The organism is Parabacteroides gordonii MS-1 = DSM 23371 (assembly GCF_000969825.1).
GTDB lineage: Bacteria > Bacteroidota > Bacteroidia > Bacteroidales > Tannerellaceae > Parabacteroides > Parabacteroides gordonii.
The window spans coordinates 4,208,506-4,266,176 of sequence record NZ_KQ033919.1 but is presented as its reverse complement, the minus strand read 5'-3'; the positions used below and the strand labels follow the sequence as shown (position 1 = coordinate 4,266,176).

General features: G+C 47.2%; 50 protein-coding genes (2 of these 50 only partly in view). 31 read left to right on the top strand and 19 right to left on the bottom strand.

Going from position 1 to position 57,671, the window contains the following annotated elements; genetic code table 11:
• Both HMPREF1536_RS16080 and HMPREF1536_RS16075 read left to right on the top strand, forming a co-directional pair.
• Nucleotides 1-1,052: the 3' portion of a sensor histidine kinase gene (locus HMPREF1536_RS16080; protein WP_028726267.1), read on the top strand. The gene continues 271 nt to the left of window position 1, outside the view; only the last 1,052 of its 1,323 coding nucleotides appear in the window; its start codon lies beyond the left edge, outside the window; its stop codon occupies nucleotides 1,050-1,052.
• 101 nt (nucleotides 1,053-1,153) lie between these two features.
• The gene (locus HMPREF1536_RS16075; protein ID WP_028726266.1) at nucleotides 1,154-2,665 is read left to right on the top strand and encodes a bifunctional ADP-dependent NAD(P)H-hydrate dehydratase/NAD(P)H-hydrate epimerase; all 1,512 of its coding nucleotides are present in this window, start codon (nucleotides 1,154-1,156) and stop codon (nucleotides 2,663-2,665) included.
• A gap of 447 nt (nucleotides 2,666-3,112) precedes the next feature.
• Here HMPREF1536_RS16075 and HMPREF1536_RS16070 read toward each other — a convergent pair whose 3' ends face one another.
• The 7 genes from HMPREF1536_RS16070 to HMPREF1536_RS16045 form a co-directional block, all read right to left on the bottom strand.
• Nucleotides 3,113-3,532: a DUF4405 domain-containing protein gene (locus HMPREF1536_RS16070; protein ID WP_028726265.1), complete on the bottom strand. Its 420-nt coding sequence runs from the start codon at nucleotides 3,530-3,532 to the stop codon at nucleotides 3,113-3,115.
• Nucleotides 3,533-3,612: 80 nt separating this feature from the next.
• Nucleotides 3,613-4,146 carry a Crp/Fnr family transcriptional regulator gene (locus tag HMPREF1536_RS16065; RefSeq protein ID WP_028726264.1) on the bottom strand — a complete coding sequence of 178 codons (534 nt, stop codon included), beginning with the start codon at nucleotides 4,144-4,146 and terminating at the stop codon, nucleotides 3,613-3,615.
• Nucleotides 4,147-4,176: 30 nt separating this feature from the next.
• On the bottom strand, nucleotides 4,177-4,695 hold the full coding sequence (locus HMPREF1536_RS16060) for a GNAT family N-acetyltransferase (protein ID WP_044191324.1): 519 nt from the start codon (nucleotides 4,693-4,695) through the stop codon (nucleotides 4,177-4,179).
• Between the two features lie 97 nt (nucleotides 4,696-4,792).
• Entirely contained in the window at nucleotides 4,793-6,160 is a 1,368-nt protein-coding gene (gene mobV, locus HMPREF1536_RS16055) for a MobV family relaxase (RefSeq protein WP_028726262.1), read from the bottom strand.
• A gap of 156 nt (nucleotides 6,161-6,316) precedes the next feature.
• Nucleotides 6,317-6,478, bottom strand: a complete 162-nt coding sequence (locus HMPREF1536_RS27920) for a hypothetical protein (protein ID WP_167331487.1) — start codon at nucleotides 6,476-6,478, stop codon at nucleotides 6,317-6,319.
• A gap of 276 nt (nucleotides 6,479-6,754) precedes the next feature.
• The gene (locus HMPREF1536_RS16050; protein WP_028726261.1) at nucleotides 6,755-7,147 is read right to left on the bottom strand and encodes a hypothetical protein; all 393 of its coding nucleotides are present in this window, start codon (nucleotides 7,145-7,147) and stop codon (nucleotides 6,755-6,757) included.
• Nucleotides 7,148-7,168: 21 nt separating this feature from the next.
• Entirely contained in the window at nucleotides 7,169-8,401 is a 1,233-nt protein-coding gene (locus HMPREF1536_RS16045; protein ID WP_028726260.1) for a site-specific integrase, read from the bottom strand.
• Nucleotides 8,402-8,762: 361 nt separating this feature from the next.
• Between HMPREF1536_RS16045 and HMPREF1536_RS16040 the strand changes: the two genes are divergently transcribed.
• The 11 genes from HMPREF1536_RS16040 to bioD all read left to right on the top strand — a co-directional run bounded on the left by HMPREF1536_RS16040 (nucleotide 8,763) and on the right by bioD (nucleotide 19,971).
• A complete protein-coding gene (locus HMPREF1536_RS16040) occupies nucleotides 8,763-10,364 on the top strand; it encodes a tetratricopeptide repeat protein (RefSeq protein WP_052349764.1) in 1,602 nt (533 codons plus the stop codon).
• Between the two features lie 116 nt (nucleotides 10,365-10,480).
• Nucleotides 10,481-10,840, top strand: coding sequence for a DUF3244 domain-containing protein (locus HMPREF1536_RS27120; RefSeq protein WP_081693242.1), 360 nt, complete (start codon nucleotides 10,481-10,483; stop codon nucleotides 10,838-10,840).
• 275 nt (nucleotides 10,841-11,115) lie between these two features.
• The gene (locus tag HMPREF1536_RS16035) at nucleotides 11,116-12,183 is read left to right on the top strand and encodes a DUF4831 family protein (protein WP_028726258.1); all 1,068 of its coding nucleotides are present in this window, start codon (nucleotides 11,116-11,118) and stop codon (nucleotides 12,181-12,183) included.
• Nucleotides 12,184-12,202: 19 nt separating this feature from the next.
• The gene (locus HMPREF1536_RS16030; RefSeq protein WP_028726257.1) at nucleotides 12,203-13,864 is read left to right on the top strand and encodes a peptide MFS transporter; all 1,662 of its coding nucleotides are present in this window, start codon (nucleotides 12,203-12,205) and stop codon (nucleotides 13,862-13,864) included.
• Between the two features lie 14 nt (nucleotides 13,865-13,878).
• On the top strand, nucleotides 13,879-14,280 hold the full coding sequence (locus HMPREF1536_RS28190) for a hypothetical protein (RefSeq protein WP_028726256.1): 402 nt from the start codon (nucleotides 13,879-13,881) through the stop codon (nucleotides 14,278-14,280).
• Nucleotides 14,281-14,292: 12 nt separating this feature from the next.
• The gene (gene bioB / locus HMPREF1536_RS16020) at nucleotides 14,293-15,273 is read left to right on the top strand and encodes a biotin synthase BioB (protein WP_028726255.1); all 981 of its coding nucleotides are present in this window, start codon (nucleotides 14,293-14,295) and stop codon (nucleotides 15,271-15,273) included.
• A gap of 102 nt (nucleotides 15,274-15,375) precedes the next feature.
• Nucleotides 15,376-16,650 (top strand): adenosylmethionine--8-amino-7-oxononanoate transaminase, encoded by a 1,275-nt coding sequence (gene bioA, locus HMPREF1536_RS16015; RefSeq protein ID WP_028726254.1) that lies wholly within the window; start codon nucleotides 15,376-15,378, stop codon nucleotides 16,648-16,650.
• Nucleotides 16,651-16,744: 94 nt separating this feature from the next.
• The gene (locus HMPREF1536_RS16010; protein WP_028726253.1) at nucleotides 16,745-17,884 is read left to right on the top strand and encodes an 8-amino-7-oxononanoate synthase; all 1,140 of its coding nucleotides are present in this window, start codon (nucleotides 16,745-16,747) and stop codon (nucleotides 17,882-17,884) included.
• Nucleotides 17,885-17,887: 3 nt separating this feature from the next.
• Nucleotides 17,888-18,553: a DUF452 family protein gene (locus HMPREF1536_RS16005; protein ID WP_044191320.1), complete on the top strand. Its 666-nt coding sequence runs from the start codon at nucleotides 17,888-17,890 to the stop codon at nucleotides 18,551-18,553.
• The gene (bioC, locus tag HMPREF1536_RS16000) at nucleotides 18,529-19,284 is read left to right on the top strand and encodes a malonyl-ACP O-methyltransferase BioC (RefSeq protein ID WP_028726251.1); all 756 of its coding nucleotides are present in this window, start codon (nucleotides 18,529-18,531) and stop codon (nucleotides 19,282-19,284) included. Before HMPREF1536_RS16005 ends, bioC begins: the two co-directional genes overlap by 25 nt.
• 9 nt (nucleotides 19,285-19,293) lie before the next feature.
• Nucleotides 19,294-19,971 (top strand): dethiobiotin synthase, encoded by a 678-nt coding sequence (bioD, locus tag HMPREF1536_RS15995; protein ID WP_028726250.1) that lies wholly within the window; start codon nucleotides 19,294-19,296, stop codon nucleotides 19,969-19,971.
• A gap of 67 nt (nucleotides 19,972-20,038) precedes the next feature.
• Here the strand turns inward: bioD and HMPREF1536_RS15990 are convergent, their stop codons facing one another.
• The 5 genes from HMPREF1536_RS15990 to HMPREF1536_RS15970 all read right to left on the bottom strand — a co-directional run bounded on the left by HMPREF1536_RS15990 (nucleotide 20,039) and on the right by HMPREF1536_RS15970 (nucleotide 22,973).
• Nucleotides 20,039-20,434, bottom strand: a complete 396-nt coding sequence (locus HMPREF1536_RS15990) for a YkvA family protein (RefSeq protein ID WP_028726249.1) — start codon at nucleotides 20,432-20,434, stop codon at nucleotides 20,039-20,041.
• A 111-nt stretch (nucleotides 20,435-20,545) separates the two neighbouring features.
• The gene (locus HMPREF1536_RS15985; protein ID WP_028726248.1) at nucleotides 20,546-21,433 is read right to left on the bottom strand and encodes an outer membrane beta-barrel protein; all 888 of its coding nucleotides are present in this window, start codon (nucleotides 21,431-21,433) and stop codon (nucleotides 20,546-20,548) included.
• A 20-nt stretch (nucleotides 21,434-21,453) separates the two neighbouring features.
• Nucleotides 21,454-21,927, bottom strand: a complete 474-nt coding sequence (locus HMPREF1536_RS15980) for a DUF6108 family protein (protein ID WP_028726247.1) — start codon at nucleotides 21,925-21,927, stop codon at nucleotides 21,454-21,456.
• A 12-nt stretch (nucleotides 21,928-21,939) separates the two neighbouring features.
• Nucleotides 21,940-22,467, bottom strand: a complete 528-nt coding sequence (locus HMPREF1536_RS15975; protein WP_028726246.1) for a hypothetical protein — start codon at nucleotides 22,465-22,467, stop codon at nucleotides 21,940-21,942.
• Nucleotides 22,464-22,973: an RNA polymerase sigma factor gene (locus HMPREF1536_RS15970; protein ID WP_028726245.1), complete on the bottom strand. Its 510-nt coding sequence runs from the start codon at nucleotides 22,971-22,973 to the stop codon at nucleotides 22,464-22,466. Before HMPREF1536_RS15970 ends, HMPREF1536_RS15975 begins: the two co-directional genes overlap by 4 nt.
• A 97-nt stretch (nucleotides 22,974-23,070) precedes the next feature.
• Here HMPREF1536_RS15970 and HMPREF1536_RS15965 point away from each other — a divergent pair, with 97 nt between their 5' ends.
• The 5 genes from HMPREF1536_RS15965 (at nucleotide 23,071) to HMPREF1536_RS15945 (ending at nucleotide 26,966) form a co-directional block, all read left to right on the top strand.
• Complete coding sequence (locus tag HMPREF1536_RS15965) at nucleotides 23,071-23,751, top strand: response regulator transcription factor (RefSeq protein WP_028726244.1); 681 nt, start codon at nucleotides 23,071-23,073, stop codon at nucleotides 23,749-23,751.
• A complete protein-coding gene (locus HMPREF1536_RS15960; RefSeq protein ID WP_028726243.1) occupies nucleotides 23,748-25,016 on the top strand; it encodes a sensor histidine kinase in 1,269 nt (422 codons plus the stop codon). The genes HMPREF1536_RS15965 and HMPREF1536_RS15960 overlap by 4 nt, the downstream gene beginning before the upstream one ends.
• 68 nt (nucleotides 25,017-25,084) lie before the next feature.
• Nucleotides 25,085-25,525, top strand: coding sequence for a PepSY-like domain-containing protein (locus tag HMPREF1536_RS15955; protein ID WP_028726242.1), 441 nt, complete (start codon nucleotides 25,085-25,087; stop codon nucleotides 25,523-25,525).
• Between the two features lie 22 nt (nucleotides 25,526-25,547).
• Nucleotides 25,548-26,390 carry a PepSY-like domain-containing protein gene (locus tag HMPREF1536_RS15950; protein ID WP_028726241.1) on the top strand — a complete coding sequence of 281 codons (843 nt, stop codon included), beginning with the start codon at nucleotides 25,548-25,550 and terminating at the stop codon, nucleotides 26,388-26,390.
• Nucleotides 26,391-26,516: 126 nt separating this feature from the next.
• Nucleotides 26,517-26,966 (top strand): PepSY-like domain-containing protein, encoded by a 450-nt coding sequence (locus HMPREF1536_RS15945; protein ID WP_028726240.1) that lies wholly within the window; start codon nucleotides 26,517-26,519, stop codon nucleotides 26,964-26,966.
• 179 nt (nucleotides 26,967-27,145) lie between these two features.
• On the opposite strand, the gene HMPREF1536_RS15940 is transcribed toward HMPREF1536_RS15945, so the two are convergent.
• From HMPREF1536_RS15940 to truA, 3 genes are read right to left on the bottom strand one after another with little or no spacing between them, the layout of a single operon-like run.
• A complete protein-coding gene (locus HMPREF1536_RS15940) occupies nucleotides 27,146-27,778 on the bottom strand; it encodes a DUF3256 family protein (RefSeq protein WP_028726239.1) in 633 nt (210 codons plus the stop codon).
• Between the two features lie 9 nt (nucleotides 27,779-27,787).
• Nucleotides 27,788-28,684, bottom strand: coding sequence for a DMT family transporter (locus tag HMPREF1536_RS15935; protein WP_028726238.1), 897 nt, complete (start codon nucleotides 28,682-28,684; stop codon nucleotides 27,788-27,790).
• 3 nt (nucleotides 28,685-28,687) lie between these two features.
• The gene (gene truA / locus HMPREF1536_RS15930) at nucleotides 28,688-29,440 is read right to left on the bottom strand and encodes a tRNA pseudouridine(38-40) synthase TruA (protein WP_028726237.1); all 753 of its coding nucleotides are present in this window, start codon (nucleotides 29,438-29,440) and stop codon (nucleotides 28,688-28,690) included.
• A gap of 123 nt (nucleotides 29,441-29,563) precedes the next feature.
• Here truA and HMPREF1536_RS15925 point away from each other — a divergent pair, with 123 nt between their 5' ends.
• Together HMPREF1536_RS15925 and HMPREF1536_RS15920 are read left to right on the top strand one after the other, a co-directional pair.
• Nucleotides 29,564-31,162, top strand: a complete 1,599-nt coding sequence (locus HMPREF1536_RS15925) for an aspartate:alanine exchanger family transporter (RefSeq protein ID WP_028726236.1) — start codon at nucleotides 29,564-29,566, stop codon at nucleotides 31,160-31,162.
• A gap of 113 nt (nucleotides 31,163-31,275) precedes the next feature.
• On the top strand, nucleotides 31,276-33,399 hold the full coding sequence (locus HMPREF1536_RS15920) for an HRDC domain-containing protein (protein ID WP_028726235.1): 2,124 nt from the start codon (nucleotides 31,276-31,278) through the stop codon (nucleotides 33,397-33,399).
• 102 nt (nucleotides 33,400-33,501) lie between these two features.
• Here HMPREF1536_RS15920 and HMPREF1536_RS15915 read toward each other — a convergent pair whose 3' ends face one another.
• A complete protein-coding gene (locus HMPREF1536_RS15915) occupies nucleotides 33,502-34,122 on the bottom strand; it encodes a DUF4923 family protein (RefSeq protein ID WP_028726234.1) in 621 nt (206 codons plus the stop codon).
• Between the two features lie 113 nt (nucleotides 34,123-34,235).
• Between HMPREF1536_RS15915 and HMPREF1536_RS15910 the strand changes: the two genes are divergently transcribed.
• The 3 genes from HMPREF1536_RS15910 (at nucleotide 34,236) to HMPREF1536_RS15900 (ending at nucleotide 39,966) form a co-directional block, all read left to right on the top strand.
• Nucleotides 34,236-36,239, top strand: a complete 2,004-nt coding sequence (locus HMPREF1536_RS15910; RefSeq protein WP_028726233.1) for a hypothetical protein — start codon at nucleotides 34,236-34,238, stop codon at nucleotides 36,237-36,239.
• Nucleotides 36,240-36,249: 10 nt separating this feature from the next.
• A complete protein-coding gene (locus HMPREF1536_RS15905; protein WP_044191316.1) occupies nucleotides 36,250-37,653 on the top strand; it encodes an MFS transporter in 1,404 nt (467 codons plus the stop codon).
• 144 nt (nucleotides 37,654-37,797) lie between these two features.
• A complete protein-coding gene (locus tag HMPREF1536_RS15900) occupies nucleotides 37,798-39,966 on the top strand; it encodes a TonB-dependent receptor plug domain-containing protein (RefSeq protein ID WP_233426410.1) in 2,169 nt (722 codons plus the stop codon).
• A gap of 68 nt (nucleotides 39,967-40,034) precedes the next feature.
• Here HMPREF1536_RS15900 and HMPREF1536_RS15895 read toward each other — a convergent pair whose 3' ends face one another.
• Complete coding sequence (locus HMPREF1536_RS15895; protein WP_028726230.1) at nucleotides 40,035-41,033, bottom strand: class II fructose-bisphosphate aldolase; 999 nt, start codon at nucleotides 41,031-41,033, stop codon at nucleotides 40,035-40,037.
• A 220-nt stretch (nucleotides 41,034-41,253) separates the two neighbouring features.
• Between HMPREF1536_RS15895 and HMPREF1536_RS15890 the strand changes: the two genes are divergently transcribed.
• Both HMPREF1536_RS15890 and HMPREF1536_RS15885 read left to right on the top strand, forming a co-directional pair.
• Nucleotides 41,254-41,508, top strand: coding sequence for a type B 50S ribosomal protein L31 (locus HMPREF1536_RS15890; RefSeq protein ID WP_028726229.1), 255 nt, complete (start codon nucleotides 41,254-41,256; stop codon nucleotides 41,506-41,508).
• Nucleotides 41,509-41,659: 151 nt separating this feature from the next.
• On the top strand, nucleotides 41,660-42,757 hold the full coding sequence (locus tag HMPREF1536_RS15885; RefSeq protein WP_028726228.1) for a phosphotransferase enzyme family protein: 1,098 nt from the start codon (nucleotides 41,660-41,662) through the stop codon (nucleotides 42,755-42,757).
• Nucleotides 42,758-42,828: 71 nt separating this feature from the next.
• On the opposite strand, the gene HMPREF1536_RS15880 is transcribed toward HMPREF1536_RS15885, so the two are convergent.
• Nucleotides 42,829-43,416 (bottom strand): RNA polymerase sigma-70 factor, encoded by a 588-nt coding sequence (locus tag HMPREF1536_RS15880; protein ID WP_028726227.1) that lies wholly within the window; start codon nucleotides 43,414-43,416, stop codon nucleotides 42,829-42,831.
• Between the two features lie 124 nt (nucleotides 43,417-43,540).
• On the opposite strand from HMPREF1536_RS15880, the gene HMPREF1536_RS15875 reads away from it, so the two are divergent.
• From HMPREF1536_RS15875 to HMPREF1536_RS15850, 6 genes are all read left to right on the top strand, one after another.
• Nucleotides 43,541-44,593 carry a FecR family protein gene (locus tag HMPREF1536_RS15875; protein ID WP_052349763.1) on the top strand — a complete coding sequence of 351 codons (1,053 nt, stop codon included), beginning with the start codon at nucleotides 43,541-43,543 and terminating at the stop codon, nucleotides 44,591-44,593.
• Nucleotides 44,594-44,821: 228 nt separating this feature from the next.
• Nucleotides 44,822-48,265 carry a TonB-dependent receptor gene (locus tag HMPREF1536_RS15870; RefSeq protein ID WP_087880985.1) on the top strand — a complete coding sequence of 1,148 codons (3,444 nt, stop codon included), beginning with the start codon at nucleotides 44,822-44,824 and terminating at the stop codon, nucleotides 48,263-48,265.
• 12 nt (nucleotides 48,266-48,277) lie between these two features.
• Nucleotides 48,278-50,308, top strand: a complete 2,031-nt coding sequence (locus HMPREF1536_RS15865) for a RagB/SusD family nutrient uptake outer membrane protein (RefSeq protein ID WP_028726224.1) — start codon at nucleotides 48,278-48,280, stop codon at nucleotides 50,306-50,308.
• Between the two features lie 282 nt (nucleotides 50,309-50,590).
• A complete protein-coding gene (locus HMPREF1536_RS15860; RefSeq protein ID WP_028726223.1) occupies nucleotides 50,591-53,395 on the top strand; it encodes a sugar-binding domain-containing protein in 2,805 nt (934 codons plus the stop codon).
• Nucleotides 53,396-53,401: 6 nt separating this feature from the next.
• Nucleotides 53,402-55,114 carry an alpha-L-fucosidase gene (locus HMPREF1536_RS15855; RefSeq protein ID WP_028726222.1) on the top strand — a complete coding sequence of 571 codons (1,713 nt, stop codon included), beginning with the start codon at nucleotides 53,402-53,404 and terminating at the stop codon, nucleotides 55,112-55,114.
• Nucleotides 55,115-55,132: 18 nt separating this feature from the next.
• Nucleotides 55,133-57,550 carry a hypothetical protein gene (locus HMPREF1536_RS15850; protein WP_028726221.1) on the top strand — a complete coding sequence of 806 codons (2,418 nt, stop codon included), beginning with the start codon at nucleotides 55,133-55,135 and terminating at the stop codon, nucleotides 57,548-57,550.
• Nucleotides 57,551-57,664: 114 nt separating this feature from the next.
• On the opposite strand, the gene HMPREF1536_RS15845 is transcribed toward HMPREF1536_RS15850, so the two are convergent.
• Nucleotides 57,665-57,671: the end of a helix-turn-helix domain-containing protein gene (locus HMPREF1536_RS15845; protein WP_028726220.1), read on the bottom strand. It continues 893 nt past the right edge of the window; only the last 7 of its 900 coding nucleotides appear in the window; the start codon falls outside the window, past its right edge — the gene reads right to left on this strand; the stop codon is at nucleotides 57,665-57,667.

Here is a 57,671-nt window from a genome sequence, read left to right as displayed (position 1 = left end):
ATGCACTGGCGGATGCCTTGCAACACTATAAAAAGGATCTTCAACAGAAAGAAAGCCAACTGCAATATTTCCAGGCGTTGGCCAACCACATCGACCTTTCGGTATTGGTCTACTCCTCCGAAACAGGCCGGATAGAATGGATGAACCAGGCCGCCAAGATACAAACGGGGCTGAACTTTGCCGAAACGGTAGACGACCTGGCTGTCTATCATCCGGAACTTCCTACCCGCCTGCGTATCCTACATCCCGGTGAACTCTCCATCCTGCAAGTGCGCCGGAAAGAGGAATATTCGCAATTGATCCTGTCGGCCATGTCGTTTGTCGTACTGGGCAAAACGTTGACTGTCGTAAGCATGAAGAATATCCGTTCGGTATTGGAGAATAAGGAGACGGAAGCCTGGCAGAAGCTGATCCGTGTTCTTACGCACGAGATCATGAATTCAATGACGCCCATCGTCTCCCTGGCCGAACTGTTAAAGAGTAAACAGACTTCCGGAGATAACAGCGAAGAAGACCGGGAAGAGATAAACCAGGCTGTCGATACGATCTTTCGGCGCAGCAGCGGGCTGGTTCGTTTCGTGGAGAATTACAGGAAAGTGACGGGTATTCCTACGCCTGCCGTTGAAATTATCTCCGTAGACAGTTTACTGAACAGTGCCGGCATGTTATTCAAGGAGCAATCGGATATAGTAAATATCCTTCCGATAACCAGCCATTTACAGATCATTGCCGACAAAGCGATGATCGAGCAAATACTGATCAACCTGATCCGGAATGCCCTCGATGCCACCCAGGATTGCAGGGAACCGATGATAGAACTGTCGGCCGGAATCAATACGGAAGGAAAGACGTACATACAGGTCAGCGACAACGGGACAGGCATTCCGGCGGATGTGCAGGAACGTATCTTCATCCCGTTCTTCACCACCAAGCCAGCCGGTTCCGGTATCGGACTCAGTATCTCCCGACAGATCATGCACATGCACAAAGGCAGCCTGACCGTTATCTCCGAAGCCGGACAGGGAAGCCGGTTTTTACTTACTTTTCCCTGACCACAACAAAAGCCTTCCGCCCTTTTTGGAATAAGTAGCTACAACATAGCAAAGTTTGTTATACATTTGTAAGCAGAATAAATATTAGATATCCGACAATTATGATAAAGATATTTCCAACAGACAAAGTAAAGGAACTCGATCAGTACACCATTCAAAACGAACCGATCAGTTCAATCGATCTCGTTGAACGCGCCTCAACCGTATTTGTACACGAATTTTGCCGTCGTTACTCCAAGCAAACGCGTATCATCGTCTTTGCCGGACAAGGCAACAACGGGGCGGATGCACTTGCCATCGCACGCCTGCTGAAAGATGAGTGCTACAAAGTAGAAACTTACCTGTTCAACCCGACCGAGCATCTTTCTTTCGATTGCGAAATGAACAAGCAACGGATACTCGGATTAGAAAAAGTAGAATTCACGGAAGTGATAGCCGATTTCGTTCCGCCGGTACTGACGGATCGCGACGTCGTGATAGACGGCTTGTTCGGTTCCGGCCTGAATCGTCCGATCACCGGGGGATTTGCTGCGATGGTGAAATACATCAACCAATCGGACGCTACCGTTGTGTCGATCGACATTCCTTCCGGATTGTTCGGTGAAAACAACCAGACGAATGATCCCGACTCGATTATAAAGGCCAGCCTGACACTTACGTTCGGTTTCCCGAAACTGGCGTTCTTCTTCCCGGAGAATGCGCAGTATGTCGGCGAATGGAAAGTACTCGACATCGGCATCCATCCGGATATCATTGACAATACATCTACTCCTTATATGATGGTGGAAGAAGAAGATATTGCCGAAGTGCTCCAACCCCGCGAAAAGTTCTCTCATAAAGGGACATACGGCCACGCTTTACTGATTGCCGGAAGCAAAGGCAAAATGGGTGCTGCCCTACTTGCCGCCCGTTCCTGCCTGCGAAGCGGTACCGGCTTGCTGACCGTGCATATTCCGCAACGGGGGGAAGTAATTATGCAGGCTGCTTTCCCGGAAGCAATGGTCAGCTTCGACCCGCATCCCGACTACTTCACGACAGTACCGGAAATAGCCTCTTATTCAGCAGTCGGTATCGGCCCCGGCCTGGGACAACACCTTGAATCGGCTGCGGCACTGGAACGTTTGCTCCAAACAACCGAGAAACCGGTCGTTCTTGACGCAGATGCTCTCAACCTGCTTGCATCCAATAAAGACCTGTTGAACCGCATCCCGCCAAGAAGCATCCTGACACCGCATCCCAAAGAGTTCGACCGTATCGCCGGAGAAAGCAACACCATGTACGAACGTCTGAAGAAAGCACAGGCATTTGCCACTGAGCACAAGCTTTGTGTTATCCTCAAAGGGACTTATACCGCTATCTGTACGGCTACCGGAAACGTATACTTCAACAGTTGCGGCAACCCGGGTATGGCAACAGCCGGCAGCGGTGATGTGCTGACCGGCATAATCCTCGGTTTACTGGCTCAGGGTGCCGAACCCGAAACAGCATCCGTTGCCGGTGTATTCCTGCACGGTACAGCCGGAGACCTGGCCGCAGTCTACCGTTCGGAAGAAAGTATGATTGCCGGAGATATCACGGATATGCTGGGAAAAGCGTTCAAACAGATTAAATAAATTAATCTCCGGATTACCAAATAACCGATATCGCCTGCTTGTCTCTGTTCAATGGAAGCAAGCAGGCAATATTATTTTATAGAGCCAAACACATTCACTATAAAAATCAACACATTTATTTCTCTTACCACATTTTTAGCAAATTATAATAAATCCCACTAACCTTCTTTTTCAAAAAAAGCTGTATATTCGACATCTATTAGAGAAGGAGAGATGAGAAATAAACCTGGAAATATTATTTTAGATTTTCATCGGTTTGACTTAACCGATTGAGGAATAAACTTTTAGCGAATTATTTGAGAAGTAATGGTAACGAGTTAGCAACCGTGCGAATTTCAGCGATTTGCGGTGCTATGCTGTCAAATAACTCTTTCTGAAAACAAAGATACAATAATTTTAATAATCCACAAAACAAAGGACTATTTATTTAGCCCTATGCTTTGTGTATTATTTCAGAGATTTACGTAATAAAGGAATTCGTTTTAGTATATGCCCAATACATAGAACGATTGTAATAATCCCTATTTTATAGTGCAATAGCCCTATGTAGGAGTTAGCCCCGTTTACTCCTAATAGGATAATTCCCGTAACCGATACAAGAAAGAATACAACTGACAGAACTACTGTAATTTTACTTTTTTTGCCAAGCCCATTTTTTATTATTCCTTTATACCATCCCCAATGTGTTGTTATATGGAATATTGCCGCCACAAAAAATAAAAAGCTGGTCAAAACATGAAATACAGCCCAATTATGCCATACTTCGTGGCTGTTGCCATATCCGGCAATATGCAATCCTATTCCGGAAAATGCAGATAAAACAAACACAAAAACCAAAATCCAGTCTATTACAAAAATCTTCTTCATTGCTTACCGTTTTCATATTTACGGTGCAAAATTCGGTATTCAAGTAGAATCAGAACGATAACAATTGTAAAGAAATGAAGTTAATGACGGTTTCTGATGCGTGATAAAGAAACGGGAGTTATGCCAAGATAAGACGCTATATAATGTTGCGGAACACGCTGTATTATGTTGGGATACTCTTTCAGCAATTCTTCATATCGCTGTTGTGGCGTGTTTTTTATTCTTGACAAGAACAGTTGTTGATAAGCATGAAAACGGTCTATGAGTTTTTCTTCATACAACTGTCTCAACGACAAATTATTGTTGATTAGGTTATAAAAATCCTCTCTCCTTATAGCCGTGAGTTCCGTTGGCTCGATACTCTCCAAATAGAAAAGACTCGGCGTGCGTTTATATAGGCTATCGAATGAGGCGACAAAATCCCCCTCAAAAAAGAATTGAAAAGTAATATCTTTCCCTTCATTATAGAAAAACAGCCGCAGACAGCCTTTACGGATTAGATAGAGTTTTTCTGCAACTTTTCCTTCCTCCAAAAGAATTGCTTTGGAAGGAACGGACAAGTATTCAGATTTTATCTGTGATTCAATATGATTTAAATGACTGTTTTTTATCATATAGTAAATGTAGGGGCATTCATAAATTTATCATTTTTTTACACAATATACCAAATGGGGCATATCAACTTCACGATAGTGTTTAACAATAGAATCAATCGGATTCATACCATTGCGAAGTGCCACTTTTTGTGATGCAACGTTGGTATCTCTAATAATTGAATATAATTCATCAAATTTCAGCGTATTAAACCCATACTCCCGACAAGCCGTTGCGGCTTCAACAGCATAACCTTTATGCCAATATTTATGAGCCAGCAAGTAGCCGATTTCGGGAACTTGCGCAGTCTTGTATTCCTGCATAGTAATACCGCATTGTCCGATCATTTCGTCGGTATCTTTAAGAAATACGCCCCACAATCCGAATCCATAATCTTTATATCGTTGAAGTTGCTTTTGCATCCAAACAAGAGTTTCTTTATCACTGAAAGCTCCATTATAAGCATACATTACTTTTTCATCTTGTAATATTAAGGATAATGCGCCCATATCAGAAAGTGTCATTTCTCGCAATAGCAATCTATTAGTTTCTAAAATTATACGATTCATAAACTTGTTCTATCATTTCGGGTGCAAAATTACAAAAAAGTACCGTTCATCAGTCATTTATGAACGGTACTTTTTGTTTTTCAGCGCAATAAGGCTGTTACAATTTCATTCCTCTGCTTTTCCTTTGCGGTTGTATGGGACGGCGTATGTTCTGCCTTAGCTTGTCGAATTGCTCCTTGAACCATTCGGCAATGGGCTTTCGGTCGATGGCAAGGACTAACTTCGTTTTGTCATTCGTGTCTTTCATCACTTGGAAGCCAGCCTTTTCGGTCGTGAATTTACGCTTGTGTTCCTCCGAATAGAGTTCCCCTGCATACTCCAACGGCTTGCCGCTGACGAGCGTTGCGGTCTGTCTTTCATCGAACCCGACAAGGCGGCAGAGGTTTTCGATACGGAGCATTTCACGCAGGTAGGGAAACCATGCCGCCGCCTTTGCGATTACCGTTTTCAGAAACGATATTTCCTGCTTGTGCCTTGTTTCTTTGTCCGCCATCTCCTTTCGGTGCTTCTGCTGCATATCCAACAGTTGTCGGCTATGGTCGGTCTGCATGGTCTGTATCTTGTCTTGCAGTGCCTCTATCGTTTCCTCGTGGTCGGCAACCTCCCTATGCAGGGCGGTGTTCTCCCTTTCCAATGTCTTGACCTTATTACTGCCGAAAAGAGAACCCACGCTTTCGGCTATGTTGGCGGCTGCGACGGTTGCCGCCCCTTTCAGCTTCTCGGTCTGTATTTCTTTTTTCGCCCGTTTTAGTTCCTCCCGTGCCGTTTCTTTCTGCTGCTGCAAATCCACCACTTCCGCTTTGAGGTTGTCGGCGAGTTTCTGTATGTCCCGATAATACTGCTGCGTGGACTTATGGCGAGCCTTCGAGCCGTCTATGCCCCTTTGCAGCCCGTATTTCGCCATCGCTTCGGCATAGGTATCTTGGTAGGACTTCAATTTCAGCCGTGTCATAATATCGTCTGCGCACAGCCTCACGGTATCGGTCGGCTTCTTGCGGTATCGCTTCTTCGCCTGCTCCTCCCTTTTCCTGCGTTTGCGCTCTCCCTTGACGATGGGGACAAGTGTAACGTGTATGTGCGGCGTTTCCTCGTCCCTGTGCAGGTGAGCCGCCACGATGTTCTCCTTTCCGAACGTGTCGGCGAAGTATTTCAGATTGTCGGCGCACCACTCGTCCAAACGCCCCTCCCTTTCGATGCGTTCCATGTCCTCGTGCGTTCCCGACACGTTGATGCGGATTGCCCGCACTTGGTTGCTTCCGATTTTGCGTGTCAGTCCCGCTTCTTCCAGTCTTCTCTGAACAGCCGCCGAACGGTCTTTCACCCCGTCGGGGTATTCGATGAGCCTGCGGTTCAGGTGCGTGCGTGTGGGATCGGCGTTCTTCGGTATGATGAACCGCTCAATATGCGCGGTCGTTCCGCTGTCGCTACCGTGCGCCTTTTCCATGTGTAAAACTACGAAACCCATATATTCTTCCTTTCTTTTTTTGGCTTGTGAAACAATGATTCTGACTATCTTTGAGGGCGGCGAAATGCCGCCCTCAACAGGGTGTGCAGAGGGGCTTGCCCCTTGCCTTATTGGGGAATTTTCAGCGATACGAAGTATTGCGGCTCGGAAAATTCCCTAATAAGCTACGGTATTTTCTCCGTAAATACCCTGCGGCGTGCCGTCCGTCTGCCTTTCGGTGGTGGCTGTCCCTGCCGTCTGCTTCCCCGTATAACCCCACCTTATTATTTTTCCCTTTCGGTCGGTGGTGGGCGGCGGGGCGGTCGTTTCCGTTTTCAAAGGCTCTTTTGCACGGGGCGGTTGGATACAAGGTTTTCCCGATAAATACGCTCGCAGCGAAGCGAGAGGAAGATTTATCGGGAAACGGCGTAGCCGCTTGACCTTTTAGCTGACATAAAGCCCCGTGCTTGCTTTGCCTTTGTAAACGGAAATGATTGCTCCGCTTTCCTCTGAAAAGAGGAATAGACCCTGCAATATATATCACCATAGTGATAGGTTTGCATGTTGGTATGCTGGCATGTTGGTATGTTTGCATGTTGATATGTTGGTATATCATCACGCTTTCCAACGGCTGTTGGGGTTGCCGTCCGAAACAACCGACACGAATACCGTCGTTTTTTTCTTTCGCCCGTGTATAATCCTCTTTAATAATGCCTTGCGGACTTTCGCCGCCCCGAACGATTCGATACGGAAAGCGAGGGCGGCTATCGTTTCGAGGTTGTAAACCTCCGCGCTGTATCTGTCCGATAGGCGGATAATGCGCTTTATGTCATATATACACAAAACTCCGCTTTTGCAGAGTGTCTTTATCCCTGCCCGAACAGTCGGGGCGATAACCCCGAACAGTTCGCAGATTTCCCACTCGGTCATGGCGGTTGCACCTATGTCGGTTGGCAAAGAGATACTGCCGTATTCATCTATCGTGATGATGTTTCTTTCTTCTTTCATCGCTGTTCTGTTTTAAGGTTGTTAAATGGCTCGGCAGATGCTCTTTTCCATGTCCTCTAACTTGTGCGACAAGGTTTCCATGTCTTGGCTTATCTTCTGGGCGGTGATTTTGGCGTAAATTTGGGTGGTTTTTATGTTCGTGTGCCCCAAAAGGCGGCTCACGGTTTCGATGGGCACGCCATGCGATAAAAGTACGGTCGTGGCGTTCGTGTGCCTTGCGACATGGTAGGTCAAACGCACCTTGAACCCGCATTGTCTGCCTATATCTTTGAGTATCTTGTTGCAACTGCCGTTGCTCGGAACGGGGAACACATGACCGCCCCTTGCCAGCCCCTTGTATTTCTCTATGATACGCTTGGGAACGTCCAACAGACGGATGTTCGATTCGGTGTTGGTTTTCTTTCTTCGGGTGATTATCCATAGATTGCCGTCGAAGAATGTTTGCAGGCGGTCGGCGGTGAGGTTCTTCACATCGGAATACGCCAAACCCGTGAACACCGAAAAGACGAACAAGTCCCGTACAAGTTCATGGGCGGCGTTCTTCATCGGTGCGTCCATGAGCGTTTGTATCTCCGTTTGGGTGAGGTAGCCCCTGTCCACGCTTTCGGGAGAGTTGATATACCCTGCAAAGGGGTTGAACGGCAAACGTCCGTCGTTCCTCGCTATGGAAACGATGTGTTTCAACACAATCATGTAGCCCCAAACGGTGTTGGTGCGGCATTTCTTCTCCGTTCTGAGGAAATACTCGAAGTCGTTGATGAAAGTAAGGTTGAGTTCCTTTAACGGAATGTCCTCACGCTTGTAGGTATGGGGCAGGAACTCCCGAATATGGTTGCAGACCGTTTGATAGCGTCGGAATGTTCCCTGCGCCCTGCTGTGCCCGACTTTCTTGGCAAACTCGGCGTTGTGCTGCTCAAACAGCTTCAACAGGGTTTCCTGCTTGACACCGATACCGAGATAGGCGTCTTTGAGCTTGGCAGCGGTAACATAACCGTCCGTCTGCATCAACTCTTGATAGCGGCGGTTTACCTCCACACGAATTTTATCTACCGCAAGATTGATTCTCTGCGCTTCGATGCTCTTGCCCGAAGCACGGTTGTTCTTCACGTCCCACAAGCGTAGGGGAACGTCCATCTTGCAACTGAACTGTTTAATCTCGCCGTCCACCGTGATACGGCACATCAAAGGCAGGTTGCCGTTCGGCTTTTCGCTGCCTTTCTTCACGTAAAATAAGACCTTGAATGTACTACGCATAACTCACTCCTTTTTTGGGTTACAAAATTAAGTTACAGTGAGTTATCGACTGCTATGCAAATCTACGCAAATCGCAGAAAAAGAACCTTTTAGCAAGAAATACGCACCCGTTACGGGAGTAATGAGGTGGTAACTGAACTCTTGCGCCGTTTGGCTTCATGTTGGCTTTCCGTTGGCTATGCCCAATAGAAAAACAAAGCGTAACGAACGCTGTTTCAGCCAATTCGCTACGCTTTGCTCAAATTTACTTTTTCGCTATGTGTTTATTTTACAAATATCATTTGTAATCAGCTTATTATGCTTAGTTTCATGTTCAAACAGAACATCTGTTTCAACTGAGCTTGATAAGGCCAGATCGTTAATGGAAACAGCTTCCGACAGTTCACTAGCCATACTCGACAATATTACCTCTCCCGAAAAACTACCTGAAAAAGAATATGCCGCCTATTGCCTGCTGCTTACTCAAGCACTGGATAAGAATTACTATATACATGATTCAGACTCATTAATAATGATAGCCACGAATTACTATGAGAAACATAATGATTTATTACCTCTGGCTTTATCCTACTACTATGCAGGACGTGTATATTCTGATATGCAGGATGCTCTACAAGCCCAACAGTATTACTTAAAGGCTCTTGCTCTAGGAGAAAGTCTGAATCTACCGGAGTTACTGATAAAGATCAATAGTAACCTTGGAACTCTTTATAGTTATCAGGACATTTATGAAATGGCTTTGCCTCTTTACAAAAAGACATTACCTCTCTTGGAGAAAACAAATGATTCTACAAATATGTCTTTTGTTTTACGTAATATCGCACGTGTATATAAAGAGACTCAACAGCAGGACAGTGCTATTTATTATTATCAACAAGCGATGAAAATTGCAACTCCTCAAAGTATATCTTCTCTTCAAAATGATTTAGGAATCTTATATTTACAAACAGAAAAATACAAGGAAGCTTATGATTGTATTCAAAAATCTATCCAATCATACAGTAAAGTCCAATTACCATATCATCTATATCTCAATTTGGGTGAATATTACTACAAAACTGCACTATATGACTCTGCACAGTATTATCTAAACTCTAGCTTACAAAGCCCTGCAACATATACACAAGCCGGAAGTTTATACTTTTTAGCTCAAATAGAAAAGCAAAAGCTTAACTTTAAAAACTATCTGAAGTATTGGGATAAATATGAACAATTAAGAGATTCTATTGAGAACGATTCACATTTTGAAAATATTCGAATCGTACAAAGTATGTTCAACTATCAACGTATAGCTGATGAAAAAAGTAAGTATGAACAAGAAGCATCACGAAGGATGATCATAATATATCAGATATTAATCATCATCACTGTTCTATCAATCATATCCTTTTTCTTTTTCAAAAAAGAACAACAGAAAAAGAAAAGATTATTGGACTTGAAGGAAAAGCTATATAAACAAAGCTTAGGGTATCTTGAAGAGAACAAAAAGAAGATAGCATTGTTGGAACAAGAACTATCGTCTGGTCAGGAGACAATCGGTGATGTAAAAAGACAACTGTTTGAAACCAAGAAATTGATGCTTGAAATGGAAAACAGACAAATTTCATTAAAGCATGACACGATGCATCTGGTAGAACAGGATCTTAGGAAATCGACTTTATACACAAAGCTTCACCAAACTGAGGAAAAAATGAGTTACAGTGAATGGTCTGAACTTTTCCTATTAGTAGATGCCACCTATCCTAATTTTAAGAAAGGGCTTTTAGAACTTTGTTCACGAATATCCCTCGAAGAACTTCGTATTTGTTACCTCGTTAAAATTGATATTCCTGTAAAAAGAATAGCCATACTAATGAACATTACCAGTTCCGGTGTGTCCCAATGTCGCAGAAGATTATATAAAAAGTTAACCAAAGAAGCTGAAAACGCCGAAAAATTCGACTCTTTTATCGCTGATTTATAACCAATTAATCATTGTCACCATTTTGTCAACAAAAAAATAGCGGGTATTAAGATACGAATTATAATTTTGCGGAAGCATTATCAATTTTATCAACAGACAATTAAATTAATAGGATTATGAAACGGTTAATCGCAGCTTTATTTTTAGTAATTTGTGGAGTGTTCTGTGTTCAATCTATATACGCAGATCGAATTCCGACAAAAGGGAAGTGGGGGCCAGAAGATGTTCGTTCTATTTTCCCTGCACCTCCGACAGCTTCTATTGAAGGTACAAATTTGACAGTAGAATTTGTTCATCCACTAAGTAATCTAACAGTTAAAGTAACAGACAATACAGGCGTGGTAGTCTATGAAGAAAATATATCTGTATCGACCCCGCAAAGTTATACAATACCATTGAGTGTTCAGAGTGGTGAATATACATTGAGCTTAATTCATAGTTATGGATTCTTAACGGGCTCATTTGTTATTGAATAATTTTGCATCGTACTGAAATTTATGTTTTTAGAATAACTTGTGAGGATAATTAACCAACCTTCATATCTCGATCTCCTTTTCCTTTCATGAGTTATTCTTCTTAATCAAAACTTTAACTATGCTTTGTATAACCCCTTCTTGACTGATCCAGATATTACAAATCAAACATATCATCTGCATTACAAAAGACTAAAAGAAAGCTTTACGGTTGGTTTCTAACAAAATATTTCCTAGTTTTGTACAATCATAATTGAGATAAAATAATTTGTTTGGATATGAAAAATCTGATCACAATAGCATGTATTTTGTTTAGCTTACCGCTAATGGCCCAAACTAAAGTGGTAAAGAAAAATGCCGTCAAAGCAAATAACTTCGGTATTACCTACTCATTACCTAAAACGCAACTAATCGTAGACGCCGAAGTTACAAAGGTTACCTGCAAAGCCGGCCCTTACTACAAATATGCAGAAAAGTATCTGGGAGTTAAAGATGCTGTCACAGAAGATAAAGTATATTATGAACTAGGAAAAGTGTCCCTGGTCAATAAGGGAATACCCGATCCGGACAATACGTATATCGTTGAATTTAAGAGTGGAACGGTCGCTCCTTACGCTTATCTGACAGAGGACGGATTACTATGTTCCATCAATGCAGAATATACTCCGGAAGAGTCTGAACTTGAAACAATCAAGAAAAGTGGACAGGCTCCGGTAAAAGTAACCGACGCATCCGTTTTCTCTGAAGAATTACTAATGGCCGGATCGACTGCCAGACAGGCTGAAGTTGCCGCCAAACAAATCTACCGTATACGTGAAAGCCGCTTGAATATCCTGACCGGAGAAGCAGATAATCTTCCTCCCGATGGTGAAGCGATGAAGCTGGTTATCCAGCAGTTGGAAGAGCAGGAAAAAGCGTTAACCAACCTGTTCACCGGTATTCTTTCCAAAGAGACCACCCATTACGAGGTAAATATCACGCCTTACGATAATCTGGATAAAGAAGTTTTATTCCGTTTTTCTAACCTGATGGGTATTGTCGACGCCGACGATTTAGGCGGAGTTCCGGTCTATATGAACCTGAAAGCAACCGATAGAGCTCCGATCTTAGACCCCAAAGAAGCCGAGAAGAAAGAAAAATCCATGAAAGGTATTATCTATAACGTACCGGGAAAAGCCAGCATCGAGATCAGCATGAACAAGAAAACACTATATAAAGGAGAAGCCCAGATCACTCAGTTTGGGTCACGTGAAGGTCTCGCACCTGTTATGTTCGAAGATAAAAAAGCTCCGGTAAAAGTATATTTCTACCCGGAAACAGGCGCCATAAAACAAATAATCCAATAATAATCTAATTTTAAATTCTATGTTTGAAGGACAACCTAAAGGTTTATACGCGTTAGCCTTAGCGAATACAGGCGAGCGTTTTGGGTATTACACTATGCTCGCGATTTTTACTTTATTCTTACAAGCGAAGTTTGGTTTCACAGCTGCCGAGACTTCAACTATCTTCGGATCGTTTCTGGCTGCTGTTTATTTCATGCCGCTTATTGGTGGTATCCTGGCCGATAAGTTCGGTTACGGTAAAATGGTGACTACAGGTATTGTTGTCATGTTTATCGGATATGTGTTATTATCTATTCCCACACCTTCCTCTACCGGAAAAATATTAATGTTCGGTGCCTTAGCCCTGATCGCCTGTGGTACAGGTCTGTTCAAAGGTAACCTCCAAGTAATGGTTGGAAACCTGTATGATGCACCTGAATATAAAGCCAAACGTGATACGGCATTCAGTATTTTCTATATGGCCATCAACATCGGTGCCATGTATGCACCGACGGCTGCTACGATCATCACGAACAAAATGCTGGGTAAAGCTGGATTTACATATGTTCCACAGATACCTTCACTGGCTCATCAATTCCTGAATGGAACTATCACAGAAGAAGGTGCCGCTACGCTGAGCGGATTACAGGCTGCCCAAAACTTCGTGGGAGATACTGCAGCATTCTGTACAACTTATATAGACAAACTATCGGAAGCTTACAACTACGGATTTGCTATTGCTTGTATTTCTCTGGTTGTATCCATGTTGATTTATGTGGTATTCCGTCCGACATTCAAACATGCCGATTATAATTCCAAACAAGCTAAACCGGCTAACGTACAGGAAGAAGAATTGACACCGGAACAGACGAAAGCTCGTATCCAGGCCTTGTTGCTGGTATTTGCCGTAGTTATCTTCTTCTGGATGGCATTCCACCAGAACGGTTTGACACTGACATTCTTTGCCCGCGACTATACAGCACAGGCAGTTACAGGCCTGGATCGTCTCGGATTCAACATTGTAAACCTGACTTTCCTGCTGGTTATTGTTTATGCGGCTTTCTCCTTGTTCCAGTCGAAAACAGGCAAAGCGAAAGGTATCTCGGCAGGCGTATTGCTGATCATGCTCGGATTACTGGGATGGAGCTACAGCTCGATGGATTCTACAGTAAGTATTCTTCCGCAGATCTTCCAGCAGTTCAACCCGTTCTTCGTAATCGTATTGACTCCGGTATCGCTGGCGGTATTCGGATATTTGGCTAAGAAAAAGAAAGAACCTTCCGCACCACGTAAGATCGGTATCGGTATGGTGATCGCAGCCTGCGGTTTCCTTATCATGGCACTGGGTTCTTTAGGACTGCCTACTCCGGCAGCAGTTGAAGCGAATGGTATTTCTCCAGATGTACTGGTATCCCCGAACTGGCTGATATCGACTTATCTGGTATTGACTTTCGCAGAGTTGTTGCTTTCACCGATGGGTATTTCATTCGTATCCAAAGTGGCACCTCCAAAATATAAAGGTATGATGATGGGTGGATGGTTCGTAGCGACTGCTATTGGTAACTATCTGGTGGCTATCATCGGTTATCTGTGGGGCGGAATGCAGTTGTGGATGGTATGGAGCGTATTGATCGTATGTTGTTTGCTGTCGGCACTGTTTATCTTCTCTATTATGAAGCGTCTGGAAAAGGTTGCTAAATAAAAGAACGTACAGAGATGAAGTTGCAGCGAAGACATTTCATTCAGAATTCTTTTCGGTTCAGAAGATGGAGCCGGAAAGGATATGCTGCATTCTTCAGTCTTAGCCGGGCCGTTACGATCGGACAGCTTTCTTCGAATGTATCAGAAAGGTTCCAGATCAAGAACGGTACGGTTCACTCGTCGGTACTGTTTACGGATCAGAGTAATCCGGAAGATAAGGAAAGGAATGCAGAGCTCCTGCAAGGGGAATCGTATGCAGAAACCTTATCACGTTTATCACTGGTATTACTTTTGTTATTCACTATACAGACTACTAAACAGACTGTAGCAGCAGCTTCGTCTGCCTATACATATATTTATATCCTAAAGCGGGAAGTATCAGTTTACACTGGGACTTTCCGCTTTTTTATTTCCTAATGATAAAACAAGATGATTGAAACACTTAAACAGTTAGTTATTGAAGGGGGAAAGATCAATGAAAAGCAAGCTATTGCCTTATCACAATGTAATGACAAGGAGGCTTTGTATGAGGCGGCCCATCAGATCACACGCCATTTTATGGGAGACAAATTCGATACCTGCTCTATTATAAATGCTAAGAGCGGGAATTGCAGTGAGAACTGTAAGTGGTGTGCACAGTCCGGTCACTATAACACCAAAGTTACTTTATATCCTTTGCTTCCGGCGGAAGAATGTGTACGTCATGCGGTGCACAACAGGAAACAAGGGATCGGACGTTTCGCATTGGTTACAAGCGGGAAACGTTTATCGGGCAAAGAGATACAGCTGTTGAGCGGGATAGTGGGTAATATTAAAGAGGCCTGCGATATTAAGTGTTGTGCTTCCCTGGGATTACTGGATAAGGAACAACTGAAGGTATTGAGGGATAGCGGAGTGGAAAATTATCATTGCAATATAGAAACTGCACCTTCTTATTTCCGCACATTGTGTACGACACATACGATTGAGGAGAAGATGGAGACAATCAACCAGGCCAGGGAATTAGGTTTCCGTATCTGCTCGGGCGGCATCATCGGTATGGGAGAGACGATGGAGCAACGGATCGAGATGGCGCTGTTCCTTCAGCGGGAACAAGTCTACTCCATTCCCCTTAATATGCTGCAACCTATTCCGGGGACTCCGTTGGGAGATACTCCTTTATTATCAGAGGAGGAGTTCCTGACTACCATTGCGCTATTCAGGTTCATTAATCCCCAGGCTTATTTACGCTTTTCGGGAGGAAGGGCGCTAATGAGCAGGAAAGCACAACAGAAGGCATTGTATATCGGGATCAATGCGGCTATCATTGGAGATTTGCTTACGACGATCGGAAGCCGGGTGGAAGAAGATAAGGTGCTCTTCACGGAAGCCGGGTATTCGTTAACCAGAGATACCGATTGGGTCGGATGAAACAGAGAAGGGAATAAAGAGAATAGAGAGAGGATCATACGAATGAGACAGAAACAATAACAACGACAATATAAATAAAATAACAACGATAATACAGATAAAATGACAACAGAGGAACTGATACAATATGACAGGGAACATATCTGGCATCCTTACACATCGACGATCGATCCGCTGCCGGTCTATCCGGTGGCAGGTGCGGAAGGGGTGGAACTGATTTTACAGGACGGCAGACGTTTGGTTGACGGGATGTCTTCGTGGTGGGCGGCCGTACACGGGTATAATCATCCGGTACTGAATGAGGCGGCCGGGAAGCAGTTGGAGAAGATGAGCCACGTCATGTTCGGCGGTATCACGCATCAGCCGGCGGTGGAGTTGGCGGAGAAACTGCTGGGTATTCTGCCGATGGAACTGGAGAAGATATTCTTTGCTGACAGTGGCTCCGTGGCCGTAGAGGTGGCTATGAAAATGGCGATCCAATACTGGCAGTCGCAAGGGAAAAGCGGCAAGTATCGGTTTGCGACTATCCGTAGCGGGTATCACGGGGATACGTGGCATGCGATGTCGGTCTGCGATCCGGTGACGGGGATGCATGGGATATTTGCGGGCAGCCTTCAAGTGCAGTATTTCATTCCTCAACCGTCGGTGAAGTTCGGGGAGGAATGGGACGAGGAAGCGATGACACCGTTGAAGGATTTGCTGGAGGAGCATGCAGACGATATCGCCGCCCTGATCCTGGAGCCGGTTGTACAAGGGGCGGGAGGCATGTATTTCTACTCACCCACCTTTCTTGTCAGGGCTAAGGAGTTATGCGAAGCGTACGGGGTGCTGCTGATCTTTGATGAGATTGCAACAGGCTTCGGACGTACGGGTAAGTTGTTTGCCTGGGAACATGCGGGCGTGGTACCGGACATCATGTGCATCGGCAAGGCATTGACAGGCGGGTATCTGACGTTGTCGGCAACATTGACGACAAAGCAGGTGGCCGATACGATCTGCTCCGGTGAAGCGGGATGCTTCATGCACGGGCCGACCTTTATGGGGAATCCACTGGCCTGTGCGATTGCTTCGGCTTCCGTCACACTGTTGCTGGAAAGCGATTGGAAAGGGAAGGTGGATGCTATCGAGGCACAACTCCGACGGGAACTAGAGCCTGCGCGGTCGTTCGGAAACGTACAGGAGGTGCGTGTACTCGGGGCGATCGGAGTTATCGAAATGAAAGAGCCGGTCAATATGGCAGTACTGCAACGGCGTTTCGTGGAAGCAGGTATTTGGGTAAGGCCTTTCGGCAAGCTCGTTTATCTGATGCCGCCGTTTATCATCCGGCCGGAGCAATTGAGCAGGCTGACGGAAGGGGTATTAAAGTGCATAAGGTAAAGCGGTAACACACCCCCTACCCCCTCTCGAGAGGGGAAGGAGTCACCATCAGTTGCCAGAATCCGGACACTAAATTATTTTAAACAGACAAACAATGAAAGATTATACAACGAAACTGAATGAATTGAAGGCAGCAGGCAATCTGCGCCGTCTGCCGAAAATCGTGCATAAGGGGTGCATGGTAGAAAGGGACGGGCAATGGATGCTTAACTTGTCTTCGAATGATTATCTGGGACTGGCTTCACGAGCCGACCTGCGGAATGCGTTTCTGGAAGAGCTGAAAGACGGGGAACTCCCCCTCTCCTCTTCCTCTTCCCGCCTGCTGACCGGTAACTTTACGGCCTACACCGCACTGGAACAGCTTATGTCCGAACGCTTCGGCCGCGAATCAGCCCTGCTTTTCAACAGCGGTTACCATGCCAATACGGGCATACTCCCTGCACTGGCCGACAAACAGACACTGATCCTTGCCGACAAACTGGTTCACGCCAGCATTATCGACGGCATACTGCTTAGTGGGGCACCCTTCCAACGGTATCGCCACAACGATTACGAGCAACTGGAGACGCTGCTGAAGAAGAATGCCGGCCAGTTCGAACAAGTCTTTATCGTCACCGAAAGCATCTTCAGCATGGATGGCGACGTGGCAGACCTTCGTCGGTTGGTGGAACTGAAAAAGAGCTATCCCAACGTCTGCCTGTACGTGGACGAAGCACATGCCATCGGCGTACGCGGCCGTAACGGGCTGGGGATCGCGGAAGAACAGGATTGCATCTCCGAAATAGACCTTCTGGTCGGCACTTTCGGCAAGGCGCTGGCCTCTATGGGAGCTTATGTGGTCTGTAGCCGGGTGATCCGCGAGTACCTGATCAACTGTATGCGTCCGCTGATATTCAGCACCGCACTTCCCCCGGCACAAATAGCCTGGACGCAGTTCCTTTTCCGCCGGCTTCCCGACTTCGCAGAGGAACGCAAGCGGCTGACCCTCGTGAGCAGCCTGCTGGCCGATGCCCTGCGGGGAAAAGGGGGAGAGATCAGCGGCAGCCATATCATCCCCTATATTATCGGGGAGAATGAAGCTTGCATCCTTCATGCGGAAGAGCTGCAAAGGAAAGGCTTCTACTGCCTTCCCGTCCGTCCCCCGACGGTACCGAAAGGGACGGCACGGATACGCTTCTCGTTGACCGCAGACGTGACACAAGATCAGATCACCCAATTGATAAAGAACAGTTGAAACATGAAAATAATAAAACAACAAACCGCCCATTCCTCTTCGCTTCTCCTCTTTTTTGCAGGCTGGTCGGCCGCGCCGGAGCTTTTCACCCGGCTGAAAGCGGACGAAGGGACGGACGTCATGATTTGCTACGACTACCGGGAGATTGGTTTCATGGAAGACCTCACCCGCTATAAAGAGATCCACCTCATCGCCTGGTCGATGGGCGTCCGGATGGCCGAGCTCGCCATCGGCGGGAAATACAGGCTGCGGACGGCAACCGCCATCAACGGTACCCCCCGCCCGATCGACGACCGTTACGGCATCCCCGTAGACATCTTCCGCGGCACGATCGACAACCTGACGGCCGAAGGACTCAGCCGCTTCAACCGCCGCATGTGCGGTAGCCGCGACACCCTCGCCGGATATGAAGCCGTCCGCCCCCGCCTCCTCGAAGAAGTGCGCGATGAACTGCAACACATCTACGACCTCTGCCGCGTCGAACCGCAACCCGATGCCGCCCGCCGCACCGCCCCTATCGCTTGGACACGCGCCCTCATCAGCTCGGACGACCGCATCTTCCCTGCTGCCAACCAACACGAATACTGGGACACCCGCTGTCCCGAAGTACTGGAAATCAAAGCACCACATTACCCCTTCTACCTATGGAACCAATGGAACGAATTATAACCCGCTTCACCCGTGCCCTCGACACATACGACCGGCACGCCGACGCGCAACAACAAATCTGCCGACGACTAATCGGACTTCTTGCCTGTCACACCGGCATGCATTTCCGGCGCGTCCTCGAAATCGGTTGCGGCACAGGCTGCCTCACCCGCCTGCTGAAAGAATGCAGCGTGATCGATGAATGGTACCTCAACGACCTCTGCGAAGCCTGCCGTTCGAAGGTCGCCACCCTCTTCCCCGGCCAGACGCCATTCTTTATTGCCGGTGCTGCAGAAGGTATCCAGTTTCCCGGCCGCTTCGACCTGATCGTCTCCGCTTCCGCCTTCCAATGGATTGGCGAGCCCGCGACATTCCTGCATAAGCTGGCCGGAATGCTATCGCCGGGCGGCAACCTGCTGTTCAATACCTTCGCCCCCGGCAACCTGGAAGAGATACGCCAACTGACCGGCTGCGGCCTCCCCTATCCCTCCGCCGGGCAATTAAATGAATGGCTGGCCAAAGATTTCCAGGTGTTGCATATACGTGAAGAAGAAATAATACTTACCTTCGACACACCTCTCGATGTACTCCGCCATCTGAAGCACACCGGGGTGACGGCGACAAGCAACGGCGCATGGACACGGGGGCGGCAGCAGGAGTTCTGCCGTGAATACATCCGGCTTTACAGCACCGATACAAACAAAGTCAGACTAACATATCGCCCGCTGTATGTGCTCGCGGTAAAAAAATAATAAACAAACATGGAAAATAAAGTAATCTTTATCACCGGCATCGACACAAGCGTAGGCAAAACCTATGCTACAGGCGTCCTTGCCCGTTCAATGAAAGCCCTCGGCCGATCGGTCACCACCATGAAGATGGTGCAGACCGGATGCGAAGGAATATCCGAAGACATCGAAATGCACCGCCGGCTGATGGGTATTCCGCTCACCGACGAAGACCGCATGGGCTTGACTTGTCCCTACCTTTTCAAATATCCTTGCTCGCCCCACATGGCTGCTGCGATGGAAAAAAATGAAATTATTCCGTTTACAATTAGCATGAATATCGAGCAAATGCAACAACATTATAACCAAATCCTGATCGAAGCGGCCGGTGGATTGATGGTGCCATTAAACTTCGATATGCTGACGATCGAATACATCAGGGAGCGTCATTACCCTGTCGTGCTCGTCACCAGCGGTAAACTGGGAAGCATCAACCACACATTGCTAAGTCTCTTTGCCTGTGCACAGTATGGCATAAAGATACTGGCCGTGATCTACAATCAATACCCCAAGATCGATGCCAAGATAGAAGAGAACACCTACCAATATCTCGAGCGCTATATCTCGCACAACTATCCCGGCACGCAACTGCTCACCTTACCCGAGGAGGACGCGGAAGGGAAAGCGGTTTTTACGAATTTATGGTTCTAGGAAGGAAAGGGATGCAGGGGTTATGCATCCCTTTCTTTTGTTTTATTTCTTTTATGATTCCTCTTTTTCAAACATTATCCGTCCCCATCACCTCTGCCACGCGCTGGTTGGCACGCGCCTTGATTTCTGGGGTGATGCTGTCTTTGACGAGCTTAAGGACGAGGGTCATTACCGCGATATCGTCGGTAAAGCCGATCACAGGGAGGATGCCGTCGGGGATCAGGTCGATCGGCAGGATGAAGTAACCGAGTGCACCCACGATATATGCTTTATGCTGAAGGGAGACTTTATCGTCCTGCAACATATAATAAAGGGTGAATACAGGCAGCAGGACAGTCGCCCCGACCTTCTTCGCCACCCGCTCTATCTTCTTCCACAGACGGTTGTCGGAGTAATAAGTACCGTATTTCTCTATCTCGTGTACCTCTTCGAAAGGCACATCTTCAATTCTATTCGTATTCATAGCCGTTCTTTTTATATCTGTCCGGGCAGTCCGTAGACCACCCGGTTACAAAGATAGGAAAATTATGCGGAAAATAAACTCCGTCACTATCCTTCAATAGCTTATGTCTTTCTATATATGAAGATGCAACCCGAACGAGATCGGATTAACCGCAGGCCCCCGGTTGTTCTCGAACAGTTCGATGGGCGAATACTTGAAGTAAGCCCCCATGCAGCCGGTGCCGACCTGGAAAAGCAGATCCATTGTCACCGGGTGGATATTCATGCCGCCGTCCATCTTTTCGGTGCGGCTCTTGTCGCGCTCGTCGCGGTACGTCACCTTCGAGGAAGACATGGTTTTGACTACTCCCACCACGCCGGCTGAGACGAAGAAACGCGGACGGTGGCGTACCTTCTTGGTCTGCCATTCCAGCAATACCGGAATGGTAATACTGGTGATATTCAACCTGCTTTTCTTATATACCATATCTTCCGGGGCGGGAACGAGTACCGTAACGCCGTCGATCTCTTTCAGATACCCGTTCGTATCCAGCCGGTAACGGTTCCAGCGCAGGCCGGCTCCGGTGACTACCGCCCAGTTATAGCGGGAGAACGGCAGGCTGAATTCCATAAAGTTGAGGTTGAGCTCCCAGGAGTTGCCTTTGCGCAGCGTCAGGTTGTCGCCGATGAAGCTATTGAAGCCCAGGCCGATACCTGCCCAGTGGGCGGAGAAGTCGCGATCCCAGGTAGGCACGGGGATCGAGAGCGTGCGGATATGTTTGCGTCGCTCATAACTCTGGCCGTCGCGGTAGTGACCTTCGAACACCATCTCATCGTCGATGGAGTCGCCCTCTTCCGTCAGCTCATAGACGCGGACTTTCATACGGTCGCCGTTATCTTTCACTTCAATGCGTTTCTTATCCAGGGTGATAATGGTATCTGCGGGTATCGGTTCAACTCCGGCGGCCGGCAATCCCATGAGGGGAAGGCAAAAGGCCATGATCAGTAACAATCTTTTCATCTTCGTATTTGTTTAGTTGTTTATAAATCTTTTTTAGTGAACAGGATGGTGATCAGGTCTTCACTGTCGAGGTCTCCCTCGATGTAGACCAGGGTGATCACGCCTTTCGAGCTTACCTTGAAGAGGACGAAGCGGTTGATGTCGGCTTCCTTGCCGGGCAACTGGTAGTAGGCGGAGATAACGCCGCCGTCGTCGGTCACTTCCTTGATCTTGCGGGCGCCTTTCTGGTCGGCTTCCAGGCATTGGCGGGTGAAGCGCAGGGCATCGGGATCGTTCTTGATGGTGATGCTCTTATACCGGGTCATGCCGTAGGTTTCAAGCATTTCGTTGGATAGCTCGACCATAGTTACATTCTTCTTCCGTCCGTAACGCTGGAAGACATCCTGTATCTTCAGATCCTTTTGCAGGACTTCGGCATCTGTCGCCCCGGCTCCCGAAGGGAACAGCAGAAGGGCTGCCAACAATACTAATAAAGTGTATCTTATCTGTTTCATCGCTACATGTTTTTATTCGTCATCACTAAATATGGAACCGAGTTCCTTTAACTGGTTATCTATAATCCGGCGGTCGGCTTCGTTGCTGTCTTCTTCGGGGAAGTATTCATCCGCAGGAGTGGCCACCTCTTGCAGCGCCTCGAAAGCCGACAGGCGTACCTTATGGATATCGGTGTAACACCGGCCGTTTATCACGACATAATTCTCCGAACAGAAACAGGGGTCGGTGGGGTACAGTAACTGGCTGACCGCCAACAGCGCCAGCACACAGGCGGCCACCGTAGAGAGCAGGTAGACGACCTTCCGCCGATGCGCTGCGAACCGCCCCGCCGGAAGTGGTTCGGCCGTCACTTCCGACCAGATTTCTTCCGCCCAGTCTTTCTTTTCCGCCCGCTCCTCGTCAAAGTAAGCGAACAACGGTTGGTAGGCGGACAGGTGAGCCGGAACATCCCCCGAAGCAAAGAAACGGCGTAGCTCCTGCTCCTCGGCTGCCGAGGTTTCGCCTTCAAAATACCGGTTCAATAATTCTTCTATATTCATAACTGTTCCTGTTTGTTTAACTGTAAAAATTGTTCCCGTATACGTTTCCTGGCTCTTGAAAGGTTACTGCGGACGGCTTCTACCTGCGAGCCTGTGATTTCGGCGATCTCGGCTATCTCGTAGCCTTCCACGTCTTTCATCCGGATGATGGTCTGCTGCACCGTGGGTAGCTGGGAGATCAGCCAGCGGATACGGGCGGCGGCATCCTTCTGCTCGAGTTGCTCGGCCGGAGTACGGGCTCCCGAGTCGATCGACAACGTATCGATATCAATGCCTTCCGGACGGCGTGCCCGCAGCTTGTCGAGTGTCAGGTTCTTGGTGACTTGCATCGCCAAGGCTTCCACACTATGATAGCCGTCCAGCTTCTCACGGATATACCAGAGCTTCAGCAAGGCTTCCTGCACGATATCCTCGGCATCTGCCCGCTCCTGCATCATTCGTAAGGAAAAGTTGATCAGCTTCTCCCGGAGTGGTAGTACGGCTATTTTAAACGTTTCAAGTTCCATTCTGTTATTATGACGACAAAGGAAGGAAAACATAACACGAAAATTCCAGATTTTTGCCAGAATATTTGCATAACTTTGTAAACAAACAAGATAGCTCATGAAAATTCTGATTGTAGAAGATGAAGACGCCCTACGTGAAGTAATGATCCGCTCGCTGGAGAAGGAGCGTTATGTCGTGGAAAGTGCCGTAGGCTATAACGAAGCGTTACAGAAGATCAACGACTATGATTACGATTGCATCGTGCTGGATATCATGTTGCCGGGCGGCAGCGGGCTCGATGTGCTCGAGGAACTGAAGAAGATGCGGAAGAAAGACAGTGTCATCATCGTTTCCGCCAAAGACTCGATCGAGGACAAGGTTACCGGGCTCGATCTCGGTGCCGACGATTACCTGACGAAGCCTTTCCATCTGGCGGAATTGAATGCGCGCATCAAATGTATCATCCGCCGCAAACAGCAGGATGGGGAGATGCATATCTCGCTGGCCAACGTCACCGTTTATCCGGATCGCCATGCGGTCTACATCGGCGATGAGGAGCTGGCCTTGAACCGGAAGGAGTTCGACCTGCTCTATTACTTCGTCACGAACCCCGACCGCCTGATCAGCAAGGGTGCACTGGCGGAGTCTGTCTGGGGAGACTATATCGACCAGGCGGACAGCTTCGACTTTATCTACAGCCAGGTCAAGAACTTGCGTAAGAAGCTGAAGTCGGCCGGGGCTGTCCCCGAGATTAAGGCTGTGTACGGTTTCGGTTATAAAATGGTGAATGAAGAATGAAGCTGATCCATTATACCTTCCGCAACCTCTTGTTTCCGTTACTGGTTATCCTGACGGCCTGGGCTTGTTGTTTCTATTTTGCCATCATGCACGAGGTCGACGACGAGACGAACGATAGCTTGGAAAACTACAAAGAGATTATTATCAAGACTGTCCTGGCCGACACTACGTTGCTGCACGACCATGTGGACATCATGACCAAATATTACATCCGCGAAGTGCCTGAATCGGAAGCCAAGCTGGATAAGGACGAGTTCTTCGACTCTACCATCTACATAGAGATCGAGATGGAGGATGAGCCCGTACGCGTTCTCCGCACCTGGTTCATGACGGCCGACCGGAAGTATTACGAGCTAACGATCATGACTTCCACCCTGGAGAAAGAGGATATGGCGGAAGCGATCTTCTGGAGTATCTTTATTCTTTATATCAGTCTGCTTTGCTGCATCTTGCTGGTGTCGCACTTTGTGTTCAAGTCGAGCTTCCGCCCACTGTACACGCTGGTCAACTGGCTGAAGGAATACCGGTTAGGGAAACAGCATACGCCCCTGGTGAACGAGACGAAAGTCGATGAGTTCAGAATCCTCAACAAAGCCATCCAGACAACCATCCAGCGCAGTTCGGAGATGTACGACCAGCAGAAACAGTTCGTCGAGAATGCTTCCCATGAACTGCAAACGCCGTTGGCTATCTGCATGAACAAGCTGGAACTCCTCAGCGAGAACCCCGATTGTACGGAAGAACAGCTCTTCGAAATAGCCGGTATCAACCATACCTTGCGAGGCATCATCAAGATGAACAAGTCTTTGCTGCTCCTTTCGCGCATCGATAACAAGCAGTTTCCCGATACCGTCGAAATAGACTTCAATAAACTGATCGGCAAGTTCCTGCCGGACTTCGAGGAGATGTATGAATACAAGCACATACAGGTTTCTTACGAGGAAAGCGGTTCATTGCTCTTCACCATGAATGAATCCCTGGCTTCCAACCTGGTCAGCAACTTACTGAAGAATGCGTTTGTACATAACAAAGAGAACGGAACGATCGTCCTCACAGTAACCGCCCGGACACTGACCATCGCGAACAGTAGCGAAAGTCCCGGCCTGAATGAAGCGACCCTGTTCAACCGTTTCGAAAAGCAAACGCATCGGAAGGACTCGACCGGACTGGGCCTGGCTATCGTCAGATCGATCGCGACAATCTATGGCATAAAGGTAAAATATGAATATAAGGGCTCGCATCAATTCATTTTAACATTCAAATGAAGCTCTTTTCCCAAATCTTTCCCAAATGTTGCCTTTCCTTTGCAGTATAAATTAAAAGAAGAAAGCGTATGAAGAAGTTTGGATTAATACTGGTCAGCCTGCTACTGTCGACAATGGCTATTTTTGCAGACAATGAAAAGATAACGAGAGACAAATCGGTCTTACCTGCTGTGTGCCGTGATTTCCTTTCCTCTAATTTCAGCCAGGCGGATATCTCACATATTAAAATAGAAAGTAACCTGTTGGGAACAAAAGGGTACGATGTGATCCTGACGAACGGAGTGAATGTGGAATTCGATAAGTCCGGAGAGTGGAAAGAGATCGAAGCCCGCCACGCTTCTATCCCGATGGAGATCCTGCCGGATAAAATAGCGGCCTACATCAAAACGCATTTTGCCGGCAACACGATTATCTCTATCGACAAAGATACACGCGAATATGAGATCAAGCTCAACAACGACCTTGAACTCAAATTCGACCGTAAAGGTAACTTCAAGAAGTTTGATTAATTAACTAACAAAAGAAATAAGTATGAAGACAAAATTATCTGTATTAGCTTTAGCAATGTGTGGTATGCTTGCGTTTACAAGTTGCGATGACGACGACAACAACTATCTCCCCGACCAGACCATTACAAAAGCATTCGATGAAAAATATCCTAATGCCGGCAAAGTGGAATGGGAAACCAAGGGTGGCTACGAGGTCGCCGAATTCCATGTAAGCGGAAATGAGACGGAAGCCTGGTTCGACAACAAAGGCAACTGGGTGATGACAAAGACCGAGATCAACTTCGGCCTGCTCCCCGAAGCGGTACGCACAAGCCTGAAAGACAGTGAATATAAGGACTGGAAGTCTACGGACTTCGACAAACTGGAACGTTCCAACGCCGCCACCGTCTATGTGATAGAAGTAGAACAAGGCGAACAGGAATTCGACTTATATTACACCGAAGACGGCATCCTTTTAAAGGCTGTCCCCGATGACGACAACGATAACTTCCAACCCACTGTTGTCCCGCAGGCCATAACAGACGCGATCAACGAAATGTACCCGGGCGCTACCGTATTAGAGTTCGACTCCGAAAAGACCGGTTTCGAAGTGGACATTCTTCACAACAACATCTATAAAGATGTTTACTTCAACACCGGCAACGAATGGCTGTATACCGAATGGGATATAAAAGAAGTAAACCTTCCGGCCATCATCATGAATGCTTACAAGGCATCGGATTATAAAGATTACAGGATCGATGATATCGACGTGATTGAGAACCCGGCAGGTACTTCGTACGTGCTCGAACTCGAAAAAGGCAACGACGAAGTTAAAATGACTATCAGTGCCGAAGGTAAGATCGAAGATGTCCGCAAAGATTAACAATGTAAAAGAGAACTTTGCATAGCGTGAATTTGTTTCTTACGAGAATAAACTGCACGAATACAATGGCTGAACCTCTATTGTATTCGTGCTTTCTTTTAAATAACAAGTAAAGAAAAAGTAGTCATGAAAGAAAAACTGTCCGTTTTAGCTATTCTCGTATGTTGCATTTCATTGTTTATCGGTTGCAGCAATAATCAAAAGAAAGTAACGAATACCGTTGAAGTACCCAAAGCTATCCAAAGTTTCCTCAACCAAAAGTATCCGAATGCCACCGTCCTGGAGTTCGACAAGGAAAAGAATGGCCCTGAGGTAGATATAAAGGACAAAGGCATTCGCAAAGAGGTTTTATTCAATGCTAATAATGAATGGGTATACACCCAATGGGATATTCGCCTCGAAGATGTCCCGGTAGTTGTTATGGATGAGCTGGCAAGTTCTGCCTACAACCAGTATAAGGTGGAAGAAGTCGATGCCGTAGAAAAACCGGCCGGTATGTTCTATGTATTCGAGCTGAAGATGGATAACAACGAAGTCAAGCTGACTTTCGATGCAAAAGGACAACTGATAGAATAGGCAAATCCTCACTTTGCCACAACGAATGCACAATAATGCCATAGGCGTGGCACATTTGTGCACTAGGTAATGCACTTTTGTGCAACAGGCATGGCACAAAAACCAACCTAAATAAGACAGCCTGTCCGATAAGGCAAAGTGCCATACCGGACAGGCTGTTTTTATACGTTATAACTGTTTTACTTAAAGTGGAACTTCTCCCAGGTATAAACCTTTGGAGAGTCTTTTATAAAAGGAGTAACCTTTTTCCGGTCTTCCTTACTCAGATACAGAGGCGTCGTGTAAGTAGCCGTCAGTGTCAGGTTGTCCGGGCTCAGGTTATACTGTATCAGATTCATATCCAGACGGGATGCCGCATCCTGAAAAGCATTGCTGTTTTTGTCAGTATCCTCTTTGATAAACCAGTCTGCATCGACAGGAGTAAACAGATCGGAAACAGCCAGAGGTTCCCAGTCTGTTGTAAAAAACTCTACCTGGCTATCCGCAACCGGGCCATTCACCGTTCTTACCATACAAATGACATTCGTATTATTCACCAAAGGCAATAGCTTCATTTCTATTGTACTCCGCTCGGTAGCCTTTAAAGACAAATAGTCTGAAGTCAGACTGTCAAGGGAAGAAAAACCGTTCATCGTATTCTTCAGACGGGCTTCCTTACCGGATTTGTACAGATCAACCAGATCCTTACGCCAGGCATTCTCCAATTGAGGAATGTTCTGGTCAGGCATTGAGATAAATACAGCAGCCATATCCTGTGCCTTCGCACCCAAGGCAAACACACAAATCAATATAGAAAAAATAAGTCGTTTCATATCTATTATCTATTTCGTCCCCAAATATAAGAATATCATTCCTAACAACACAAGGAATAGGTCTATCGCCTTGCTCTTTAAGTTTTTTTCATGGAAGAAGAGGGCACCGGCAATGAAAGTGACGAGTACGTTACTTCGGCGTATCATGGATACGATCGAGATCATCGAGTCGGGGAAACTTAAGGCATAGAAGTAGATCCAGTCGGCAATGATCAGGAAGACCGAGATGAATACAATGTTCCAGTGCCAAACAAAAGGTGTACTCTTTTTACGTTGCGGATACCACAGCAACAGCAGGATCGGCAACATGATAAGGCATTGATAGACATTAAACCAGACTTGCACCGTCATCACATCCATGCTCGCCATCAGATGTTTGTCGTACAAGCCGCTCATTGCCCCGGTCAGGATGGATATCACCGTGAAAAAGATCCATTTGTTATGGGTAAAGTGAATCCCTTCCTTTCTTCCCGATGAAGAAAGCATATAGAAAGAAGCGATCGACAACAAGACCCCGATCCATTGATATACATTCAGCCGTTCACCGAATATCACCATTGCCCCGACCAGCGTCAGGACAGGTTGCGTTGCTTTGATTGGCCCTGTGATAGTCAGCGGCAGATGCTTCAGTGCAAAATAGCCGGATATCCACGACGACAAAACAATGACAGCCTTGATAAATACGGCTACATGTGTCTCGATGGAGACGCGCGGCACATAAAACATCGTATCGTCCAGCACCGACGTGCAGAACGACAGAAATATAAAAGGAACGAAGATAAGACTGCTTATCAACGTATTCAGAAACAATACCGGAATTACGGCATTCCCGTTCAGGGAAATTTTCTTATTCACCTCATAACATCCCAACAGGAATGCAGAGGCGAATGCTAATGCTACCCACATATATTAACTATTAAACAATTCTTCGGGATAAGTTACATCCACGAGAAAAAGTGCATGACCGGGTACGGATGTACCGGCTTTACATCTGTCTTTTGCCTCTATTACTTTACGAAAACCTTCTATCGTCAATTTGCCCCGCCCTACTTCGAGCAACGTACCGACAATGGCACGTACCATATTACGCAGGAAACGGTCGGCCTGTACTGTGAATACCCAGACATCCCCCTCCTGTTCCCATCCTGCCTGATAAATACGGCAGTTGTTTGTTTTCACATCCGTATGCAACTTGCTGAAACTGGTAAAGTCGACAAAGTCGAACAATACCTTACACGCTTCATTCATCGCATCGAAATCCAGCTTCCCGGTCATTCGATACACCAGCTCATAATTGAACGGGTCTTTCCTCGTAGTCACATAATACTTATAAGTGCGGGAAGTAGCATCGAAACGGGCATGTGCTTCGGGGCGTACCGGGACGATCCGGTAAATGACAATATCCTTCGGAAGCAGACGGTTCAACTTCTCCGCCAGGAAAGGCAAGTCGGCTATCGGTTCCTCCCAATCGAAATGGGCGATCATCGTACGGGCATGCACTCCCGCATCCGTACGTCCCGCCCCGACGATGGGAACCGGCTGACGCAACAAGGTGGCCAGTGCCTCTTCTATACATTGTTGTACCGTGATACCATTGGGTTGCACCTGCCAACCGCTGAAATTCTTGCCGTTATAACCTAAATATATAAAGTACCGATTCACGTCCGGAAGTATTTGCTTTTATTATTCGGCACAAAGGTAACAGAATTCTTGCCAGGAGATTGCCTGTACGCCCAAAAAAGTGTACTTTTGCGCTCTCAAATCGTTAAAACAAAACTATCTGACATGTTTGAAACATTGCTTCAGTCCTCCTATTTTTCCCTGTTCCTGATCGTTGCATTGGGATTTGTTTTAGGCAGGATACAGATTAAGGGTCTTTCACTTGACGTATCAGCCGTCATCTTCATTGCACTTTTGTTCGGCCATTTCGGAGTGATTATTCCTAAAGAACTGGGGAACTTCGGACTCGTGTTATTCATCTTCACCATCGGTATACAGGCCGGCCCCGGATTCTTCGATTCGTTCCGGTCGAAAGGGAAAACATTGATCGTCCTGACCTTACTGATCGTAGGCTCGGCCTGTCTGACGGGATTGATATTCAAATATGCTTTAGATATCGACACAGCAAGCCTGGTCGGGCTGATAGCCGGTTCACTGACCAGTACGCCGGGTTTGGCCGTTGCCATCGATTCAACTCAATCATCTTCAGCCTCTATTGCCTACGGTATCGCTTATCCGTTCGGGGTGATCGGGGTTATTCTATTTATCAAACTATTACCTAAGATACTACGTATCGATCTGGTAGCAGAAGCCAAAGCATTAGAAGCCAAAAGAAAAGGGAAATATCCCCCTTTACATACTGCCGCGTTTCGTATCGTGAACAGTAATATTTGTGGCAAGACACTGGCACAGTTGCAAATCCGCAGCATGACCGGAGCAGTCGTTTCCCGCATCAAACATGACGATAAGACCATTATACCGACTGCCCAGAGCGAACTGAAAGAAGGCGACCTGATCAAAGCCGTCGGCAACGATAAATCGCTTGATCAACTGGAAATGCTGGTAGGCGAGCGCATCAAAGGCGACCTGCCGTTCGAGAGCACACAGGAACTTCAATCCATGCTTATTACCAATAAAAACGTAATAAACAAGACATTGGGTTACTTGAATATACAAGGTACATTCAGTTGTACGGTTACCCGCATCCGCCGAAGCGGTATCGATCTTCCTCCCGAACCGGATCTGGCTTTGAAGTTCGGTGACAAACTGATGATTGCCGGTGAAAAGGAAGACCTGAAAGAGCTGGGGCAACTGCTTGGAAATAATGAGAAGAGACTTTCCGATACGGACTTCTTCCCGATTGCAGCCGGTATCGTATTAGGAGTCTTGTTCGGCAAACTGAACTTGTCGTTCTCCGATTCATTCTCTTTCTCTCCGGGTCTGACGGGTGGTATTCTGATGGTAGCACTTGTATTGAGCGCAATCGGTAAAACAGGGCCGATCATCTGGTCTATGTCCGGATCTGCCAACCAGTTGCTTCGCCAGTTAGGATTATTGTTATTCCTGGCAGAAGTAGGAACCTCGGCGGGTGTCAACCTAGTTTCCACCTTCCAGGAAAGTGGATGGACTTTGTTCGGTGTCGGAATGGCTATCACTATGGTACCGATGATTGTTGCCGTGGGATTCGGTTATTGGGTATTCAAAATCAATATACTCGACCTGATCGGAACCATTGCCGGCGGTATGACCAGTACGCCCGGACTTGCCGCCGCCGACTCTATGTCTGACAGCTCGGCACCCAGCATCGCGTATGCTACGGTGTATCCGATCGCTATGGTTTTCCTCATCCTGTTTATCCAATTAATCGCCAGTTTAGTCGTCTGACCGGCATTCTATATAAAAACAAAGGCTTGTAAGCTTGATTTTTAGCTTATGAGCCTTTGTTTTGTATTTTTTATCTTATATTTGCAGATACCATAAACAATACATCTATGACTATGCAAATGAACGAACAATTTGACCTTGCCTTCAACTTCTTACAGAACACCGGTACGCACCTCTTTCTGACAGGAAAAGCCGGAACCGGCAAAACTACGTTTCTGAAAAGATTAAAAGAAGTCTCCCCTAAACGTATGATCGTTGTTGCGCCTACAGGGGTTGCCGCTATTAATGCAGGCGGTGTTACGATCCATTCATTCTTTCAGCTGCCTTTCGGGCCTTACATTCCTTCAGTCGGTGCAGCCGGGAACCAGTCGAATAACTACTCCAACAAATTCAGCCGGGATAAAATAAATATCATCCGGAGCCTGGACTTGCTGGTGATAGACGAAGTCAGTATGGTACGTGCCGACCTGCTGGATGCGATCAGCGACGTACTCTGCCGCTACAAAGATCGTACGAAACCTTTTGGCGGTGTGCAATTGCTGCTTATCGGCGACCTGCAACAACTTGCTCCCGTGGCCAAGGATGAAGATTGGAACTTGCTGAAAGACCATTATGCTTCGACCTTCTTTTTCGATAGTAAAGCGCTTTCGGAAAGTACTTATTTCAGCATCGAGCTGACGCATGTCTACCGTCAGAGCGACAGTGTATTCATCAACCTGCTGAACAATATACGTGAAAACTGTTTCGATGATGAAACATTGCAACAGCTCAACCGGAGATATATCCCTGACTTCAATCCCGACGACAAACAAGGATATATCACGCTTACGACACATAACTATCAGGCCCAGCAGATCAACAACCGGAAACTGGCCGAGTTGCCCGGCAAATCCTACCGGTTTACCGCGGAGATAAACAACGACTTCCCGGAATACTCCTACCCGACCGATGATAACCTGGAACTAAAATGCGGTGCCCAGGTAATGTTCGTTAAGAACGATTCTTCGGGAGATCATCGTTACTACAATGGAAAGATCGGAAAGATCGTCTTTATCAACCCGAACAAAATCACGGTAGTCGGGGAAGACGGGAATGAGATACAGGTGGAAAAAGAGACGTGGAGTAACGTCAAATACACCATCAACCAGGAGACAAAAGAAATTACCGAAACGATTGCGGGGACATTCAGCCAATACCCGTTGAAAACGGCCTGGGCCATAACGATTCATAAAAGCCAGGGGCTTACTTTCGAACATGCTATTATCGATGCATCGGCCGCCTTCTCGCACGGACAGGTATATGTAGCACTCAGCCGTTGCAAAACACTGGAAGGATTGGTTCTTAGCAGCCCGATCACCCGTAATGCCATGATTAAGGACTTGCGGATACAGGAGTTTTCTTCTTCCGTAGCCGAGAAACAGCCGGGGAAGGAGCAGTTGGAGAAAGCGCAGCAGCATTATTTCGAAGAATTGGTGACGGAGCTTTTTAACTTCGGCTCCATCCAGCAACGTCTGCAATATGCCGCTTACATGGTTTACACCCATTTGCAGAAACTATATCCGGAACTCAACACACAATATGCCAATACACGGGATGCATTCCGTTCGGTAATAACAGAAGTGGGCGGGCGTTTCCAACAACAACTGAGTCGCATGATCTCGGAGAACCCGAATTACCTACAGGATGAAATGATCCAGGAACGCGTCAGGAAAGGGGTTGCTTATTTCATAGAACATATCGACAGCCTGTGTTCTTCTCTCGAAGAAAATTCGGCAGTCGAGATAGACAACAAAGAAAGCCGGAAAGCGGTGAATAATGCCATCGGCAAGTTTACGGAAGAACTTCATTTGAAGCAGGAGACATTGAAAGCCTGTAAAGAGGGCTTCAGCATTGCCCGTTATCTCTCAGCCAAGTCGAAAGCGTCGATTGAACCGCCTGCCGCTGCAAAGAAACGTTCGGAACGTTCATCGCAACCGGCCAAAGCAACCATATCGAGCGATATATTGCATCCGGAACTCTATAACAGTATCAAACGATGGCGGTATGAACTGGCTACAGAAAAAGAACTGCCACCGTATACCATTCTGCAACAAAAGGCATTGCTGGGTATCGTCAACACACTACCAACCAATTCGAGGGAGCTATTGGCAATCCCCGGGATCGGAAAAAAGGTCATAGAAAACTACGGGAGCATACTGCTGGGGCTTGTGGAGGAGTATAAAAAGCAATCGGAGTGATAAGGCTAGATAACCAAAAGTAGCACTATAGTGTCGGTTTACCCGGCACTATAGTGCTAAATATACCAACACAGTAGTGCCGGATATAGCGACATAGGCATGCTACTTTTTCAGCTCAAAGCCTAACAGCATCCCGTCATACTCGCTGGCCAGTTTATTCACTAACTTCAACGTGGAATTATCAGAGATGGAAGATACTTTTGTCAGAAAATCCAATAACTTATCAGCATTAAAGAGTAACGACAACTCATCGCCGGAGATAACGACATGAGCCGTTAAAGTCATCACTTTCAGTTTTCCGCCTAAAGCGTATTTTAGTTCAATCGTCTTTTCATCCTGATTAATGGAGTAAGTTCCTTTCAAGGTCTTTTTCTTCAATGCATTGGTAAATGTACTGTCGCTATTGAATACATAATTGAACATACCTTCGATTATACCGACTTTGGCACAATACGTTTTCAGTTTCTTTTCCAATTCTCCGGCAGCTACACTTCCGGCCACATTCTTCAAGGCGTTATCTCCTTCCAGCTGGACAGCCGGATTTACATACGTCCACGTTCCTTCCAAATTCTGAACAGTCAGTTTCTTTCCTCCTGTCACAGAAGTAACGGCATCCTTCACGGTCGACGAGTTCAACAGGTCTTTCAACGATTGTCCGTAAGCCTGACCGGATACAGACAGCAGGCTGCACACGGCAACCATTATAATCCACACTTTTTTCATTTCTCTAGTTTTACTCTTTTTAAAAACGTACAAAGATACAAATATTATCCCTACATTTGCTTCTCGCATTTATTTACATCGGGAAGCATCTTAAACTTAACAATATAAGTCTTATGAGAAATCTAACTAAACGCATTTGCATCATGCTTATTTGCTCATTAGCCTATCTAAACGGACAGGCGGCTGTCGATCCGGCCACCGTGCAATCGGCCATCAGCGTATTGACCGCCAAAGACAACGGAAACAAAGCCGGTATCGAAAAAGGAGTCAACCAGGTAGCCCGTCTCTGGCAGGAAACAGATGGCGACGAAAAAGCCTTCCGCTCTTTTTGTGAAGAAAATTATATTGCCGACCCGGACGAAAAGTATCAGGTTTTCCTCAAAATCAGCGACTATATCGAGGGTATCAGCGGTCATTTCAATGAGATGTCGCTACGCTTACAGAAAAATCTACATCTGGATAACGGTCCGTTGCTCCCCATCGATGAGAAGTTCGGTTCATATAGTCCTTCCAGCCATTTGAGCGATGACCTGTACAATAACAAAATAGCTTTTATCATCGCACTAAACTTTCCTCACCTTACCCTTGAAGAAAAAGAAGCACTAGGCACCGATCGCAAAGCCTGGGCCTATGCACGTCTGGGCGACATGTTCACGGAACGGATCCCCGCCGCATTGTTGCAGGCAGCTTCCAACGCAGAAAGCGATGCCGACATTTATATCTCCCAGTATAACATTTACATGGGCCATGTAATGAACAAAAAAGGTCAGCACCTGTTCCCTAAAGACATGATCCTGCTGTCGCACTGGAACCTGCGTGATGAAATCAAGGCAAACTACAACAAGGGGAAAGAAGGACTCGACAAGCAACGCACCGTTTACGAAGTGATGAAACGGATCATTTCACAGGATATTCCTGTCGAAGTAATCAACTCAGGCACGTATGAATGGAACCCATATACAAACATGGTACAGTTGGACAATAAGGAAGTAAAAACGAGTCCCGAATCGACAGTCCGTTATCAGAAGATGCTGAACAACTTTAAAGCTATGCAAGGCATTGACAAATATACGGGGAATACCTATATCGACCGTAAATTCAACGACGATATGGAAGTCGCCTTGCAGGATGTTGAAAAACTGTTCGATGAATTCCTGTCCGCTCCCGAATTGAAAGAAGTCGGCAAAATGATCTCCAAACGTCTCGGACGTAAACTGGAAGCTTACGATATCTGGTACGATGGCTTCAAAGCCCGCAGTAACCTCGACGAGACTAAACTGGACGCACAAACGCAGGCCCTTTACCCGGATGCGGCAGCTTTGGACAAGAAGTTACCGGATATTCTTATGAAACTGGGATTCAGCGCCGAACGGGCCAACTATCTGGCCGACAAGATCACAGTCGATGCCGCTCGTGGTTCAGGCCATGCCTGGGGAGCTGCCATGAAAGGACAACAGTCACGTCTCCGCACACGTATTCCTGAAGCAGGAATGAATTATAAGGGATACAACATAGCCATCCATGAATTCGGTCACAATGTGGAGCAAACCTTATCGCTTTATGATGTAGACTATTATATGTTGAGTGGCGTTCCGAACACGGCCTTCACCGAAGCCCTGGCTTTCGTATTCCAGAAACGTGATCTCGAAATATTAGGCATCACCGACCCGAATCCAGAAAAGAAAGCGATGGACGTGCTGGACAAGATATGGTCGATGTATGAAATATGCGGTGTATCCATGCTGGATATTTCTGTATGGAAATGGATGTATGCACATCCGGATGCAACTGCCGGACAGCTGAAAGAAGCAACGATCGCATTATCGAAAGAAATCTGGAACAAATATTATGCCCCTGTTTTCGGTGTGAAGGATGAGACGGTGCTGGCTGTTTATTCGCACATGATCAGTTATCCGTTGTATTTGTCGGCCTACGCATTCGGACAGATCATAGAATTCCAACTTGACCAGTATCTGGAAGGCAAGAACTTCGCAAACGAAGTAGAACGGATTTTCCGCCAGGGACGTTTAACCCCTAACCAATGGATGATACTGGCAACAGGCAGTCCGCTAACCGTAGAACCGATGCTGGAAGCTGTCAGGCAGGTTATTAAGTAAATGATATAAAATGATATTGCAGAATCGCGCCATAACTGTAAATGAGAACGACGGACTACCGTTACCCAAGCGTTACTGGGCCATATTAGCCACCGCATTAGGTGTCGGGATGTCCGTCATCGACGGAACCATCGCCAATGTGGCCCTGCCGACCATCGCCCGCGACCTGGGGACATCTCCGTCTGTCACGATCTGGGTAGTCAACGCTTATCAGTTGGCTATCACCATTTCGCTCCTCTCCTTCTCTTCGTTGGGGGACATTTACGGTTACCGGAGGATTTACTTATCAGGGATCTTGCTGTTCAGCATCACTTCAGCGATCTGTGCTCTTGCCGACTCGTTCTGGATGCTGACAGCCGCCCGTATCTTACAAGGGTTCGGAGCTGCTGCCATTACAAGTGTAAACACAGCGTTGCTTCGGATCATTTATCCCAAACGTTTCCTCGGGCGGGGTATGGGAATCAATGCCCTGGTCGTCGCGGTGTCGATAGCAGCCGGGCCGACTATTGCTTCCATCATCTTGTCTTTAGGTTCCTGGCACTGGCTTTTTGCCATCAATATCCCGATCGGCATGGCAGCTTTGGCGATCGGCCTGATGCACTTGCCGGCTAATCCGGTAAAAGTAACAGGTAGACGCTTTGACAAACTTAGTTGCGTGATGAATGCGTTTACTTTCGGCTTGTTGATCTTCTCGCTTGAAGGTATTGCCCACAGGGAAGATCTCACATTAATTATAGGGGGGATTGCTGCTTTATTCATACTTGGATATTTCTTTGTTCGTCGCCAGCTGAAACAACAATTTCCATTACTTCCGGTCGATCTGATGCGCATTCCGATCTTTTCCATGTCAATCGGCACCTCTATCTGTTCCTTTACCGGACAAATGCTGGCCATGATTTCTCTCCCCTTCTTCCTGCAAGGTTCACTTGGACGCAGTGATGTTACTACCGGATTACTTCTTACTCCCTGGCCGCTTGCCACAATGATTATGGCACCACTTGCCGGACGGCTGGTAGAACGTATCCATGCCGGAATATTAGGGGGCATCGGCATGACGATATTCGCCACAGGGCTTTTCCTGCTTGCCGTTCTCCCCACCGACCCTACCAATATGGATATTATATGGCGTCTCTTCATTTGTGGCGCCGGCTTCGGTTTATTCCAGACTCCGAACAACAGTACGATCATCTCGTCTGCCCCGGCCAACCGGAGTGGCGGTGCAAGTGGAATGCTGGGGACTGCCCGTTTATTGGGACAGACATTGGGAGCAACCTTAGTTGCCATGATATTTAATCTGGTTCCGAACAACAGCACGCAAACCTGTTTATACCTGGCTACCGGATTTGCTATTGTCGCAGCGATCGTCAGCAGTTTAAGAGTTTCACAACCAAGGCCGCTGAAAGGTTTTAAGTAACGAACATACACAATGACCTGAATATTCAGTAGCGATCTTACTTGTTTTTGTAAAGCAAATTATTATATTTGCTTTACAGAACGCAACTTTATTTTTATTACTTAATCGGTCAAGAATATGAGGAATCACATTACATGCCTATTTATGCTATTAGCTTTATGCCAAGTGAAAGCACAACAAACAAAATTACCAAGTGAGCGGATCTTTATATATCCTGAACAGTCCTCTTATGACCCGGGAGATACAGTACGAGTTTATGGTCAGCTATTTGCTTCAAGCAGACAGCAACCATTTTACAGCCAATATGTATACGTTGAACTATTCAATCCCAAAGACTCCGTGCTCATCCGCAACAAAATAAGATGTGATAATGACGGCTCTTTTAGCCTACCGGTCATTACAGACTTCGACTGGCCTAAAGACATCTATTATTTACGGGCCTATACCCGGTTAATGCAAAATTTCCACCCTGAAAGTTATCCGGTAACAGAATTGCCACTCGGACTGAAACCCTTTATTTCTGAAGAAAACGTTCCGGGAGTAAAATGTTTCTTTTATCCGGAAGGTGGACAATTAGTGGATGATGGAGGAGCACAGAACATGACCGTCTATTTCACTGACGGTAACGGAATGCCATTACAAATCCCATTCATTCTATTGAGTAAAACAGATACGCTTTTCCGTGCCGCCTCTTCTCTCTCCGGACTGCAAACCATTCGCTTCTATCCATCAAAAGATAAAGAATACAGCTTATCCGTCAACTACAAAGGAGAGGATTTCTCATTCTCCATTCCGGATAGAACTGAAAACCATACACTCCAAGCCATATTGAGTAGAGAAGAGATAAGATACAAAATACTTCCGGAAAACAAGCGGATAAACAAAGAACGGCTTTTCATTTTCCACCCCGCAACAGGACTGGAAGAAATGGTATTGACGGAAAAACAGCGTGCCGGGATCCTGAATATACCACAGAAAGAATCAGGATTATATATATTATTCCTTACCGACGAAAATGCAAATCCAATAGCACAATGCGCTTTATGGAAAAAGAGGGATATCCCCGACATTGCCTTGGCGCAAAATGAATATCTACCCGGAGAAAGAATACTTTTAAAGACAGATTATCCGGCAGCCAAAGTACATTACCGTGTTTTGAAGAAAGGTCAGATGATGGCTCCCGGAGGTATGCAGTCTGAGTTTGATTGCGAATTGCTATCGCCTGTGCCCTTTCCCAAAAGTTGTTTCACTTACAACAAAGGGGAGACAGAGCAAGATCTGGAGGCCTGGCTTCGTACCGCCCGGTTTATCCGGTTTGATCTACCCAAAGTTCTAAATAAAGATTTTCAGTATAAATACCAGCCGGAAATACAAACCGTATTCAGAGGGCTGGTGACAAGAAAAAGCAGCAAACCACTACGAAACGGAACGATCGTTGCCTACAACACAATGACCAACCTGGTTAACGAAGGCATAATAGACAATAACGGCCGATATACATTAACTGTAGATGACTTTGAAGAGGGCGATCGTTTTTTCCTACAGGCACATCCACCAAAAGGGACAGCCGACTTTTACGATTATACACCGGACAATGACACCTTCCCGCCGGTAATCAATCGTTTACGAACAAATCTATTCAACCGGAAATATGCGGAAACAAATGTAAGCTATCAGGACAGTAGTGGATTTTTTTATCAGGTTGACAATTTAGGTAACCGTGATTATTTGATACCTGAAATAACAGTAAAGGCGAGAACCAAACGTGATAAATATATCTCAACCGAAAAGTTTTACAAAACAAACTACATAGATGAAGAAGAAATGGAGAAACACAATTATACCAAATTAGAGGATATTATCGCAGACATGCCCTATATTCATATAGCCTGGAATGATGACAGCAATCCCCCGGAACCTATACTAGTAAGTACACGAGGAATCAGTACTTTAAAAGGAGGGGCTATTGTAATATTAGTCGACGGAAAAAGAATGACATTAGAAGAAGCCCTGAATATAGTATCACCTCAGCAAATTGCGACAGTTGAATTACTCCGTCCCTGGCAAACCAACGCAATGACTTTCGGTGCTATTGGCGGCGCATTCTCCATCACCACCAAAAGAAACAGGGGTGCAGAAAACGTTATCAGCAAAGGATTTTACTATTATCCCATCGGACTGACACAGGGTAACAGAAAGCAGAAAGACAATATTATAGCTCCCTCTTCTCCCGGATCTTATGAGTTACTGGTAGATATGGTTACAGAAAGGAATGAAACTTTTTCTTATAAACTACCTTTCACAGTCCGTTAAATTCCACTCAATAAAAAAGCCATCCCACTGATGCGGGATGGCTTTCGTATATTTAATCTGTTATCTGATTAAAGTTTGTTGTCTGAACCAAGTACGTTAAGAATTTTGTGCTTGTACAGTTTTTCCATGTTATCGCGAGCCGGGCCCAGATATTTACGTGGGTCGAATTCAGCCGGTTTTTCAGCAAATACCTGACGGATTGCAGCAGTCATAGCCAAACGAGAGTCTGAGTCGATGTTGATCTTGCAAACAGCAGACTTAGCAGCCTTACGCAATTCTTCTTCAGGAATACCGATAGCAGCTTTCAAAGCACCACCGAATTTATTGATAGTTTCAACTTCTTCTTCAGGAACAGAAGAAGAACCGTGAAGTACGATAGGGAATCCCGGAAGTTTATCCATTACTGCATCCAATACTTCGAATGCCAATGGAGGAGGAACCATTTTGCCTGTCTTCGGATCAATGTGGCACTGTTCCGGAGTAAATTTATAAGCACCGTGAGAAGTACCGATTGAGATAGCCAAAGAATCGCAACCTGTACGAGTGGCGAAATCGATTACTTCTTCAGGGTCAGTATATGTGTGATGATCTGAAGAAACTTCATCTTCAACACCAGCCAATACACCAAGTTCACCTTCTACTGTTACGTCGAACTGATGAGCATAGTCAACAACTTTCTTAGTCAAAGCAACGTTTTCTTCGTAAGGAAGGTGAGAACCGTCAATCATTACAGAAGAGAAACCTGAGTCGATACAGCTCTTGCAAGTTTCGAATGTATCACCATGATCCAAGTGAAGAACAATCTGAGGATTAGCACAACCTAATTCTTTTGCATATTCAACTGCACCCTGAGCCATGTAACGCAACAGTGTTGCATTAGCATACTGACGAGCACCTTTAGAAACCTGAAGGATAACCGGAGATTTTGTTTCAACAGCAGCCTTGATGATAGCCTGCATCTGTTCCATGTTATTGAAGTTGAAAGCCGGAATTGCATATCCGCCTTTGATAGCTTTAGCGAACATTTCCTTAGTGTTCACCAATCCTAAATCTTTGTAATTTACCATTGTAGTATATATTATTACGTTAATGATTGAAAATCTTCCACAAAGATAAGAACTATCCAATATATATTATGCTATTAAGCATATAAAATAACACAAAAGTCAGGGTTTCGGAAAAAATAATCGGAAATTCTTTGTTTGTTTACAGCAAATCCATACCTTTGCAAGCCAATTTACCGGTTACCATAATAATAAGAGTTTAAATTAAATAGATAATAAAGCAATGAAAAAAGGAATTCATCCTGAAAACTATCGTCCTGTAGTATTCAAGGACATGTCAAACGACGATGTATTTATCACTCGTTCTACTATCAATGCAAAAGAGACTATCGAAATCGACGGTGTTGAATATCCATTGGTAAAGGTCGAAATCTCTAACACTTCACACCCGTTCTACACAGGTAAATCTAAACTGGTGGATACTGCAGGTCGTGTTGATAAGTTCATGAGCCGTTACGGTAACCGTAATAAGAAATAATCATTTCCCGAAAAGGATATGAAAAAAGGCTGCGATTCGGTTCGCAGCCTTTTTTTATGCTCTCCCATTTTAGGAATAAGAAAGAGGGAAAATCAAAAATATTCCTATATTTGTAGCTTGTTAAAAGCTATATTAAATCGAATAAAATACCATGGCAAAAACAAAAGAAGAATTATTAAACATTCTCGACCAGTTCACGCTGGCAGAAAAAGTAGTTTCCGCCGAACCTTTTGGAAACGGACACATTAACGATACGCTGAAAGTAACTAACGAAAAAGGTGAAATCAAATATGTATTACAACGTATCAACCATCTGATCTTTACAAATGTAGACATGTTACAGAACAACATCAACACTGTAACGACACATATCCGTAAGAAACTGGAAGCCAAAGGTGAAAGCGATATCGACCGTAAAGTGCTGACATTCCTTCCGACGAAAGATGGTAAACCATATTACTTCGACGGTGACAGCTATTGGCGTGTATGCTTGTTCATTCCGAACAGCAAAAGCTACGAAGAAGTAACTCCGGAACTTTCATACGAAGCCGGTAAAGCTTTCGGTGATTTCCAATCCATGCTGGCAGACCTGCCGGAAGGATCGTTGGGTGAAACAATACCTAACTTCCACAACATGGAATTCCGTCTGCAACAATTCCATGATGCTGTCAAGGCGAATGCAGCCGGACGCCTGGAAGAAGTGAAAGAGCTGATCGACGAAGTTGAAAAACGTGCGGAAGCGATGTGTATCCAGGAACGTTTGTTCCGTGAAGGTAAACTTCAGAAACGCACAAACCATTGTGACACAAAGGTAAACAACATGATGTTCGATGCTGACACTGATAAAGTGCTTTGTGTGATCGACCTCGACACCGTTATGCCGGGATTCGTACTTTCTGATATCGGCGATTTTATCCGTACAGGAGCAAATACAGGTGCGGAAGATGATGAAAACCTGGACAACGTAAATGTAAACATGGATATCTTCAAAGCCTATACCCGTGGTTACATGGAAACAGCAAAGGCTTTCCTCAGCCCGCTTGAAATCAGTCTGCTCCCTTATGGCGGCCGTCTGCTGACTTACATGCAGACCGTACGCTTCCTGACAGACTACATCAACGGCGATACTTATTATAAGATCCATAGCCCGAAACATAACCTGATCCGTACAAAAGCCCAGTTCAAGCTGCTGCAAAGCCTCGAAGAACATGCGGAAGAAATGGACAGCTTTATGAAAGAATGGTTATAATATAATTAATAAAGAGAGTAACCTTTCTCCTTATGAGGAAAAGTTACTCTCTTTCAATATAATCTCAGATACTAATTCAATAAATGGAAATAAAGGAGCAAGGGCAGATAATCCTTTAGATCCTTTTTCAATATTTCGATAGCTTTCGCTTTATAACGCTCTACCGTGCGTAAGGGAATATTCAGCGTTTCAGCTATTTCCACATTACTTTTGTTCTCTAACCGACTCATTTCAAAGATAAGACGATACGTCTCCGGGAGTTTGGCCAGTGCTTCATCCAATAGTTTCTGAAGTTCGGTCAGCAGATAAAATTCATTGTAGTCCGATGGGTCGGTACTATTTGATAAACAGGTCTCTATATAACTCTGTTTATATCCTTCCCGCTTCAGATAATTCAGGCTCTGGTTCTTTACGCTGACCACCAGGTAGTTCCTGACCGACGATTCTATCTTTATCTTTTTCCTGCTTTCCCACAAAGTGACGAATACATCCTGAACCAGATCTTCGGCTACCATACGTTCATCTACATACCGTTTGGCATAAAGACACAGCCCCGGATAAAAAAGATCGAACAATGTCCGATAAGCTTCTTTATCGTCGTTTATGGCTATTTTCCATAACAACTCATCCGGGTTCAGTATTTGAGAAGTCATTTTCATACAGATACAAATGTATTGAAAATTTTCTGAAAAAAAACAGGGAAATAACTGGCGGTCTTTTCAGGTACGATTATCCTATATATAAAAGGCATCATTTTCAACAATAAAAGATATTATATCAGAAATGGAGAATAAAGAACTTTTGGATCTTGAAAAAGAGACATTACTATTAAAATATACACAGAAGCAAACCACAGCGGAAGAAGCCGAGCTGGTGGAATCCTGGTTGAATGGGTCAGAAGAATACCGACAGGAGTCACAGGCAGTCCGCCAGGTACTGAAATTAAAATCCCGGATAGACGAACACAAGTCGTTCGGATTGCCGGAAGCATTCGTTGAAGTGAACAGAAAACTGGACAAAAGAAGCAGAAAAAGACTGTGGATAAGCCATCTATCACGCGTGGCAGCCATCATTAGTATTCCTCTTCTGATCTCGACACTGACTTTCGGCTATTTGTTCTTCGAACGGAATGCCACGGATATCGAAAGACGGATAAAGTTTATGGAAGTAACCTCCGCACCGGGAATGGTCACACGACTTGAACTGCCGGACAACTCGAAAGTATGCCTGAATGCGGGCAGTACACTACGCTATCCGACCCTCTTCGCTGGAAACACACGAGAAGTGGAACTGACCGGAGAAGGGTATTTCGAGGTACAATCGGATAAGGAACATCCCTTTTTCGTAACAACAAAGTCAGGTCTTAAAGTGATGGCGCACGGAACCCAGTTCAATGTAAACACATATGAAGAACGGGAAGAAGTAGAGGCCATTCTTGTAGAGGGGAAAGTGGATATTCATTCCTCCGACAAATTCATAGCCGGACTGAAACCCGGAGAGCAACTGTCTTACAACAAGCAAACGAAAAAGTACGTCATCCAAAAAGTCAACCTCTATGAAAACACGGCATGGAAAGACGGGAAGCTTGTATTCAGAAATACCTCCCTCGATGAAGTGTTCCGTATATTAGGTCATCGCTTCAATGTAGAGATCGTGCTCCACAACCAGAAGAAAGAGAATGAATATAATTGCTGGGCCACATTTACCAACGAGACGATCTATCAGATATTCAGTTATCTGGAAGAAGCCACACCGATCAGATGGAAAGTAAATACAATGAAGCAAAATAACGACTCGACATTTGCCAAACAGCAAATAGACGTCTGGTTAAAATAAAGCAGAATAAATTGTTACACCTAAATGAATAAGCCTATGGAGAGAGATTGAAGAAACAGATATGGTAAAAACAAGAGCGAGCTGCAACTCACTCTTGTTCGCGAAAATAACATCTTTGGCATAAGACCCAAAGACATCATTAATCACTAAATCAGCAACAAAGTTATGAAAATCCAGAAATTATTCGGGGATATAGGTTCCCTATATTTCTTTAAAACTTGTCGAAAAATGAGAATAGGTATATTTTTATTGTTAATCACCATCTTCCAGATACGAGCAGAAGAGTCCTATTCACAGTCTGTGTCGCTGTCCCTCGCATTCTCCAATGCAACGGTCGGACAGGTATTGGAACAAATAGAAAAGGAGACTGAGTTCTCATTCCTGTTTACCGACAATACGCTTGATGTAAGCAAACCTGTGAACATACAAGTAAAGAATCAGAACATCGATAAAGTTCTGAACCAACTTTTCAAAAACACCGACGTACAATATAAGATCGTCGACCGTCAAATCATCTTATCGAGGAAAGGAGTTTTATCTGTCGGCCAGCAAAACAAAAGGGTGCAGGGAACGGTCAGGGACGAAACAGGCACTCCGGTCATCGGTGCCAACGTTTCCGTTAAAGGGACTACGATCGGAACGATCACCGATGTAGACGGGCATTTCAGCCTGGATGTTCCCGACAACTCAATCCTTCTTATATCCTATATCGGCTATCTGGCCAGAGAGATGAAAGCAGATGATACCAAAGCGCTGGCAATCACACTTATGGAAGACACACAAAGTCTGGATGAAGTCGTAGTAGTCGGTTTCGGTACGCAAAAGAAGATAAACCTGACCGGTTCGGTCGGTATTGCAAATGCCAAAGACCTGGAAGCCCGTCCGGTAACCACCGCAACACAGGCTTTACAGGGATTGGTTCCCGGCTTGCAGATCACACAGCGTTCGGGCGATTTGAGCAAGACGGCCGATATTAACATCCGTGGTATTGCCACCATCGGACAAGGTTCGAGCGGCAGCCCGCTTATCCTGATCGACGGCATGGAAGGAGATATCAATGCGTTGAATCCGCAGGATATAGAAAATATCTCAGTCTTGAAAGATGCCGCAGCCTCCTCCATCTATGGTTCGCGTGCGCCTTTCGGTGTGATACTGATCACCACCAAGACCGGTGTCAGCGGTAAACCTGTAATCAATTATAACAATAGTTTCCGTTGGAACGATCCCGTTTTGTTGCAGGATCAGGTAGACTCTTACCGTTTTGCCCTTTACTTCAACGACTCACGGGCCAATGCCAACCAGTCTCCTTATTTCGACAATGCCTGGTTGCAGCGTATCAAGGATTATCGCGACGGGAAGTCGGATGTAACGATGATACCGAATCCGTCCAACCCGGCTTACTGGATGGATCCATATAGTTCCGGCAGTGCCAATCAGGACTGGTATAACACGGTGTTCGGACATTGGGCTTTCTCGCAGGAACATAACTTCAGCCTGAACGGTGGAAACGAGAAAGTAACCTACTACCTCTCCATGAACTACCTGGATCAAAGCGGCTTGCTAAAGATCTCCGACGACAGCTTCAGCCGCTACACGGCTACCGGCAAGATCAACGTGAAAATGACAGACTGGGCGCAGCTGAATTACAGCAGCCGCTTCATCCGCGAAGATATCTCCAAACCGACAGTACTGGATGGTGTTTATGAAGGACTGACCCGTCAGGCATGGCCTTTCATGCCGGCCTACGACCCGAACGGCTACCTGTACAGCGCCCCTACCCCGGCACTCGACCTGGTGGAAGGCGGCAGAACCAAAAAGCAGGCTGATTATCTGTATCAGCAAGCCCAATTGGTACTGGAACCGATCAAGGACTGGAAGACGCACGTAGATGTGAACTACCGCATCTACAACACGACCGTACATGCAGACCGTCAGCTCACTTACAACCATAATGTGGCCGGCGAACCCTATATATACAACTCCACCAGCTACGTATCGGAAGATATGACGAAAGAGAATTATCTAAACTTCAACGTCTACACCGAGTACAGCCAGCAACTCGAATCCGGCCATAACTTCAAGGGGATGTTCGGTTTCCAGTCGGAGCTGATGAAAAAGAAATATACATTCCTGCAACGTAACGGGATCATCGTCCCCGGTCTTCCCGAAGGAGATATCACCTCCGGAGTCGACATCAACGGGAACCCGATCACACCGACCGTAAACGGTTCCTCCGACCATTGGGCAACCGCCGGTTTCTTCGGACGTATCAACTACGACTACCAGGGCAAATACCTGGCAGAAGTGAACCTGCGTTACGACGGCACATCCCGTTTTCGCTCATCGGAACGATGGAACCTGTTCCCCTCCTTCTCCGTAGGCTGGAATATAGCCCGCGAAAGCTTCTGGGAACCTATCGCAGACTATGTAGGAACCTTCAAGTTCAGAGGCTCTTACGGCGAACTGGGTAACCAGAACACCCAAAGCTGGTACCCGACCTATGCGCAAATGAAATTCCAGGCATCCAGCGGCGGATGGCTTATAAACGGCACAAAACCCAACATCGCCGTCACCCCCGAACTGATTGCATCCTCCCTGACATGGGAAAGGGTTAAGACATGGAATATAGGGGCAGACTTCGGCGCACTGGACAACCGCCTTACCGGATCGTTCGACTACTTCGTCAGAAATACGCTCGATATGATCGGCCCGGCTCCCGAACTCCCGATCACGCTCGGCACGAACGTACCCCGCACAAACAATACCGACTTAAAGACCTATGGATGGGAACTGTCGGTCGGTTGGAACGACCGCCTCAGAAACGGCCTGGGCTATGGTGTGAAACTGATGCTGTCCGACTCGCAGACAGAGATCACCCGCTACCCCAACAAAACAGGGGTCATTGCCAGCGACACCTACCGCAAAGGCATGAAGATGGGCGAAATATGGGGATACACGACAGTCGGTATCGCCAAGACCCAGGACGAAATGGATAAGCACCTGGCAAGCCTTCCCAACGGCGGACAAAGTGCCCTGGGTTCTTTATGGGCAGCCGGCGATATCATGTATGCCGACCTCAACGGTGACGGTAAAGTAGATGCCGGAGCCAACACGGCCGGCGATCATGGCGACCTCTCCATCATCGGTAACTCGACACCGCGTTATCATTTCGGTATCGACCTGACGGTCGATTACAAGGGCTTCGACTTCCGTGCCTTCTTCCAGGGCGTAATGAAACGCGATTACTTCCAGAACAGCTCGACCTTCTGGGGAAGCCACGGCGGTATCTGGTGGTCTACCTGCTACACGCCCCACCTGGATTATTTCCGTGACGAGAACTCCGTTATGGTGCAGGCCGGAGAAGCCGATGTAAACCTCGATGCCTATTTCCCGCGTCCGAGTTTCCGCACGAACATGAATCACAATGTGCAGACACGTTATTTGCAGAATGCGGCTTATATCCGTCTGAAAAACGTACAGTTGGGTTATACCCTCCCGTCGTCGCTCACCAATAAATTCTATGTTAACAAACTACGGGTATTCGTATCCGGTGAAAACCTCTGGACGGGCACCAACCTGTTCAAGACATTAGACCCGGAACAGGTAGACGCCGCAAACGGTGACTATCCATTATCTAAAACCCTGTCGTTCGGACTAAGTATAACCTTATAAAACAGAAGAATCATGAATCGCATAAACAGCCTATTAAAACAAATCGCAGGTATCGTCCTGGTTCCGGTATTGTTCTCCTGCAACGATTACCTCGACAGAGAACCTCTGTCGCAGATCACACCGGACTACTATCTGACAGAAGAAAGCCAACTGGCCTCTTACATCAACAACATATATCCCGGCATCCTGCCCTCCCACGAATCGAGTGTCAACTGGTACGGAACCTTCGGATGGGACAACGGTACGGACAATATGATCGCCAAGGGAGATTACACGGACTATGTACCCGGTGAACTGAAAACGGCACAGACCGGGGGCGACTGGGAATTCACGAAGATATACCAGTGCAACTACTTCCTGCAACGCGTGGTAGACAAATGGAAAAGCGGAGAGATCAGCGGGAACGATGAGAATGTGAAACATTATATCGGCGAAGTCTATTTCCTGCGTGCCTATGAATATTTCAAGAAGCTACAAGCGTTCGGCGACTTCCCCATCCTCTACCGTCCGCTCCCCGACGAACAGGAAGCGCTGACCGAAGCCAGCAAACGAGCCCCGCGCAACGAGGTAGCCCGTTTCATCCTGGCAGACCTCGACTCAGCCATTGTGATGCTGAAGGAAATATCACCCGATGGGAAAAAGAACCGTCTCTCCCGCAACTGCGCCAACCTGGTCAAATCGAGAGTCGCCCTGTTCGAAGGAACCTGGCTGAAGTATTTCCGCAACACCCCTTTCGTACCGGACGGCAATGGCTGGCCGGGCAAACAGAAGGATTACAATGCAAGCTACCAATATCCGTCGGGCAGTATCGACAATGAAATCGATTTCTTCCTCGGACAGGCGATGGAAGCGGCCAAAGCGGTGGCCGACGCCATTCCACTAACGGAAAACACCGGCCTGCTGCAACAGAGCACCGAAGAACCTGCCAACCCGTATTATAATATGTATGCGGATGAGAACATGGCCGGTTACGACGAAGTGCTTATGTGGCGCCAATACGACAAAGGCTTGCAGCTGACACACGGTGCCGTTCAGTTCGCACAGAAAGGAAATGCCGGTTACGGGCTGACGCGCGGCATGGTAAGTACCTTCCTGATGGCGAACGGACTGCCGATCTATGCATCCGGCTCGGGTTATGCCGGCGACGATTATGTAGCCGACGTACGCAAGAACCGCGACGGCCGCCTGTGGCTGTTCCTCAAGGAACCGGGGCAGATCAACGTCTTATACCCGTCATCCGACGGTACACACGCCACGCCGGTAGAAACAGTTCCCGACATTACCAGCGGTAACTCCGATGTCTATTACTCCACCGGATACGCCATGCGCAAAGGGGGCAATTTCGATGCCAAGCATTGTGCCAACTTCGGCTCCTTCACCGGAAGCATCACTTTCCGTGCCGCCGAAGCTTACCTGAATTATCTCGAAGCCTGCTACGAACGTACCGGAGCCATAGACGGAACCGCTGCTTCCTACTGGCGTGCGATCCGTACCCGCGCCCATCTGGATACGGATTACAACAAGAGTATTTCTGCAACGAACATGAGTGAAGAAGCGAAATACAACTGGGGAGCCTATTCTGCGGGACAGCTGGTCAATACCACCTTGTACAACATCCGCCGGGAACGTAACTGCGAACTGATGGGTGAAGGTTTACGCAAGATGGATCTCAAACGGTGGCGTGCCATGGATCAGCTGATCTCCTCCCCTTACCATATCGAAGGGTTCAAACTGTGGGGGCCGATGCAGGACTGGTATAAAGATGAAAGCGGAGCGAGCATCCTGGTGTACGGTGCCAACGACTCCAAGTCGAATGTATCCGATCCGGCGCTGAGCATGTACCTGCGTCCGCAGGAAGTGGCGGCTAACTCATTGATCATGCGGCAAGGCGGGTTCAAGTGGGCTATGGCACACTACCTGTCGCCGATCGCGATACAGAATTTCCTGAACACATCTGCCGATGGCAGCAGTGTGGAAACCTCCCCGATCTATCAGAATCCGGGATGGCCGACGATGCCTAATCTGGGGGCGGAAAGTTTGTAAGGTTGTCACTTTTTTTACGATGGTCGTAACAACTCGGTTACGACCATCGTACCTTAGGGGTTACGGTTATCGTAACCGCCCTGTTACGGACACCGCACCTTACCGTGCGCAACCAATGCGCATTCCCGTGCACACAGACCGCACCCTCTCGTGCGCAGTCACCGCACTAAACTCATCAAAAGATAATCCATCTATACGGTAGTATTATCTATTTATTTTCTATGAATAAAAGCGTTTCTTTGCAGAACGCTACTCTTATTCATCATTTACAATTAAATACGCATGAAAAAGTACTTATTCGTCTTACTCTCTTTTTTAACCCTTGTCGCCTGCCGGCAGGCAGATAACACACAATCCCTGCAAGGTGAATGGCTCTTTGCCCTCGATCCTGACGACCGGGGACTGACAGAACAATGGTACAACAGATACCTGAACGAAACCATCCAGCTGCCCGGTTCGCTTCAGGAACAAGGATACGGCAATGATGTCGGGATAGAAACAGCCTGGACGGGGCAGGTTGTCGACAAATCATGGTACGATGCTCCCCAATATGAGAAATTCCGCCAGCCGGGAAATATGAAAGTCCCTTTCTGGTTGAACCCGGAGAAACACTATGTGGGAGTGGCCTGGTATCAGAAAGAAATAGATATACCGCAGTCGTGGGCCAACCAGCCGGTAGAGCTCGAACTGGAACGTACGCACTGGGAGACGACGCTCTTCCTCGACGGGAATGAGATGGGTAAGCATGAATCGCTCTCCACCCCTTTCCGGTATGTCTTTAATGAATTGAAGCCCGGAAAACACACCCTGACACTCCGTGTGGATAACCGGGTCAACATAGAGGTGGGAATCAACGCCCATAGCGTCTCCGACCATACGCAGTCCAACTGGAACGGCGTTATCGGGATCATCAGCCTGACGGCTAAACCCTCTCTATATATTAATGATATACAGCTTTATCCGAATATCGCGGATAAGACAGTCAAAGTCGCAATTACGCTGAACGGTACAGCCGGGAAAGAAGCCTCCACCCTGCTTCTCCAGGTAGAAAAGAAAGACGGAAGCCCTGTTGGCCAACCACAGGAGATCACTATTGTCCCGGGCACCTCCCTGCAACAGGAAGCGACCTTATCGCTGGGCAACGACGCCTTGCTCTGGTCGGAATACAGCCCTAACCTGTATAACCTGCGTGCAACCGTTGAAACCGATGGTAATAAAGAAGAACAATGCCGCACCTTCGGACTCCGCGAGTTCAAAGCCAACGGCACACGTTTCGAAGTAAATGGTCATCCGGTATTCCTCCGGGGTACGCTCGAATGCTGTATCTTCCCGCTGACCGGTTACCCGGCTATGGAGAACGGCTATTGGGAGAAGATATACAGCCAGTGCAAGGCCTACGGTCTGAACCATGTCCGTTTCCACTCCTGGTGTCCGCCCCGTGCCGCCTTCGAGGTGGCCGACAGCATGGGCGTCTATCTGCAAGTTGAATGTGCCGGATGGGCAACGGTGGGCGACGGCGGTTATTCCGACCAATGGTTCTACGACGAAGGAGACCGTATCCTGAAAGAGTACGGCAACCATCCCTCTTTCTGCCTGATGGCCTACGGGAACGAACCGGGTGGAGCCAACCAGGTAAAATACCTGTCCGAACTGATCGACCACTGGAAATCGAAAGACCTGCGCCGTGCCTATACCAGCTCCGGCGGATGGCCTTATGTGGAGAATGCGGACTACTGGAATGCACCCGACCCGCGTATCCAGGGATGGGGCGAAGGATTGCGCAGCATCATCAATGCACAACCGCCGCGTACCGACTACGACTTCGCCCATATTATCCGTCCGAACATGCCGACTGTCAGCCATGAGATCGGTCAATGGTGCGTCTATCCCAACTTCAAGGAAATAGAGAAATATACCGGTGTACTGAAAGCGAAGAACTTTGAGATATTCCGGGAAACACTGAAAGACCATCAGATGGCCGACCTGGCCGATGCTTTCCTGTATGCTTCCGGCCGCTTGCAGACGCTTTGTTATAAAGCTGATATAGAAGCCGCCCTCCGCACGCCCGGTTTCGCAGGCTTCCAGTTGCTCGACCTGCACGACTTCCCGGGACAGGGTTCCGCACTGGTCGGCGTACTCGACGCCTTCTGGGGTGAAAAAGGATATGTAACGGGGGAAGAATACAGCACCTTCTGTAACAATACCGTTCCGCTTGTCCGCTTCCCGAAAATGGTCTGGCTGAATAACGAGACACTGAAAGCGCCGGTCGAACTGGCTCATTTCGGTGAGAAGCCTTTACAGGGGGCAAACATCCGCTGGCAGATCAGCAACCGAGCGGGCGAAAACCTGGCACAGGGAAGTTTCGTAAAAGACCTTCCGCTGACCAACTGCATCCCGGCCGGCACTATCGAATACCCGTTGGCCGACATCACTGCACCGACACAGCTGACCGTCAGCGTGGAAGTGAAAGAGACGAACAGCAGAAACGAATGGAACATCTGGGTCTATCCGGCCAAACAGGAACCGATCGAACAACTGCCTTACATTGCCTCCACCCTCGACGACCAGGCAATGACCCGGCTGGAAAAAGGGGAAAACGTCCTCCTGCTGTTGGCTCCCGGACGCATCGCACCGGATAAAGGCGGCGACATCCGTGTCGGCTTCTCTTCCATCTTCTGGAACACTGCCTGGACAAACAAGCAACCTCCCCATACCCTCGGCATCCTTTGCGATCCGAAACATCCGGCACTGGCCGCTTTCCCGACTGAAGGATACAGCGATTTCCAGTGGTGGGATCTGGTCAGCAATTGCAACGCAATGGTACTGGATGATTTCCCGGCAGACTACCGCCCAGTCGTACACCTGATCGACGACTGGTTCACGAACCGCAAACTGGGTATCCTCCTCGAAGGGAAGGTGGGTAACGGTAAACTAATGGTGTGCAGTGCCGACCTGCAACGCGACCTCGACAAACGTCCGGCCGCCCGGCAGTTCAAACAGAGCATCCTGCAATACATGGCATCCGACCGCTTCAACCCGTCGGCGCCAATCAATCCGGCATTGATCCGGGGCTTATACAAAAAGTAAACTTACATGAAACAACTAATTCCTATACTGATCTTCCTCCTGTTTCTGTCCGGCCCGCCTGTACAGGGACAGGAGAAAAAGATCCCGCTGCCTACGGAAGCACAACTACGCTGGCACAACTATGAACGGGTTATGTTCGTGCACTACGGCCCTGCCGCCTGGCAGAACCGGGAATACGATAACTTCACCACCCCGCTCGACCGTCTCAAAGTAGCCGACCTCGACACCGACCAATGGTGCGAAGTAGCTCAATCATGGGGAGCAAAGATGGTATTGTTCGTGGCCAAACACTGCGGCGGCTTCTGCTGGTGGCAGACCGAAACGTCCGACTACGGCGTGAAGGAAATACCCTGGCGCAACGGCAAAGGGGATGTATTGAAAGACCTCTCGGAGTCGTGCAGGAAATACGGACTCGACCTGGGAGTGTATATCTATCCGGGCGACGACCGCTGGGGCGCCGGTATCGGTAGCGGGGGTATCACACAAGATCCTTCCAAACAGGAGACGTACAACCAGGTGTTCCGCACGCAACTGACGGAAGTACTTTCCCTCTATGGGCCGATCAGCGAAGTTTGGTTCGACGGCAACTGCCGCATCCCGATCAAAGATATTCTCGACCGGTATGCCGCCAATTCGGTAATCTTTCAGGGCAAGCAGGCCAATCTGAGATGGGTAGGCAACGAGGACGGTTATGCTCCCTACCCCAACTGGTACACAATAAAGGAGGAAGACCTGACAACCGGTGTCTCCACCGCCCTTCACTCGGATGTGGACGGCGATCGGTATGCCCCGGTAGAGGTGGATGTCCCGCTGCTGAAGAACAAAGGTCATAAATGGTTCTGGGCTCCCGGATGCGACAGCTTGCTGATGACGCAGGAGCAGTTGATGAACCTGTATTACAAATCCGTCGGACGTGGTTCCGTGCTCCTCCTCAACTCCACTCCCGATACAACCGGACTGATCCCCCGCTCACATGCCGCCGTCTATCAGGCTTTCGGCAGGGAGATCGAAAACAGGTTCGGCCATCCGGTACAGCAAACGGCCGGTAAAGGGAATACCTTCGAGCTTGACTTTGCCACTCCTACCGAAATCAACCATTGTATCCTGCAGGAAGACCTGAAAGGGGGACAACGGGTACTGGCCTACGAACTGGAAGGATATACCAGGGAAGGCAAATGGATCTCCATCTATAAAGGAAGCTCGGTCGGAAACAAGAAGATAGATCATTTCCCGACTCTCCGGTTGAATAAATTACGTGTCCGCATCACCCGGTCAAAAGATACACCGTTGCTGAAGAACTTCTCGGCCTTCCAGGTGTCCAGTCCTCTCAGCGACCTGCAGGATGAGCGGCAACAAGACAAACCACAGGTAGTAGATACCTGGGATGCCCATACATTCAATGCGGACAACTGGACGGAAATAACCCTCGACCTGACTCCTTTCGTCAACCGGATCGGCGAATACGAGCTCGTCTTCTCCCGCCTGGCCACCGATTACCTGAGCAACAAACCGTCCGATCTGGAGTTTAAAGATCACGAACTGTTCATGTATGGAGAAAAACAAGTATCTTCGCTCATTCTTTTACCGAAGACACATACATGCAGGATTACCCGTTCCCAGCAGACATTGGATGAGTTCCCTACCACGCTGAAGATGAAAGTGAAGTACAAAGGTGCATCCTCCATCGGAGAGATAACGATTAAAAGACTTACATATTAAATTCATAAACAAACACACATGAAACGACTCTCTTTAATCGGCAAAATAGTCTTGCTATTTGCCTTTACGCTGGCTTTCCATGCCGGAGCACAGAATGTTAATCTAAAAACCCGTTCCACCCAGATTGGAATAGACAACACCGGTCACTTCTCCTCCATCCGGGTGGAAGGCAAAGACATCTTGCATACCGGCAAATATCCGCTTGTAACCGTCTGTGCAGACAATAAACTGATCACACCAACCAAAATGACTGCCAGTGGCAACCAATTGAAACTAACCATGTCCGACGGCGGAACAATCACCCTGAAACAGAAGGAAAGCGACGTATGCATCACACTGGAAGCAACCAATGTTCCGGATAAATATGAAGTATTGCTGTTCGGCCCGCTAGCCGTAAACATCCATGAGGTCGTAGGTGACGTTGTCGGCGTAGCGCAGGGCGACGGCCTTGCCTTCGGCATACAAGCCCTGAACATCAAAACGAATGCCGGCATTCCCGACGAATACGGCAAACTGGTTACCGAGACATACGGTTATTCAGGTAAATCAGCCGAACTGTCGGTTGCCAGCATCCCTGCTTACAAACTCGCCGCTGCCGACATTTCAGACGGTACCGTATTCCATTTCTCCGCTCGCAGAAGAAATAAACAGGAGTATCGCAAGGTACAACAGATCGAGAAATCGCTGGTTCTCCCCGTAGAAGGCGAGGACGGCCCGATCAAAGGGGCTAAGATCGCTTTCTTCGGCAGTAAGAACACAGATGCCCTGGCACGTATCGGCGAGATCGAAGTGGAACAGGGACTTCCCCACCCGTTGTTCGACGGAGAATGGGGCAAGACTTCCCGCGCTGCCATGAAGTCCTACCTGATCTCCGACTTCTCAGAAGATAACTTCGACATGATCCTGGACAAGGCAAAAATAGCCGGCTTCGAATATGTCTACCACAGCGGCCCGTTCCTCGACTGGGGGCATTTCAACTGGGATCCGAAATTCACCAAAGGCGGCGATGAGGGCGTAAAGAAGATGGTCGACAAGGCTAAGGCACAAGGGATTGCCGTTGGTGTGCATACCCTCAGCAACTTCACGACCACCAACGATGCCTATGTCACTCCGGTTCCTTCCGAGCATCTGCTGAAACAAGGCGTACTGACACTCACCTCGGATCTGGATAAAGAGCAGACAGCCATCAAGATCAAGAAGTCAGATTTATTCTCCATGCCTATGAGCCTTAACGCCATGCAGATAGACAAGGAGCTGATCACCTACGGCAGTATGGAAGACCAGGGAGACACTTACCTGTTGAAAGACTGTAAACGGGGCGCTTACGGCACGACAGCTTCTGCCCACGCACAAAAGACTCCGCTTTACAAATTGTGGGATTACCCTTATAAAACATTATTCCCGGATCTGGTTCTACAGGATAAGTTTGCCGACCGCCTGGCCGAGATCATGAACAAGACAGGCCTGCGCCAGATCTCATTCGACGGCCTGGAAGGTTGCTCCTATACCGGGCAGGACGAATACGCCAACTCCCGTTTCGTTACCCGCTTCTACAACCAGCTGAACCATAACGTGCTGAACGATGCCAGCCGCCTGAGCCATAACCTCTGGCACATCCATACCCGCATGAACTGGGGAGAGCCTTGGGGGGAAGCGATGCGCACGGGTCAGGTTGAGAACCGTATCAAGAACCAGCATTTCTTCCAGCGCAACCTTTTCCCGCGTATGCTGGGATGGTTCCTGATCCGTCTGGCCGACCGTAATTTTGAATGCTCGACCCTGGAAGACCTCGAATGGGCCTTATCCGAATCGGCCGGTTTCGACTCCGGTTATGCGATGACGATCAACAGCAACACCCTGCGCCGTCACGGACAGATAGACAAGTTGCTCGAAGCCATCAAGAACTGGGATAAACTGCGCGAAGCACAGGCTTTCAGCGACGAACAGAAAGCTCGCCTGAAAGATCCGCAAACAGAATGGCACCTGGAAAAGACAGACGAACAGACTTATAACCTGTATCCGCTTTCTATCTCTAAACATTTCCGCTGCAACATGGCTGAAATGCAACCGGGACAACCGGGCGGTGCCGACTGGTCATGGAGCAGCCCGTACGAAAGCGTCTATGCCATCCGTCTGAAAGTAGATGGCGACGGAACGATCAAAGACCCGTCGTTCATCACACCGAAAGGCGTTATCAAATTTCCTTGTGAGATATCGGATCGCCAGTACCTGCTCTATACCTTCGACGGCAAAGCAGTCGTTACCGACAAGAACTATAACGTGATCAGCGAAGTCACCCCACAAGGCAACGCCCTGCTTCCCGCAGGCTCTTCAGCCGTAGCCTTCTCCTGCGAACAAATCAGCGAGGACGCACCGGAAGTGATTATCCGCTATATTACCAAAGGGGCACCGGAGGTGATTAAGCTGAATAAATAAAAACAAAACTTGGAACCTATAGTGCTGCTGCATCTCATGATACCGGCAGCACTATAGTCCTACTATGACTGACACAATAGTCCTGAAGCTGTATAACTATTGTGCTACATCAGGTCATACA

What these genes read in the sequence shown, in the direction of transcription:
- HMPREF1536_RS16075 (WP_028726266.1), top strand. Translation starts at nt 1,154, where the DNA reads ATGATAAAGATATTTCCAACAGACAAAGTAAAGGAACTCGATCAGTAC.
- HMPREF1536_RS16070 (WP_028726265.1), bottom strand. Translation starts at nt 3,532, where the DNA reads ATGAAGAAGATTTTTGTAATAGACTGGATTTTGGTTTTTGTGTTTGTT.
- HMPREF1536_RS16065 (WP_028726264.1), bottom strand. Translation starts at nt 4,146, where the DNA reads ATGATAAAAAACAGTCATTTAAATCATATTGAATCACAGATAAAATCT.
- HMPREF1536_RS16060 (WP_044191324.1), bottom strand. Translation starts at nt 4,695, where the DNA reads ATGAATCGTATAATTTTAGAAACTAATAGATTGCTATTGCGAGAAATG.
- mobV (WP_028726262.1), bottom strand. Translation starts at nt 6,160, where the DNA reads ATGGGTTTCGTAGTTTTACACATGGAAAAGGCGCACGGTAGCGACAGC.
- HMPREF1536_RS16050 (WP_028726261.1), bottom strand. Translation starts at nt 7,147, where the DNA reads ATGAAAGAAGAAAGAAACATCATCACGATAGATGAATACGGCAGTATC.
- HMPREF1536_RS16045 (WP_028726260.1), bottom strand. Translation starts at nt 8,401, where the DNA reads ATGCGTAGTACATTCAAGGTCTTATTTTACGTGAAGAAAGGCAGCGAA.
- HMPREF1536_RS16040 (WP_052349764.1), top strand. Translation starts at nt 8,763, where the DNA reads ATGGAAACAGCTTCCGACAGTTCACTAGCCATACTCGACAATATTACC.
- HMPREF1536_RS27120 (WP_081693242.1), top strand. Translation starts at nt 10,481, where the DNA reads ATGAAACGGTTAATCGCAGCTTTATTTTTAGTAATTTGTGGAGTGTTC.
- HMPREF1536_RS16035 (WP_028726258.1), top strand. Translation starts at nt 11,116, where the DNA reads ATGAAAAATCTGATCACAATAGCATGTATTTTGTTTAGCTTACCGCTA.
- HMPREF1536_RS16030 (WP_028726257.1), top strand. Translation starts at nt 12,203, where the DNA reads ATGTTTGAAGGACAACCTAAAGGTTTATACGCGTTAGCCTTAGCGAAT.
- HMPREF1536_RS28190 (WP_028726256.1), top strand. Translation starts at nt 13,879, where the DNA reads ATGAAGTTGCAGCGAAGACATTTCATTCAGAATTCTTTTCGGTTCAGA.
- bioB (WP_028726255.1), top strand. Translation starts at nt 14,293, where the DNA reads ATGATTGAAACACTTAAACAGTTAGTTATTGAAGGGGGAAAGATCAAT.
- bioA (WP_028726254.1), top strand. Translation starts at nt 15,376, where the DNA reads ATGACAACAGAGGAACTGATACAATATGACAGGGAACATATCTGGCAT.
- HMPREF1536_RS16010 (WP_028726253.1), top strand. Translation starts at nt 16,745, where the DNA reads ATGAAAGATTATACAACGAAACTGAATGAATTGAAGGCAGCAGGCAAT.
- HMPREF1536_RS16005 (WP_044191320.1), top strand. Translation starts at nt 17,888, where the DNA reads ATGAAAATAATAAAACAACAAACCGCCCATTCCTCTTCGCTTCTCCTC.
- bioC (WP_028726251.1), top strand. Translation starts at nt 18,529, where the DNA reads ATGGAACCAATGGAACGAATTATAACCCGCTTCACCCGTGCCCTCGAC.
- bioD (WP_028726250.1), top strand. Translation starts at nt 19,294, where the DNA reads ATGGAAAATAAAGTAATCTTTATCACCGGCATCGACACAAGCGTAGGC.
- HMPREF1536_RS15990 (WP_028726249.1), bottom strand. Translation starts at nt 20,434, where the DNA reads ATGAATACGAATAGAATTGAAGATGTGCCTTTCGAAGAGGTACACGAG.
- HMPREF1536_RS15985 (WP_028726248.1), bottom strand. Translation starts at nt 21,433, where the DNA reads ATGAAAAGATTGTTACTGATCATGGCCTTTTGCCTTCCCCTCATGGGA.
- HMPREF1536_RS15980 (WP_028726247.1), bottom strand. Translation starts at nt 21,927, where the DNA reads ATGAAACAGATAAGATACACTTTATTAGTATTGTTGGCAGCCCTTCTG.
- HMPREF1536_RS15975 (WP_028726246.1), bottom strand. Translation starts at nt 22,467, where the DNA reads ATGAATATAGAAGAATTATTGAACCGGTATTTTGAAGGCGAAACCTCG.
- HMPREF1536_RS15970 (WP_028726245.1), bottom strand. Translation starts at nt 22,973, where the DNA reads ATGGAACTTGAAACGTTTAAAATAGCCGTACTACCACTCCGGGAGAAG.
- HMPREF1536_RS15965 (WP_028726244.1), top strand. Translation starts at nt 23,071, where the DNA reads ATGAAAATTCTGATTGTAGAAGATGAAGACGCCCTACGTGAAGTAATG.
- HMPREF1536_RS15960 (WP_028726243.1), top strand. Translation starts at nt 23,748, where the DNA reads ATGAAGCTGATCCATTATACCTTCCGCAACCTCTTGTTTCCGTTACTG.
- HMPREF1536_RS15955 (WP_028726242.1), top strand. Translation starts at nt 25,085, where the DNA reads ATGAAGAAGTTTGGATTAATACTGGTCAGCCTGCTACTGTCGACAATG.
- HMPREF1536_RS15950 (WP_028726241.1), top strand. Translation starts at nt 25,548, where the DNA reads ATGAAGACAAAATTATCTGTATTAGCTTTAGCAATGTGTGGTATGCTT.
- HMPREF1536_RS15945 (WP_028726240.1), top strand. Translation starts at nt 26,517, where the DNA reads ATGAAAGAAAAACTGTCCGTTTTAGCTATTCTCGTATGTTGCATTTCA.
- HMPREF1536_RS15940 (WP_028726239.1), bottom strand. Translation starts at nt 27,778, where the DNA reads ATGAAACGACTTATTTTTTCTATATTGATTTGTGTGTTTGCCTTGGGT.
- HMPREF1536_RS15935 (WP_028726238.1), bottom strand. Translation starts at nt 28,684, where the DNA reads ATGTGGGTAGCATTAGCATTCGCCTCTGCATTCCTGTTGGGATGTTAT.
- HMPREF1536_RS15925 (WP_028726236.1), top strand. Translation starts at nt 29,564, where the DNA reads ATGTTTGAAACATTGCTTCAGTCCTCCTATTTTTCCCTGTTCCTGATC.
- HMPREF1536_RS15920 (WP_028726235.1), top strand. Translation starts at nt 31,276, where the DNA reads ATGCAAATGAACGAACAATTTGACCTTGCCTTCAACTTCTTACAGAAC.
- HMPREF1536_RS15915 (WP_028726234.1), bottom strand. Translation starts at nt 34,122, where the DNA reads ATGAAAAAAGTGTGGATTATAATGGTTGCCGTGTGCAGCCTGCTGTCT.
- HMPREF1536_RS15910 (WP_028726233.1), top strand. Translation starts at nt 34,236, where the DNA reads ATGAGAAATCTAACTAAACGCATTTGCATCATGCTTATTTGCTCATTA.
- HMPREF1536_RS15905 (WP_044191316.1), top strand. Translation starts at nt 36,250, where the DNA reads ATGATATTGCAGAATCGCGCCATAACTGTAAATGAGAACGACGGACTA.
- HMPREF1536_RS15900 (WP_233426410.1), top strand. Translation starts at nt 37,798, where the DNA reads ATGCTATTAGCTTTATGCCAAGTGAAAGCACAACAAACAAAATTACCA.
- HMPREF1536_RS15895 (WP_028726230.1), bottom strand. Translation starts at nt 41,033, where the DNA reads ATGGTAAATTACAAAGATTTAGGATTGGTGAACACTAAGGAAATGTTC.
- HMPREF1536_RS15890 (WP_028726229.1), top strand. Translation starts at nt 41,254, where the DNA reads ATGAAAAAAGGAATTCATCCTGAAAACTATCGTCCTGTAGTATTCAAG.
- HMPREF1536_RS15885 (WP_028726228.1), top strand. Translation starts at nt 41,660, where the DNA reads ATGGCAAAAACAAAAGAAGAATTATTAAACATTCTCGACCAGTTCACG.
- HMPREF1536_RS15880 (WP_028726227.1), bottom strand. Translation starts at nt 43,416, where the DNA reads ATGAAAATGACTTCTCAAATACTGAACCCGGATGAGTTGTTATGGAAA.
- HMPREF1536_RS15875 (WP_052349763.1), top strand. Translation starts at nt 43,541, where the DNA reads ATGGAGAATAAAGAACTTTTGGATCTTGAAAAAGAGACATTACTATTA.
- HMPREF1536_RS15870 (WP_087880985.1), top strand. Translation starts at nt 44,822, where the DNA reads ATGAGAATAGGTATATTTTTATTGTTAATCACCATCTTCCAGATACGA.
- HMPREF1536_RS15865 (WP_028726224.1), top strand. Translation starts at nt 48,278, where the DNA reads ATGAATCGCATAAACAGCCTATTAAAACAAATCGCAGGTATCGTCCTG.
- HMPREF1536_RS15860 (WP_028726223.1), top strand. Translation starts at nt 50,591, where the DNA reads ATGAAAAAGTACTTATTCGTCTTACTCTCTTTTTTAACCCTTGTCGCC.
- HMPREF1536_RS15855 (WP_028726222.1), top strand. Translation starts at nt 53,402, where the DNA reads ATGAAACAACTAATTCCTATACTGATCTTCCTCCTGTTTCTGTCCGGC.
- HMPREF1536_RS15850 (WP_028726221.1), top strand. Translation starts at nt 55,133, where the DNA reads ATGAAACGACTCTCTTTAATCGGCAAAATAGTCTTGCTATTTGCCTTT.